This is a genomic window from Intestinimonas sp. RTP31139st1_F5_RTP31139_211217 (assembly GCF_040226735.1).
GTDB classification, from domain to species: Bacteria; Bacillota; Clostridia; order Oscillospirales; family Oscillospiraceae; genus Intestinimonas; species Intestinimonas butyriciproducens.
This window is the reverse complement of sequence record NZ_JBCOAQ010000025.1, coordinates 1-46,935: the sequence shown is the minus strand read 5'-3', so window position 1 is coordinate 46,935 and position 46,935 is coordinate 1. Positions and strand designations below refer to the sequence as shown.

Genomic DNA, 46,935 nt, shown 5'->3' with positions numbered 1-46,935 from the left:
TCCTTTTGTACTCATATGTGTACCGCATAATAATACCCCCTCTACTGGGTGTCCAGTAAAGGGGGTACATATCAAAGCCGGGCCTCGTTTTGTTCACTTTGCCGCGCAAAGCGAGAGGAGACGGCCGGGGGGTGGCCGTTTTGTCTCACAGCCCTGAAAGCGGAGGCGCCCGGGTACAAAGCGTCAGAACGCGCGTGAAAAACAGCATCTGTCCCGCCGTTTTTCATTCCGTGACGGCAGGACCGCCCTCCTGCCAGAAGCGGACGGTCTCCGCCCAGGCCGCGGCATTTTCTCCCGTTTGAGGTCTGGGAACGAGCCCCATCTCACCGGTGAGGAAATCCCCCAGCCAAGCGGAAAAGAGCGCCGCCCCGGCCCGGTTCAGATGGCCGGGGTCATAAAAGTGGAGAGAGGGCTCCAGCCCCGCTGCCTCCACCTCCTCGCTCCAGTCAAAAAAGCGGATATGTGCATCCAGATCGGCCACATCCGCCCGAATGGCCTCGCGGACCTGAGAGGGAAGCTGACTGTAGGTAGGGTGAAAAACCACTGCCAGCGGAATGCCCCGGTCCGCACAGAGAGAAGCAATGCGTCCCAAGTCCTCCAGATTGGCACGGTAGACCGCCTCCTCTTGAACGTCGCGGAGAAAGGGTCCGTCGCCGATGGCGTCGAAAACCCCGTCCACAGCGGTATAGCCCTTGCACTGGTCGGCCAGGGGAGGAGCGAGCGCCGACCGGAGCTCCCCGAAGGTGGCGGTCTTCCAGCGGCTGTGGTAAAAGTACAGGTCAAACAGCAAACCGGTGCGCAGCTCCGGCTCGGAGGCGGTGAAGACGGCCCCCAGCTTGTTGAGGCCGGCGGGGAGGTATCCCACATTGACCTGGGTGTAGTTCTGATATTTGGCGAAATGGAGCGCGGAGGCTTCCAGCACTACGGCGGACGGACGCTGGGTCTCCAGCGCCTGGCGGAGGTACCAGTAGGTCTGGGAGAGCGTCTGTTCCGGGCCGGCCAGCACATAGCCGGTCAGGCCGGTTTCATCGTAGATCACGGCGGGATTGACGTCGCAGTAGGCATAGGAGCTGCCCAGCCAGAGATAATCCAAGCTGTCCTCGGGCTCCCCCAGATAGGGGCCCCACACGGCGCCGTAGTTGGTGCGGACGGGGCGCAGCGCTGTGGAGGTCAGCCCGATGAGAAGCACGGCCAGCAGCAGAAAGAGCACGGCGAAACAGAACTCCCGCACAACCGCTTTCCGATTCATTTCACCGCCCCCTAAAATTTGAAATAGATGAAGTCCTGGGGATCATAGCCGGTGCCGTAGATGCCGCAGATGAGGACCGCCAGCGTCAGAGAGAGCGCCAGAGCCCAGCGCAGGGGACGGGGCAGGCGAAGAAAACCGGTCCACAGGTCCACACGAAGAGAGGCAAGATCCACAGCCAGGAGGAGCAGAATAGCGAAAAATGCCACGACGAGCTCCGGCCGGTCCAGCCCCCAGGCAGTGACGGGATGGGTCAGCCAAGGGCCGGTAAACATGTTTTGGAAGATAAAAAGGGCGTGGGTGAAGGAGCCGCCTTTGAAAAAGACCCAGGCGACGGTGCTCAGAAGGAAGGTGATCCCGACTTGGAGCAGGACAGTGAGCCGGCCGTCCTCCGTCAGGCCCAACCTGCCGCGCACCCGGGTGCGCAGATCGGCGGTAAGACCGCCGATCACCTGATAAAGCCCGTTGAGGAGCCCCCAGGCCACAAAGGCCAGGGCGGAGCCGTGCCACAGGCCGCTGACGGCAAAGACGATGAGGAGATTTGCATACGTTCTCATCCGCCCTCTGCGGCTCCCGCCCAGAGGGATATAGAGGTAGTCCCGGAACCAGGAGGAGAGGGAGATGTGCCAGCGCCGCCAGAACTCCCCGATGGAGCGGGAGAAGTAGGGCGTGCGGAAGTTTTCCATCAGCCGGAAACCCAGCACCTGGGCGCAGCCCAAGGCCATATCCGAGTAAGCGGAGAAGTCGCAGTAAATTTGAATGGAAAAGGCGGCAGCGGCCGCGATGACCTGGAGGCGGCCAAACTGATCCGGCGCGGCATATACGGTGGTGACCAACATGCCTAGGCGGTCGGCGATGACCAGCTTTTTAAAAGCACCCCATAAAAAGCGCAGCAGTCCGCTGCGGAAGCCGTCATAAGAGAAACGGTGGGGTTCCCGGAATTGGGGAAGGAGGGTGTCCGCCCGGCCGATGGGGCCGGAGAGCAGGTAGGGAAAGAAGGAGAGAAAGAGGGCAAACAAAAGGAAGCTGCGCTCCGCAGGCCGGTTCCCCCGATAGACGTCGATGAGATATCCGGCCGCCATGAAGAGGTAAAAGGAAATACCGGCGGGGAGGATGAGCTCCAGGGCAGGAGAGGTAAAGGACAGCCCTGCGGCGGAGAGGAGCCGCTCCAGCATGGAGAGAGCAAAGCCCAGGTATTTGAATAGAAACAGCGTTCCAAACAGCAGCAGGAGGAGGAGCGTCAGGACCCGACGCCTGGCCCGTCCCGACTGCCCTTCCAGAAAGCGGGCGCCGGCGTAGGTAAGGGTCAGGGCGCAGAGAAGAAAGAGAAAGGAGCCTGCGCCGGCACAGAGGTAAAAATACCAGCTGCTCACCAAAAGCCAGAGATTTCGGGCCCGCTGAGGCAGCAGGAAATAGAACAGCGTGACCAGGGGAAAGAACAGGAAAAATCCCGGAGAGAGAAAGCTCAAGGGCGAACACCTCCAATAGGGCGTGGAACTGCATGCGGATATTCTACCGTAAATCCGGCGAAATAGCAAGGCGGCCATACGGGGGCAAACGCGGTGCAGCATTGATGAGAGAGAGGGCCGGAGACTGTCGCGGGCTGGGAAAAGAGCTGCTTTTCCGAGTTTGAGCGGCAAAAAACGTGAAAAGGCCGCCGCTGGGCCGCACCGCCGCGGTCGATGCGGCATACCTTGTGGTAGAAACGGTATTGGAGGGTAGGCCAATGACAACGGAACCACAGGTCCGATTTTATTTGGGGGCGAATTCCCCGGCAGGTTTCTATTCGCTGTACGATCAGCTCATCGACCCCGCTCAGGCGGCGGACATTTTGATCCTGAAAGGAGGCCCCGGCTGCGGCAAGTCCACCCTGATGAAGCGGGTGGCCAGGCAGGCGGAAGAGCGGGGACTGGATGTGGAGTACATACCCTGTTCCGGAGACCCTGAGTCCCTGGACGCCATCGTTCTCCCACAGAAAAAAGCCGCCATCGTGGACGGCACTGCGCCCCATGTGGTGGAGCCCAAATATCCCGGCGTGGTGGAGCGGTACGTCAATCTGGGCGACTGCTATGACCGGACGGGGCTGGGGGATGTGCGAAAAGAGATCATGGAGGCGATGAAGGGCTACAAGGCCTGCTATCAGCGCGCCTACCGCTGCCTGGACGCGGCGGCGGAGATATCCTCCGACATGCGGGCCATTGCGGCTTCGCCGGCGGTGGAAGCAAAAATTGCCAAGCGTGCCAAGGGTATTTTATCCCGGGAAGTGCGCAGAAACGGGACGGACAGCGGGAAAGTGAAGCAGCGATTCCTGTCCGCGGTCACGCACAAGGGGCTCCTCTGTGAATTCGGCACGGTGGACCGGCTGTGCAAACGGGTCTACGAGCTTGCGGACACCTACAGGCTGGGACACCTGATGCTCTCCCATCTGCTCGCCGGAGCGGTGGCGGCAGGACATGATGTCATCGCCTGTCCTTCGCCCATGGAGCCGGACCGATTGGAGCACCTCATTGTGCCGGACCTGTCCCTGGCTTTTGTCACCAGCAGCCCCGCGCTTCCCTACGAGAAACGACCTTACCGCCGGATCAGGATGGACGCAATGGCGGATCTGGAGGCGGTGCACCGCAGCAAGGCCAGACTGAAATTTTCCCGCAAGGTATCCGCCGCCTTGGTGGACGAGGCAGTGGAGTCCCTGGCCCAGGCCAAGGCTATGCACGACGAGCTGGAGGCCCTGTACAATCCCTATGTGGACTTTGATCAGGTCCACATGATGGCAGACGGCATCGCGCGGGAGCTCCTCACGGAGTGAATGCAAGAGGCCGCGCACCTGTTGGGTGCGCGGCCTCTTGCACGCTGGGGGCACTGAGCGAAGAAAGCGCTGGGAGGCGAAGAGGACGTTTCAGCCTCTTCACCGGCGGTTGGAGAGCTCCCTGCGGACCGCTTTGGCGATCAGCTCCTGCCCCTCGGGAGAACTGAGGGTATCCAGCACGGCCGCACGGAGCAGATCCCGAAACTGTTTCCCCGAGAGGAGAGAGTCCAGCACGGTACCGTGGGTTTCGCCGGCGCTCTCCCTGGGACACCTCGCAGCGGGAGGCGGGGTGGGAACAGAGACAGGGGGCTCCTCCGCATAGGCCGCGTCCATCCAATTGTCCTGGCGGGTGCGGTCACTGCTCTCGCCGCGCAGGTAAAAGGCGGAGACGCCAAAATAGAAAGCAATTTTTTCCTGCTGTTCGCGGGTGGGGGTTTGTCGTCCTGTTTCAAACTTTTCCACCGCATTTTTGGGAAATCCCAGTTCTGCGGACAGGGCGGGACGGCTCAGTCCGCGCTCAGTGCGCAGCTCTTCCAGACGCTGTGCCAATGTAACCATGGTAATCGACCTCCTTGCAGCCAAACGGATCAAACGCAGCGCAGTTGATTCAGCAGGCACCATTATAGCAGAACGGAGGGAAAAGACAAGGTGCGGGACGGACTCGCAGATGTTCCGGACGCTAATTTCCCTCCAGAAGATCGGCCAGCAGCCCGAGCCCGCGGGAAAATCGCTCCGGGCTCTCATAGGCGTAGGAGAGCCGCAGCGCGCTGGTACGGCCGAAGCCATAGAGTGTACCGGGGTGGAGCAGCAGCCCGCGCTCCAGCGCGCGCTGGAAAAGACGCTCCGTGGCGGCCTCCGGCCTGGGGCGCAGCCAGATATAGAATCCGCCCGAGGGCAGGAAATAGTCTGCGAGGGAGGCGAAGCGGCGCGTCAGGAGAGCTGCGGCGGCGTCGCGGCGGGCCCGCAGCGCGGCGCGGAGCGCCGCCAGGTGGGCGTCATAGGCCCCGCTTTCCAAGAGTTCCAGAAAGGCCCACTGGGAGAGGGAACTGGTGCCACAGTCGGTTTGGCTCTTCACGTCCGCCAGACGCTGGACGACCGATTCCGGACCCACCAGCCACCCCAGGCGCAGCCCCGGGGAAAGGGTTTTGGACACCGTGCCCAGATAGAGGATGCCGCCGGTCCGGTCCAGCGCTTTGATTGGAGCGGGGGGCGGGGCGTCCAGCCACAGTTCTCCGTAGGCGTCGTCCTCGATGACGGGAAGGCGGCGCTCCAGACACAGTTGAAAGAGTTCCTCCCGGCGGGACTGTGGCATCGTGGTCCCGGTGGGATTTTGAAAGGTGGGGATGGTGTAGAGAAGGCCGCTGCGGGCGGCGCAGGGGGTGAGCGCGGCACGCAGCGCGCCGGGGCGCAACCCCTCGCGGTCCATGGCGAGCCCTTGCAGGCGGGCACCGGCGGACGGAAAAATCTGAAGAGATTTGAGATAGGTGGGGGACTCGGCAAAGACTGTGGAGCCGGACTTGAGCATAGAGGCGGAAATGAGCTGAAGAGCCTGGATCGCCCCAGAGGTAATGAGCACGCAGGAGGGAGGGAGCCGGATACCGCGCCGCTCCAGCCGGTGCGCCACGGCCTCTCGCAGTTCCGGCAGCCCCGCGGGAGGCAGATAGCCAAGGGCGGGAGCACGGGCCGCCGCTCTGCTCAGCGCCTCTCCGATGGCCTCCCGCGGAAAGAGCTGAGGGGAGGGCTCACCGCTGCCCAACCGATAATATCCGGGCTGGAACTCCAGGCGGAATATGGTTTGAATGGTTGGGGTATTTGCAGGGAAGGGACCGGCATGCAGATAACGTCCCCAGTCCATTCCACCCCCGGCCATACGCAGGGACCAGGTGTTGCTCCCTACCCGTGTCCCACCGCCGTAGTCCGCCTCCAGCACGCCGAAGGAGGCGAGTTCTTCCATGGCCTGGACCACTGTGCTGCGGTTCAGGCCGAGCCGCTGGGCCAGGACGCGCTGTGCGGGGAGCCGGTCACCCACAGCCCAGTCGCCGCAAGCGATCTTTCCACTGATATAATCTGCCAGCTGGCGGTAGAGGGGGAGAGGAGAGCCGCGGTCCGGAACCCAGTTGAAAATCACGTCGGACATAGGAAACGCCTCCTGTGCGCCTGCGCGGGATATCGGCGGTGGGGTGGGGGAGAGGGGGCCTTCAGGAGATATGACGGCCGAACCCACCGCCCGTCCGGACGATGATATACTTGGTTGGGGGAAAAGTCAAGCCCCACAGGGAGATCGGCGGTCGAAAAGCGTATGCGGCGGGGCGGAGGGACAGGACGGCATCTTTTCTGATATGAGCATGCTCATGCTGTGAAAAAAGTACATTGGAGGCCGGACCTGAAGAGGGAGCCGGCCTCCGATGTATTTGAAAAGGCTCTGCAGGCAGGCATTGACATTTCCGACGAAGGCCCCCTATAATGGAGATACTGGAACCAATTGAAGCGACAAGGAGGGACTGCCATGACGCCGCTGCTCGCCCCCCTGGTGGGGGATGCGCCTACCATTACGATCATCGGCCTGTGCAAGAATGCCGGCAAGACCACGGCCATGTGCCGGCTCATCGAGGAGCTGTCCGGGGAGGTGCTGGCCATGACCTCGGTGGGCCGGGACGGGGAGCGCACCGATGTGGTGACCGGCACGGAGAAGCCGGAAATCTGGGTGCCCGAGGGCACGTTGTTCGCCACCGCGCGGGGAATGCTCCCCCTGTGTGACACGACCCTCCAAGTGGAGGGAGTCACCGATGTGATGACGCCGCTGGGGGCGGTGGGGATTTTCCGGGCGCTCAGCGATGGATTTATCCAGTTGGCCGGTCCTTCCGCTGTCAACCAACTGGCGCCGCTGTCCCATACCTTCCGCGCCATGGGGGCCAGGCGGGTCCTCATCGATGGGGCTGCGGGGCGAAAATCCCTGGCGGGTGCGGAGCCCGGCGCCTGTGCTATTTTGTGCGTGGGGGCATCCATGGATGGCGGTGTCTCCGCCATCGCCGCCGAGACCGCCCATACCTGCCGGCTTTTTGCCACACCGGAGGCGGAGCACACGGGGCTGTGGTCGGCCTTGAGTCGGGAGACCGCCCGCTACGCCCTGTATACCTTGGAGGGGGAACGCCTCCCGCTGGCGCTGGAGGAAAACGGACAGCCCAGGTGGCACGAACTGCCGCGGGAGAAGTGTGTGCTCTGGATCGGTGGCGGTGTCACCGGGCCCACCCTGCGCACTCTGGCGCGGCGCGGAGCACCCATTGTGCTGGCGGCACCGGATGCCACCCATTTCCTCTGCGACCGCACCTCCACCGAGACCTTTCATCGCTGCGGCGGGGAGCTGCTGGTGCGTCAAAAGCTGACCATCGCAGCCGTCACCGCCAACCCCTGGTCGGCCTATGGCAAGCATCTGGACGGCGCGGAGCTTCTGCGCGCGCTGCGCAGCGTGGTCACGGTACCCGTGGTGAACGTGAAGGGAGAAAACTGACCTTTCCGGACCGAAATAGAATGCTTTTGAGGTGAATATACATGAAACTGAATTCGCAGCTTAAGGAGGACACCGGCTATAGCTGGGTCATGACCCGGGTGGAGCCCGCCTCGCCTTTCGGCCACGCCTTGGTGCGCAATCCCAAATGGTACGGTCCCGGAGAACAGGACAAGCTGGAGGCGGAGTTTTCCCGCGTGGATACCCTACTGAATCTGATGGGGGAGGGTTCCGTCCTGCTGGAGAGCATCATCCACATCCTGTCCGAGTTCCATGATATCCGCAATTCCCTCAAGCGGCCCACCAGCGCGCCCATGGACGAGGTGGAGCTGTTTGAGGTCAAGCATTTCCTGATCTATCTGGAGCGCCTGGCGGAGGAGTGCGGCAAGCTGCCCCGGCTGGAGGGGCTGGAGATCCGGCCCATGGACGCCGCACTGAATCTGCTGGACCCCAGCGGACGCAGGCTGCCCGCCTTCTCCGTGGAAAATGCCTTTGAGCCCGCTCTGGAGCGGGTCCGGGAGGAGAAGGCCCTGGTGGAGAACGCCCTTCGGCAGACGGAAAAAAAGGGCCGGGATGATCTGATGGCCCGCCGCCGGGAGCTGGTGCTCAAGGAGGACCGCCTGGAGTTGGAGGCGAGAAAGCGGCTGACCATGGCGCTGCTTCGGGACAGGGACACCTTCCTCTCCACCATGGAGGACATCGGGCGGCTGGATCTGGTGCTGGCCAAGGCGAAGCTGGCCAGGCGGTTCTGCTGCTGCCGCCCGGCCATCACTGCGGAGGCAAGGGTGGTGGCGGTGGATATGATCCATCCCGAGGTGGCCGACCACTTGAAGGAGCGGGGCGGCGAATTCACATCGGTCTCCCTCACACTGGAGCAGGGGGCCACCGTCATCACCGGCGCCAATATGGGCGGCAAAAGCGTCTCCATGAAGAGCCTCACCCTCAACCTCCTGCTGGCGCAGACCGGCTTTTTCGCCTTCGCAAAGGCCTTTTCGGCGCCGCTGTTCGACAGCGTCTCCCTCATCTGCACGGACCGCCAGTCCGTGGAGCAGGGCCTGAGCTCCTTCGGAGCCGAGGTGGCGGCGCTGGGCGACGTGCTGCGGCAGGAAAAGGGCAAATTTTTCTACGTGGCGCTGGACGAGTTTGCCCGGGGCACCAATCCGCGGGAGGGCGCGGCCCTGGCCAGAGCGTTGGTGGAATATCTGGGCCGGCTCAACTGCGTGGCGCTTCTGACGACCCACTATGACGGAGTCTCCGACGCGGCCAGGCGGCACTACCGGGTGGCCGGACTGGGGGCGCTGGATACCGCCGCCATCCGGAAGGACGAGGCGCCGCTGGACCGCCTCTCCAGACTGATGGATTACCACCTCATCGAGTCCGAGCCGGGGGAACCATGTCCCCGCGACGCGCTTAGAGTCTGTAGGCTTCTGGACCTGGAACCGGACCTTATGGAAATTTTCTCAAAAAATAGTTGACAAACCTAAACGGCGTGCTATAATAGATTTTGTTAAAAGTACATAACAACAATTTAATAATATGGTGAATAGAGGCGCGGTGCGCCAGGTAGCATCGTAATGCAAAGGGTTGGCAGGCCCGATGAACGATGGGAATGGGACCACCGCCGAAGGGGTAGGGACGCTGTTGGGTACTACTCCTGCGTCGTACGCTCAGTGCGTACGGAGTGTCATGACTACATGGTGCGCTATTTACATGCGGGTGATTTCCCGGATGTAAATAGTGCGCCTTTTTATTCTGCGTCATGAAGCGCTGTTCGTTTTCCGCCTTTGGGCGGAAAGCGGGCGGCGCTTGTTGTTTTTTGGGGTCCAATAAGATTTACATAAAAATTTTTAAATTTGGGAGGGCTTACCAATGGAAGAAATGAAATCTCTGCTCCGGCTCCGCATGAGCGCAAAGGACGCCCATTACGGCGGAAATCTGGTGGATGGGGCTCACATGGTCCATCTCTTCGGCGATGTGGCCACCGAGCTGCTCATCAAATGCGACGGCGATGAGGGCCTTTTCTGCGCCTACGACAACGTGGAATTCCTGGCGCCTGTCTATGCCGGCGACTATATCGAGGCTGAGGGCACCATCACCAAGATCGGCAATACCTCCCGGAAGATGACCTTCGAGGCCCGCAAGGTCATCATCTCCCGCCCCGACATCAACGACTCCGCCGCCGATGTGCTGGCCGAGCCTGTCGTGGTCTGCCGCGCCTCCGGCACCTGTGTGGTGCCCAAGGACAAGCAGCGCATTGCCCGATAAGAAAGGAGCGATCTCGTGGAGAAACTGATCATCACCGCCGCCATCTGCGGCGCCGAGGTCACCAAGGAAAACAATCCCGCCGTCCCTTACACCGTCGATGAGATGGTGCGGGAGGCCAAGAGTGCGTTTGACGCGGGCGCGGCGGTCATTCACGTGCACGTCCGTGAGGACGACGGCACGCCCACCCAGGACCGGGAGCGGTTCCGGGTGGTCATGGATGCCATCAAGGCAGCCTGCCCCGGCGTGATCCTCATCCCGTCCACCGGCGGCGCAGTCGGCATGACGGCGGAGGAGCGGCTCCAGCCCACCGAGCTCTTCCCCGAGATGGCCACGCTGGACTGCGGCACCTGCAACTTCGGGGACGACGTGTTCATGAACGATATGCCCACCATGCGGGCCTTCGGCAAGCGCATGCTGGAAAACCACATCAAGCCCGAGTACGAGTGCTTTGAGATGGGTCACCTGGACACGATCCTGAAGATGGCGAAAAAGGGACTGGTCCCCGGCGACCCCATGCAGTTCAACTTTGTCCTGGGCGTCAGCGGCTGTACCCCCGCTACCGCCGGCAATCTCCAGTGGCTGGTGAACGCCATTCCTGCCGGGTCCACCTGGACCGCCACCGGTATCGGTCGCTTTGCCTACGAGCTGGCGGCAGCGGCCATTCCCATGGGCGGCAACGTCCGCGTGGGTTTTGAAGACACGGTATATCTCTCCAAGGGTGTCCTCGCCAAATCCAATGGCGAGCTGGTAGCGCGGGTGGTTGAGCTGGCCAACCTGCTGGGGCGCCCCGTCGCCAATCCCGCCGAGGCCCGTAAGATTCTCAGCCTGGGCTGAGTTTCTGATACAATTCCCATTTCCCATTTTTCCCAATCCCGGACCGGGCGGGCGCGATATGGGGACCCGCGTTTTCACCCCGTCCACCAAATTCCCAAATTCCAAACCCAAACCAATCCCACAATTCCAATTCCCAAAACCCAAACCAAAAATTCCAATCCCACAATTCCCAAACCAGATTGGTCCCCAAACAGATAAATGGAGGTCAAAACATGCAGAAAAAAGGCAATAAGTATGGTGTCCACCGCGTGATTGAGCCCAAGGGCCTTATGACCCAGGCCGCCAAGAAGATCGACAATACCATGGAGTGCTACTCCAACGAGATCCTCTGTGACGTCTCCGCCCTGAACATCGACTCCGCCTCCTTTACCCAGATTTATGAGGCCTGCGGCAAGGACCTGGGCAAGACCGAGCAGATGATCCTGGATATCGTCAACGAGCGCGGCAAGATGCAGAACCCCGTCACCGGCTCCGGCGGCATGTTCATCGGTACGGTCAAGGAGATCGGCGAGGATCTGCAGGGTAAGATCGACCTGAAGGTGGGCGATAAGATTGCCTCTCTGGTCTCCCTGTCCCTGACCCCCCTGAAGATCGGGAAAATCAAAGCAATTCACCCTGAGATCGACCGCGTTGAGGTCGAGGCCCAGGCCATCCTGTTTGAAAGCGGCTTGTATGCCAAGCTGCCCGACGATATGAGCGAAGAGCTGGCGCTGGCCGCTCTGGACGTGGCCGGTGCGCCCGCGCAGACCGCCAAACTGGTCCAGGCCGGCGACAGCGTGCTGATCCTCGGCGGCGCAGGCAAGGGCGGCATGATGTGCTGCTACGAAGCCATGAAGCGCGTCGGCCCCACCGGCAAAGTGGTGGCGCTGGTCATCTGTCAGGCCGATGCCGACCTCCTGAAGAGCATGCACCTCTGCCATGAGGCCATTGTCGCCTCCGCCACCGACCCCATGGATGTGCTGGAGAAATCCCTGGCCGCCAACAACGGCAAGGAGTACGACGTCTCCATCCTCATCGTCAACGTGCCCGCCTGCGAGATGAGCGCCATCCTGCCCGTGCGCGACAACGGCATCGTCTACTTCTTCTCCATGGCGACCGACTTTGCCAAGGCCGCCCTGGGCGCCGAGGGTGTAGGCAAGGACGTCACCATGATCGTGGGCAACGGCTATACCAAGGGCCATGCCGAGATCACGCTGGCCGAGCTGCGTGAGAACCCCGAACTGAAGGCCTACTTCGAGAAGAAGTATCTGTAAGACGGGATCCAATCTCTTGATTTTGGAATTGCAGGCCATAGCGGCCTGAGTCATGAAAGGGGTTTACTTACCATGAAGTTTACCAACGAGTCTCGCCGTAAACAGCTGTTCCCCAACGTGTCCGACGCCGACTGGAACGATTGGCACTGGCAGGTCGCCAACCGGGCCGAGACCCTGGAGGACCTGAAAAAGTACATCGAGCTGACCCCCGAGGAGGAGGAGGGCGTCAAGGCCTGCCTGGGCACCCTGCGTATGGCCATCACCCCCTATTACCTCTCTCTGATCGACCCCAACGATCCCCATGACCCCGTGCGTAAGCAGGCCATCCCCACCGCCAAGGAGTTGCATCAGTCCTGCGCCGACCTGCTGGACCCTCTGCACGAGGATTCCGACTCCCCTGTGCCCGGGCTCACCCACCGCTATCCTGACCGCGTGCTGCTGCTGACCACCGACCAGTGCTCCATGTACTGCCGTCACTGCACCCGCCGCCGCTTTGCTGGTCAGCACGACACCAGCGTGCCTGTAGAGCAGATCGACAAGTGTATCGAGTATATCCGCAATACGCCCACCGTCCGCGACGTTCTCCTCTCCGGCGGCGACGTGCTGATGCTCTCCGACGATATGCTGGAGTACATCATCTCCCGTCTGCGTGAGATCGACCATGTGGAGATTGTCCGTCTGGGGTCCCGTACTCCTGTGGTGTGCCCCCAGCGCATCACGCCCGAGTTGTGTGCCATGCTCAAGAAGTATCATCCCATTTGGCTGAACACCCACTTCAACCATCCCCAGGAGATCACCGCCGAGGCGCAGAAGGCCTGCGCCATGTTGGCCGATGCCGGCGTGCCTCTGGGCAACCAGTCCGTACTGCTGGCCGGGGTGAACGACTGTGTCTTTACCATGAAGAAACTGGTCAACCAGTTGGTCGAGATGCGCGTGCGTCCCTACTACATCTATCAGTGCGACCTGTCCATGGGTCTGGAGCACTTCCGTACTCCCGTCTCTAAGGGCATCGAGATCATTGAGGCCCTCCGCGGCCACACCTCCGGTTACTGTGTGCCCACCTTCGTGGTGGACGCCCCGGGCGGCGGCGGCAAGACTCCCGTCATGCCGCAGTATGTCATCTCCCAGACTCCGCATAAGGTCATCCTCCGCAACTACGAGGGCGTCATCACCACTTACACTGAGCCCGAGCACTATGAGGAGACCTGCCAGTGCGAGTACTGCAAGGCTGAGCGCGAGGGCAAGCGCAAGGTGGAGCTGATGGGCGTCGCCGGCCTCGAGCGCGGCCAAGCCCTCTCCATGGAGCCCGCCAACCTGGAGCGCCACAAGAGAGAAGAACACTAAGCATCGGGAAAAGGGCGGATCGCCGCGCTGCGGCGCGGCGATCCGTTTTCCCCGCCTTCCGCGTAAAAAATATATGGAATGGAAGTGATATGTGTTGGAATCCAAGCTCAATTTGAACTTTGACCTTGTGGAGCAGGCCCGTAACCATGCTTCCAAGGTGGCCGATGACACGCAGCGCTTTATTGACCGCCATACCACCGTGGCCGTGGAGCGTACCGTGTGCCGGCTGCTGGGCATCGACGGCGTCAACTCCTTTGAGGTGCCGCTGCCCAACGTGGTGGTGGAGCATCTCACCGCCAAGGGCGCGCTGGGACAGGGCGTGACGTTCTGGATCGGAAATGCGATGGTGGAGACCGGCAAGTCCACCCAGGAGATTGCCGAGGCCGTGGCCGACGGGTCCCTGGACCTCACCACGCTGCCCACCCACTCCGACGCTGAGATCGACAAAGCCATCGAGCCCGTGGTGCAGGAGAGCCTGAAGAAGATCGCCGCCCGCCGCAACCGCCGTGAGGAGCTGCTGGCCAAGTACGGGGATAAAGAGGGCCCCTGGATCTACCTGATCGTGGCCACCGGCAATATCTATGAGGATATCGTGCAGGCCACCGCCGCCGCCCGTCAGGGCGCCGATGTCATCGCCGTCATCCGGACCACCGGCCAGTCCCTGCTGGACTACGTGCCCTACGGCGCCACCACCGAGGGCTTCGGCGGCACTTACGCCACCCAGGAAAACTTCCGCCTGATGCGGGATGCCTTGGACAAGGTAGGCGAGGAGTTGGGTCACTACATCCGCCTGTGCAACTACTGCTCCGGCCTCTGTATGCCCGAGATCGCCGCCATGGGTGCCTTCGAGGGTTTGGATGTGATGCTGAACGACGCCCTGTACGGCATTCTGTTCCGCGACATCAATATGCAGCGGACCTTGGTGGACCAGTCCTTCTCCCGTGCGATCAACGCCTATGCCGGCGTGGTCATCAACACCGGCGAGGACAACTACCTCACGACGGCCGACGCCGTGGAGGAGGCGCATACCGTGCTGGCCTCCCAGTTCCTCAACGAGGCATTTGCCCTCCGTGCCGGCCTACCCGAGGAGCAGATGGGCCTGGGCCACGCCTTTGAGATCGATCCCGATGTGGAGAACGGCTTCCTCTATGAGTTGGCGCAGGCCGAGATGGCCCGGGAGATCTTCCCCAAGGCTCCCCTGAAGTACATGCCCCCCACGAAGTTTATGACGGGCAACATCTTCCGCGGCCATGTGCAGGATGCCCTCTTCAATATCGTCACCATCCTCACCGACCAGAAGATCCATCTGCTGGGCATGATGACCGAGGCCATCCATACGCCCTTCCTCTCCGACCGTTTCCTGGCCATTCAGAACGCCCAGTATATCTTCCGCACCATGAAGGACCTGGGAAGCGAGATCGTCTTCAAAGAGGGCGGTATTATGCAGACCCGTGCCAACGAGGTCCTCACCAAGGCCACCAATCTGCTGGGGGACATCGAGCAGCTCGGCATTTTTGAGACGCTGGAGAAGGGCATTTTTGCCGACATCAAGCGGCCCCGCGACGGCGGCAAGGGCCTGGATGGCGTGTTCCAGAAGGCGCCCGGGTACCGCAATCCCTTCATGGAGCCCATGATGAAAGGAGGCGCTTCCAAATGAGTTCCGGACTGTATCAAATCAGAGACAAAGACCTGGACACCACCCTGGATCTCACCAAGCTGCGCCCCTATGGCGACACCATGAACGACGGCAAGGTGCAGATGTCCTTCACCCTGCCTGTTAAGGACGACGCTAAGGGACAGGCCGCTGCCGTGCAGATGGCCCAGAAGATGGGGATCGCCGACCCCAACGTGGCCCTGCACCAGAAGCTGGATGAGACCTTTACCTTCTATGTGGTCTACGGCGCAGTGACCCACAGCGTCAACTACAACGAGATCGAGGTCCTCACCGTGGCCGATGAAGCCATGGAGATGGAGGAGACCAACGAATATATCCGGGAGCACATCGGCCGTAAGATCGTGGTGGTGGGCGCCTCCACCGGCACCGATGCCCATACCGTGGGCATCGACGCCATCATGAACCGGAAGGGCTTTGCCGGCCATTACGGCCTGGAGCGGTACGAGATGATCGAGGCTTATAACCTCGGCTCTCAGGTCCCCAACGAGGAGTTCCTCCAGAAGTGTCAGGAGCTTCACGCTGATGTGGCCCTGATCTCTCAGACCGTCACCCAGAAGGATGTCCACATCAAGAACATGACGGAGTTCATCGAGTTGGCCGAGGCCGAGGGCGTCCGTGACAAGATGATCCTGTGCTGTGGCGGCGCACGCATTACCCACGCGCTGGCCAAGGAGCTGGGCTTTGACGCCGGCTTCGGCGCGGGCACCTACGCCGGTGACGTCATCACCTTCGCTGTGAAGGAAATGGCCCGCCGGATGGGCAAGGAGTAAGTGCCGTTACCCTCCCTTATTATAATGTAAGGAAAAAGACGCATGCCCTCCGCGACGATCATCAGGCAGAAAAAGACGCGCCGCCAGCATATGCTGGCGGCGCGTCTTTTTCGTATTTGGGAAGGCTCAATCCTCGATGAGTCCGATGGCTCGAATGGGAGAGCCATCAGCTCCTACATGCTTGAGAGGCAGGGCGCAGAGAGTGAAGAGGCTGTGTCCCACAAGGTGCAGATTCGTGAGATTTTCGATGATGACAAAGGCATTGTTCGCCAGCACCTTCTTATGAAGGGGAAGGGCCGCCGCCGCAATGGGGTCCAGGCCGATGGTGTCGAGGCCAACCCCCTTTTTGCGGCTCTGGACGAGGTATTCCGCGACGTCGTCGCCGATGCAGGGATAGTCCCCAAAATAGCGCGGGTCTCCCCAGTATCGGTCCCAGCCGGTGCGGAAGAGGAGAAATTCAGCCATATCGGCATCGGCCCTGCGGCGTTCAACGCGATCCATGGCGATCCGGCCGCCCTCCCGCAGATCGGTGCAGTCGATGACCAGAGCAGTGCCGACAAACTGCGTGATGGGGAGACGGTCCAGCGTTGCGCCGCCAGGGAACAGGTGGGCCGGCGGGTCCACGTGGGTGCCGGTGTGGGTGTACATGGTCATGCGTGTCTCCTGAAAACCATCTCTTTCATAGGTGTTCGCCGACTCGAATCTGGGGCCCTCCGTACCGGGGTAGACCGGCATACCCTGTGAAAGAAAATGGGTGAGGTCGACGACCTGCATGGGCTCACCTCCTGGTTTGAAATTGGACAATTGCGGCATCCTAAGGATAAGCGCGCCGTGATGCAGTAAAATTGTAGCATATGGGCCGGAAATTAACAAGAAAACCAAGGCCGATACCAAAAATTTTAGCAAGTTGATGCTTTACAGGCGTGCGCATTTGCGGTATGCTGGTAGTGCCAATTTATAAGGTAAGGGGAAGAAAGAAGATGCGAGGTGTAGAGACCAGAATCCAGGAGATCCGGCACAGGATCTTTCGTGAGGTCGCCCGAATGGCCTATCATACTGAGTGGCCGGTGGATAAGAGGATCGAGGCCCTCCCTTACAAGATCATTCCGGGCGAGGTGGGCAACTTTCGAAACGATGTGTTCCTGGAGCGGGCCATCGTGGGGGAGCGGCTTCGGTTGGCGATGGGCCTTCCCTGCCGGAGCGCGGCGGAACATGCCCCTCTGTCGGACAACATCGAGGCGGCGGATCAGCCTGAGACCTACTATACGCCCCCGCTCATCAATGTGATCAAATTTGCCTGCAACGGCTGTACGGAAAAGCGCCTGTTGGTGACGGAGGGCTGCCAAGGCTGCCTGGCGCACCCCTGTGAAGAGGTCTGCCCCAAGGACGCCATCAAGCTGGACCGCTACAACGGCCGCTCCCATATCGATCAGGAGAAATGCATCAAGTGCGGTCGCTGCGCCGAGGTGTGCGCCTATAACGCCATTATTACCCAGCAGCGCCCCTGCGCCGTGGCCTGCGGCGTGGACGCGATCCATTCCGATGCCAACGGCAAGGCGGAGATCGACTATGACAAATGCGTCTCCTGCGGCATGTGTCTGGTGAACTGCCCCTTTGGCGCTATTGCGGATAAGTCCCAGATATTCCAGGTCATCCGGGCCATGCAGTCCGGTGAACGGGTCTACGCAGCGGTGGCCCCCGCCTTTGTGGGCCAGTTCGGTCCCAAAGTGACGCCGGGCAAGCTCCGGGCCGCCATGAAGCAGTTGGGCTTTGCCGACGTCTTTGAGGTGGCCATCGGCGCCGACCTGTGCGCCACCCAGGAGGCCGAGGATTTCATCAAAGAGGTCCCTGACGAGCTGCCCTTTATGGGGACCTCTTGCTGTCCGGCCTGGTCCGCCATGGCAAAAAAACTCTTTCCTGACCATGCTAATTGCATCTCCATGGCCCTGACACCCATGACCCTCACCGCGCGCCTGATCAAGCATGAGCATCCAAAGGCCAAGGTGGTATTCATCGGGCCCTGCGCGGCCAAAAAGCTGGAGGCCATGCGCAAGAGTGTGCGCAGCGAGGTGGACTTTGTGCTCACCTTTGAGGAGATGGCGGGGATTTTTGACGCCAAGCATCTGGATCTTACCACCATTGAGGAGGACCCCAACGGCGTTAACGACGCCTCCGCCGACGGACGGAACTTTGCGGTCTCAGGCGGCGTGGCTCAGGCGGTGGTGGATGTCATCAAGGCGCGGCATCCTGACCGGGAAATCCAGGTGACCAGCGCCGAAGGCCTGCGGGAGTGCCGCAAAATGCTCAGTGCCGCCATTGCGGGGAAATATCCCGGCTACCTGCTGGAGGGCATGGCATGTCCCGGCGGCTGTGTGGCGGGCGCCGGAACCATGCAGCCGATCAAGAAGTCCCAGACGGCGGTCAATCTCTACGCGAAACAGGCCAATCACAAGACCTCCAACGAGACGGAGCACATCAAGGAGTTGGACAAACTGGTGGACTGAGCCGCGGCGCGGACAATGTTACAGCCGACAAATGAGTCAAAAAAGAAGGGGCATCGTGGAACCTCCGTTCCACGATGCCCCTTTTTTCATACTAAAAAAGGCAAAAAACGAGAATATCCTCATAAACACTATATCTATCAGCGAAACAAATAAAAGAAAAAGAAACAATTTACAACAAATGAAAGAACCTTATTTAACGACTTATACAAAGAAATACGGAATTACGGAAAACTGACACTTGAAATAGAGTGTCTTTTCTATGCAATGAAACATCATACTACTTCATTTCAGAGGTGAATATGAGAACGAAACAAAATTTTATATTTTAGTAGTATTTAATTTCGTATTAGACTTACAATCAAGTCGATAGCATTTGAAAAATACTCTGTTTGACCTGTTTCTTGATGATTTCAAAATCTAACCCATTATGTGAAAAAGATGTTTTTTCCTGCCGTAGCGAGTCAATCAAAATACAAGAAATATATACTTTTTCAAATAGGTCAGCACAAATAATCCCTCTGGTTTTTAATATATCGGCTATATTCGAGAAATAGGTATTCTCAAGGGCAGAAAAGTGATGATTGATTTCTTTATCGTCTACTATCACTAAACGCAACTGGACAAGTGCATGGTTAGATTTAGCGTATAGATTAATATAGCCCTCTATCCACTTTTCAATGAATGTGGACAATTCAAGAACCTCTGGTAAACTGATAAGCTGTTGTAATAATTCAGACGAAATTGCATCAAGATGCTGCTGAAATGCCTCTATAAAGATTTGCCGTTTATCCTCAAAGTAGCTATATAATGCCCCGGTTGATACACCGGCGTATTTGGCAATTTCAGCAGTATTTGTTTTATAGTAGCCCTTTTCGCAGAAAAGATCAAAACCCGCTTTTACTATTTTCTGACGCTTTTCTATTGACCGTTTTTGTGTAGGCACTCTTGTCTTTGTCATCGTAACCCTCCTCCGTTTTTTTATTATAGCGGGGAAGCATTAAAAGGTCAACAAAAACAAGAAATTTTATTCGTATTTGTTGACATGGCTGCCAGACTGTGATAGAATAAGAATGAGATAAATCATTCTTATTTTGAGGAAAAGAAAATGGAGTTTTTAGATTTGGCCAAGAGCCGGTGTACTACAAGAGGCTTTAACGATACTCCCATATCGGAAGAAGATTTACAAAAAGTATTATCGGCAAGTCGCGTAGCCCCAAGTGCTTGTAATCGCCAACCGCAAAGAATTATCGTTGTCCGCGAACCGGAAAACCTCTTAAAAGTTCAGAACGCATACAAAACCTTTGGATCGCCTTGTGTCCTAATCGTTTGCAGGGACAGGCGAAATGAACTGATACGTCCTTTTGACAACAAATGTTCCGGCGATTTGGACATCGGTATTGTCTGCGATCACATGATGTTAGAGGCAAGAGAGTTGGGGCTTGGGAGTGTAATGGTCGGCCTGTTTGATCCTGCCATTATCAGAAAGAAGTTTGATTTACCAGAATATATAGAGCCGACTGCATTACTAATACTGGGCTATCCTGCAAACGGCTTTTTAAGTCCAGACCGTCATCAGACTGAACGGAAACCATTATGTGACACGGTTATGTTTGAGCGTTACAGTGAAAAATAAAGTAATGCTCGGCTTTTGTGCGCACAATAAAATTCACCGCCCAACGGGAAATAAAAAAACCGTTGTTTCGGCGGCTGGTATCTGTGCGCCCGAACAGTACAACGCTGTGCGGGCGTTGTCGTTTCCTGTCACTTCTGGCCATCGTGGGGCTGTTGACAAAGTAGCTGCAAAAACGCCTAAAATATGTTATATATAATTAGAACAAAGGGGGGCGGGGATATGCAACTGAAATATCACTTAGTGACGATTGAAGATCTGGTGCCACAAAATCATTTTTTGCGGAAACTGGAAACGGCGCTGGATTTGTCTTTTGTATACAAGGAAACAGCGCATCTGTACAGTCAGGGATATGGCCGTCCGCCCATTGACCCGGTAATAATGGTAAAGTATCTTTTGCTGGGTTTTCTATATGGAATCCCATCAGAACGGCAGATAGAGCAGCGGTGCGCGGACAGCAATGCATTTCGTTGGTATCTGGGTATCGACCTGGACGAACGGGTGCCGGATCACAGTACGATCAGCCAGCTGCGGCGGCGGAAACCCGCGTTTCGGAAGGTGTTCCGGCGGTTGTTTGAGGAAGTGGTACGGCAGTGTGTGGAAAAGGACCTGGTAAGTGGGCGGCTGGCAGTGACGGACTCCACCCATGTGAAGGCCAACGCCTCCCGCGGTTCAGAGGAGACGGTAGACGTGCGGGAGGAGGCCGGGAACTACTGGAAACGGCTGGACGCCTATGAGGAGGAGGGCCTGGAAGAACTGAAACGGCGGACGGGGAAACGGCGGGCAAAACGGACGAGGCAGATCAAAAAAGACACCCGGCGGACGAAGAAACGGGTCAGTCGGACAGACCCGGAGGCCGGACACATGAAACGGCCCGGGAAACCCCGGGGTCAATACTACCTTTCCCCCGCTGACCCCGGAGCAGGTGATGGAGGACAGGGAAAACCGGGCCGTCCTCTATGCGGCCATTGACCAACTCCCGCCTGTCCAGGCCCGGCGCGTCTACGCCCACTACATACTCGGCATCAGCAGGGCCGACCTTGCGCGGGCCGAGGGCGTGGGGATTAGCCGGATCAGCAACTCCATTGACCGGGGCCAGCGCGGTTTTAATCTCCTACGCCAACACCAAGATCGAGGAATTGGACGCACAGCGGCAAACGCTGTCAAAGGAAATCGCGGACCTGTCTGCGGAAAGTATGTCGCCGGAACAGATCGAGCGGTTATCGGTGTATCTCAACCGCTGGGAAGAGATTGATTTCGATGACAGGCGGCTGGTGGCCGACAGCCTTATTTCTCAAATCCGCGCCACGGGTGAATGTGTCGCCATTGAGTGGAAAATCTGACTTTCAACTATTCATCACACTTGACTATGAGCTGTGTGCCCTTGTCAAGAGATGTTAACGAGGAGTAAATGCAGGTAACAAGTAATCATTTTGAAGGAGGGCTCTTATGATAGATTTAAAAGATATAAATCATCAACCGACAATGATGGAAATCGAAGAATATATAGGCAATGATGTCTTTAACCAGATTTTCAATTTTATACAATCGGAATATAAAGCACTTTACAAAATAGAGTATAGCAAAGATGTTTGGCTTAAGGGTTGGAATATAAAACTAAGAAAGGCAGGTAAAAGTCTTTGCGCAATATATCCAAAACAGGGGTATATTACCGTATTGGTTGTAATAGGTGCTAAAGAGCAAGATGAATTTGATAAATTATTTCCTACTCTTTCTAAAGAAATCCAAGAAATTTATAATACAACTAAAGAAGGAAACTCACAAAGGTGGTTGATGATAGATATCAAAAATAGTGATTGTGTTTATGATGATGTATTAAAACTGATTAAAATTCGCAGAGAAAGTAAGTAGTTTCATAGTAATATTTTTTGCGAATGCTTATATGTAATAAATCGAAAGTTGCAAAGGGAGTGAAAATAGAAAAACGCCATTGTTAAATCCATTGGATTGTTTAGAAAATCACACACAATATATTTGTGGTACTTGCGGGCGGTACATTTGTATTGAACATGACCCCCATCGTGGATTACAACGATGGAATTTCCTTTTTAAGTCGTTAGAAATTGCAAAGTTGTATTTGCGTACTGCTGATTATAGTATGAAAATGAGCGGCTCTGCTTGAGAAAAAGGGTCCAAGGACAGAAGGGAGTCGTAAAAATGAAAGAGAACTTTATGGAGCGGCGGGTGAGGGCGTAGATATCCACGCTGGAGGGCAAGGGGGAGCCCTTGCTCTGCGACTGGAGCGCAGCCTTTATTGGAGCGGCAGTCCGTGGAGCGTCTTCAGCATGATCCTTCACGGCTGAACGGGGCGGGAGCCGCTTCCGATAAACCGCCGCGCCTGAGAAGTTGGACGCGGCGGCTCGCTTTTCTACGCGAAGCGTGATATACTGGGCCTTGCCTGGGGGATGGATGTGGCTGCACATACCGTCCCCGGGGGAGGAGGAGGAAAAATGGGAGTCAGAGAGGACGGACGGCCGACGCTTGCATCCTGGCCCCGGAGCATGTGACCTATATCCCCAAACTGCACCAGCATGTGTCCGGTATGGAATACCTGACGGCATGGCTGGGGGAAGAGGTACTGCTCCTGTGCGATGACGGGGACGGAGACTTGGAGCGCACACTGATCCGGCGCGGAGAGGTGACGGAATTGACATATGGAGTGCGGCTCCTGGCGTGCAGTGCGGCGGTGGCGCTACGACAGGACCACGTCCAGAAACAGGTCGACTTCCGATATAACAAGACGAAGGAGGATGTGCTCCTTCCGGTGCTGAATCTGCTGCTGGGGAATCCGCCGGACTTCCGGCCCAGACAGGCGCATCCCCCCACGGAGGCGCTGGAGCGGCTCCGAGAGGACAGCTTTGCCATGTACCACATGGCAAAGCTGTGCTACCGGTTTGGGGAAGAGATCCGGGACAGTCTGTGGCTCCGGGGCCGGAGCTATGGGGCTGCCCTGCGAAGAAGGCAGAAGCCGGAGTATTTTCTGGCAAAGATGGATCGCGGCGTGGTGGGACTCCGGATGGATTTTTACGGTGTGGAGGCGGTCTATTTGGCGTGGGACCGTCTGGCGGGGACTGAGATGCGGCGGGCGGGCCCAAGAGGGCGGGCCACGCTGGTGCTGGAGGCCGAATACGGGGCGGATTTTGCCGTGCCTCTTCTGCCGGAACAGCAGGAGCGGGCGGAGGCGTTTGCCGTCCGCCTGAGCGAAAGATAAACGAAGCGGGGAGGCGCTCCAGCGCCTCCCCGCTTCGTTTAGGATTCTGAAAAAATTTCTGTGTAGATGCGATAAAGCGGGCCTCCACCGCGTTATTGGGGTGAAAGGGAAAGCAAACGACACCCCGAGGGGCGCCTGTGGCGCCGATCAACACAGGAAAGGAAGGAAACCCGATGAAAAAGAATCTGAGAGTTCCCGTACTCGCCGCTGCGCTGGCAGGAGCCATGGTCCTGGGCGCGGGCGCCACCACTGTTGCAGAGCGCGTCAGCGCCGACCTGCGCCCCGATATTACGGTGACGGTGGACGGCAAAGATCAGACCCTGCTGGACAAGAATGGCGATGTTGTCTACCCGATCACCTATGAGGGCACCACCTATCTCCCCATCCGGGCGCTGGGCAACGTAATGGACCTGGATGTGGAGTGGAATGGAAAAACGCAGACCATCAGCCTCTATACCCGGACCGATACCAAGCCGGAGGATCTCACGCTGGAGAAGCTTACTGTGCGGGCAGAGGAGGCGGAGCAGGCGGTCAACGACCTGAAGGCGGCCTCCACCTATGCCGGCCGCCGCGACCAGTATGATCTCCACAGCGATACCATCGAAGACATTCGGGAGGACCTCTACGAGTTTGCCCAGCTCGTCAACCGGCAGTACCGGGACGGCGAGATGGAAACGGCGGATTTCAACGTCCTCACCACCAAGATCGACAAGCTGGACAACCGTCTGAAGGATGCTCTGGAGGACCTCCGCGTCAAGACCATCGACAATGAATCCGGCAAGCTGACCGTGTACGAAGAGCATGAACAGATCGTGGATGAGCTGGAAAGCCGGATGAAGGAGATAGAAGCCGACATCAAGGCCATTCGGCCCGCCGGCACGTATGCCAAGCGCCTGGAGCAGTACAATGCGGTTGCCGGGGACCTCCATCTTGTGAGCAGGGATGTGAGTACGGAGTACCGAAATCTTGGCACGGATCGGAAGGAGGACCGGCTGAGCAGCAAAGAGTATACCGCGCTCAACGACAAGCTCGACGCGCTGGATAACCGTGTAAAGAGCGCCTGGGGCAACCTTGCCGACAAGACCGTGGGATATGACGAGTCCGACGCCCAGTCCGGAGTCTCCGGTGGGGCGACCTACGACGGCTATGTCTCCGAAATCAGCGGCTTGGACGACCGGGCGGATGAGCTGGTACAGGAGGTCCGGAACTTCAAAACTGCCGACGGCGCGCAGGCATGGAAAACGCTTGAGAAGAAAATAGAGACGCTGGAAGATGAGCTGGAGCGGCTGGAGGATAAGATCGAGCGATCCTACCGCGACGGTAAGCTGACGACCACGGAATTCCGCGCCCTGGATCGTCTTTTGGATCAGACGGATGATAAGATTGATGATCTGGACGACCGATACGACGATTGGTACGACGACCACGATGATGACCGGGACGATGATTGGGAGGACGACCACGACGATTGGGACGACTGAACGGCAGAAAAAATGGAAGGAGCCCGGCCTGAAAAGGCCGGGCTCCCGGCTTGTTGGAAAGCAGACAATGCGCCAGGCTGGGTCATGCACTTCGAGTACCCTCGCGGAAATAAATAGAAATAGACCCGGAACGTATCAGCCCGGCAAATTGGGACTCATCAAAGAGAACGAATTGCCTTCAATTCAATATATCCACGCTCACCGCGAGGTTCCAGCTGAATGCGTGGATTGGAATCATCCCAAACATAACCGATTGTAGACGGGTCATATTTTTTCATAGAATTCTGTACAGTCTCAATTGCATTGCAATAATCCTCTTCCTTGAACGGCTCCCCCTGAAACATCAGATATTTTGCAGCAGGCAACTTAATGATATCAAATCCTTCAGGGATAACACTATCATAGTTAATCGCTGTCTCAACACCCTGCACATATTCGGAGGTGCCTTTTTCCCGGTACTTTTCTGGCAGCCACAGGCAAACAGGCTCACCGCAAAGGGACTTCATACTTGTCAGGATCCCCCACACATCACAGCCGACCTCCTGGCAATAGCTCCAGTATTCATTGGCTTTTTCTCCGCGTTTAATGATGACTTTACGCTCAGGTTTTTCAATCACCTGAATAAAAACATTAGCAATGTTTGTCAAAACTTCATTCTCCTTCCATAAACTTCTGAATTTAACGCCATAAGGAGTGAAAAGTGAAAGCGGAATCGGTGATTTTGCGTATTCGTGTGGATTACATCTGAATTCGTTATAAAATGCCCGTTGATATCCGTCTACACTGTCATAGCCGATGTTATAGGCCACATCAACCACCTTGCGTTTATCATCTCGCAGACGCAATGCGGAACGCGACAGCCGAAGCCGCCTGATGTAATCCGCCGGTGAAAGTCCTGTCAGCTCCTTGAATATTCGAGCGCAATAAAAAGGAGAAAACAATGCCGCATTGGACAGATCGCATAATGTGATTTTTTCCGTCAAATGAGCGTCGATATAGTCTTGCATTCGCTGTACAGCCAAAATTTTTTCCGTCACTTGTATCACCTCCTGACGGTAAATATTATCGCAGAAGGAAAATGGAAATTCTCGACTTTTCTTGCTGCCTTACAACTTCACATTTATCGGCGCAGCAGACAGAGCACTGCACCCTGACTGCATTTATAAGACAAGTTCGTATAATAGATAATCCGTCCAGCCGGTGTCTTCGTAAAACATTTGCGTGGTCCTGCGATGCTCGAACCCCATGCTTTCGTACAACTTCAGCGCAGGCACATTGCCGTTTAGCACATCCAACCGGATTGCGCGTTGATGGCGCTCCCCCGCGATTCGGATGACTTCTTTTACCATATGCTTTGCAACCCCTTTCCCCTGAAAAGCCGGGAGGACCCCAAGGGCATGAACGATCAATACCTGATGCTTATCCGCATCAACCTTCCATGCTGTACCGGAATATCCCTCGTTGGTTTCGTGGTTAAGGACCATAGCTGCGGCATAATTTCCGTCGCACTTCAGCATATAAAGCGCCCTGTTCCTGAGGGATTCCCGCAAAAATATATCAGAGGGATATACGCCCTTCTCCCAGCCGGGGAGATATGAGCCGCCCTGCATCTGTTCGATGAGTTTCCAGTAAAATGCCTTCACTTCTGTGAAGTCTTTCTCTCTCATGATTAACACACGGTTCATTTCTTCCCCTCCAAACCAGAAGCGCCTTATCTTCTCGGCGCGACCAAGGCCTGTTTGCGCGCTGCGAACATGCCCCGGCGCCGGGTCCCTTTTCTCTCTGCCTTGCATCTTAATCGTCCTGGCAGAGCGATTGCAAGGCGGAAGCAATTGCCGGGGCATTCTCCCGGATTACGGGAGCGGTAAAAAGAAGCTGGGAGGCGAAAGCGGCTTTCCATCAAAGAGAAAAGGAGCCCGGCCTAAAAAGGACAGGGCTCCCCTTCTGTTACAATACAAAATCCTCGTCCTTCAGCCGGGAAAAGTCCGGGGCGGCGGGGCGGGGGGGGACCCGCTTGAGCGGGTCATATTTGAAAGCACGGCAGTGGAAGCCCGCCGGAACCACCCCCCTTTTGATGCACATGACGCTCTCTTCGTCCAGAGGAGCGCAGCGCTGGCAGTAAGCACAGCGGGGGTCCATCTTTTTCTCAAACAGCATGGCGGCCACTCCCATCTTCAAGCTCTCTATCTATGCCATTATACTACAGCATGTTTCCTTTTTCTACTGGTTTTTCTCACCGCCGCCGCAGCGGCCCCGAAGAAGAGGAGCCACATGACCCAGGCGGCCGTTGTGGAGATGGTAAGGGCGGTGGAAAAGTCGATGCCGGCGATCCCCTCCACCTGTTCAGCCAAATAGGCGGCCACTGGTTCCTTCAGGGGGAAGAGTCGTACCAGCAGGGCGGTGAAGAGGGCGGCGAGTCCGCCGTGGAGGAATTTTCCGGCGATATAAGTTCTGACGGAAAGCCCGCTGCCGCCGAGGAAGGAGAGAACCTGGCAGTGGACGGAGAGCCCGGCCCAGCCCAGCATGAAGGCCGCCATGGACATGCGCCCCGCCATGCCACCCGCGCCGGAGAGGGTCCAGACGCCGGAGGAGAGTTCGATGGCCCCGGTGAGGAGCCGCTCGGCCCATTCCTGGGTAAAACCCAGTGGGGAGAGCAGGACGCCCAGCAGCCGGGCGAGCGCCGGGAGGGCCCCGGAGAGAAAGAGCAGACGGATGACCACGGTAAAAAAGACCACAAAGGCACAGATATTCAAGGTGGAGAGGAAGGAGTTCTTCACCGCTCCGGTAAAGGCGGTGGTAAACCGCTCCGCCTCGAACTTGGGGGACACCCTGGCCTCGCGGCCTTTTTTGCCCCGCCTGTAAAATCGGAAAAACAGCCCCACACAGATGGATGCGGCGGCGTGCGCCAGGGAGAGGAGGACGCCCACCCGGCTGCTGGCGAATACGCCCGCCCCCACTACGCCCAGAATAAAGGCCGGGCCGGAGTTGTTGCAGAAGGAAAGGAGGCGCTCAGCCTCGGTCTTGGTGCACATCCCCTTCTGGTAGAGGCTCAGGGCCGTCCGGGCCCCTACGGGGTAGCCGCCCACAAAGCCCAGGACAAAGGCGGAGGCGCAGGCCCCCGGGACGTTGAAGAGCGGACGCATGAGTCCCTCCAGCGCGCGGCCGATGTAACCGGCCAGACCAAGATCCACCACTAAGGCGGAGAGAACGAAAAAGGGAAAGAGGGAGGGGATAATCACATTATAACAAAGCTTGAGCCCCTCACGGGCGGCGGACATAGAGTCCTGGGGGTAGAGCATGAGGGACAGCGTGGCGCACAGCAGGGCCAGCCCCAGAAAAAGATCCCGGACGCCCTGCCGGGAGAGCAGCTTGGACAGCAAAAGGACCACCTCCGTCTGGAAAATCTATGCGGAGGAGGGAATGTCCTATGCAAAAAAGCCGGTGGGTGGTATAATGGGACCCGATCAAAAGGGGGCCTCCTGTGGAGCGCGCCCCTTCGGCGCGGAACAAGGAGGAGGCTCCATGCAGCATGAGATCACGCATGCCATTCCACTGCTGGATGAGCGGGGAAATCTGACCGAACCGGGCTGGGCCAGACGGCTGCTGCCCGTCTATGACCGGGCCCGGGTGAAGGGCGGCCCAACCGGGTGCAGGGAGTGGGACGATTATCTGGTGATGGGCCCCGGCTTTGCCCTGGCCCTCACCATTGCAGATCACTTTTATCTGGGGTTGGATTCTATCTCCCTGCTGGATTTCCGGGAGGGCTGGCAGATGACCAGGTGTCCCAGGCGGCCCTTCCCTATGGGGCGCACCGGGCTTCCGGTGACCTCCGAGCGGGGAAATGCGGCGGTATCCGGGCGGGGATACGGCATCCTTTTCCACAACGACGGCCTGAACCGTACGCTGACTGCCCACATGGACGCCTTCCGGGAAGGGGCGGCCCTGGACGCCCACATCGTGCTTCGGGACGAACCGGAGGAGTCTATGGTGCTCTCCGTGCCCTTTGACAGGCCGGGGCAGTTCTATTTCAGCCAGAAGATCCATGGCATGCGGGCGGATGGAACGGTGCAGCTGGGCACGCGGCGCTACGACTTTCACTTGGGGGACTCCTTCGGCATCCTGGATTGGGGGCGGGGGGTATGGACCTGCCGTGACACCTGGCACCGGGCTTCAGCGGCCGGGCTGCTGGGAGGCACCCCCTTCGGCTTTCACCTGGGGCGCGGCCTGGGGGACGCCTGCACAGCGACGGAAAATATATTGTTCTATCAGGGGAGAGGACACAAGCTCTCCCGGGTAGATTTCAGGATCCCGCAGCGGGGCGGCAGGGACGACTTCAGATCACCGTGGGTCCTCGCCAGTGACGACGGGCGGTTTGAGGCGGTTTTTCGCCCCATGCCGGCCCGCGCAGGCGCCGAGGTGGTCCGGCCGGACCATCACCAGGTGTTCGGCGTCTTTACCGGTGCCGCCGTGCTGGACGGCGGAGAACGGCTGGAATTCCGAGACCTGATGGGGTTGGCAGAAAAGGTGGAGAACAAGTGGTAGAGGAGCTGCGCACGGTGAGCACGCCGCAAGGAATGATCCAGTACCTGCTTGCGGTGAAAAAGGTCAAGAATATGAATCTGCGGGTGCGGCCCGACGGTTCGGTGCATGTGTCGGTCAGCCGGCGGGTCCCTAAGACTGCCGCGGACGACTTCGTGCGCAGCCGCGCCGATTGGATCGCGGCGCGGCTGGCGGAACGCGCTGCGGGGCCCGGCCCCCTGGCGCCGCCGGACCGGGAAGCGGCGCTGCCTGTGCTGCGGGCCTCGCTGGAGCGTATGTGGCCGCTGGTGGAGCCTCTGGGGGTGAAAAAGCCGGAGCTGAAAGCCAGATTCATGACCAGCCGCTGGGGGAGCTGCCACTGGACTCGGGGAATCATCGTGCTGAACACGGCCTTAACGGTCGTACCACAGGAGCTCCTGGATTATGTAACGCTCCATGAGCTGGTCCATTTCCTCCACCCCAATCATGGCGCGGGCTTCTATGCCGCGATGGACCGGCTCCTTCCGGAGTGGCGGGTGCGGCGGAGCGCGCTGCGGAGCTATACGCTGGCGCGGTAGCGGCGGTGGGCGGCCCGCGGTTTTCGGCTTGACAAATGGCCAAAGAGGACTATACTTACATATAGTTCTATTTAGAACAAAAGAGGTGAGCCGATGTACCTTTCCGATCTGTGGGACCTGCGCTCTCTGACCAAGCGGCTGTATGGACAGCGGATTCAGCCGGTGTGTGAAGCGTACGGCCTGACCCGTATGGAGATGGATATTCTGCTGTTTTTGGCCAACAATCCGGCGTTCGACACGGCCAGGGATATTGTGGAGCGCAAACAGTTTACAAAATCCCATGTGTCGGCGTCGGTGGCGGAGCTGGAACGGCGTGGTTATCTGCGGGGCGAGTTCCGGGAGGGGAACCGAAAAACGGTGCACCTGGCCCTCTGTCCGGGGGCGGAACCGGCGGTACGCGCAGGACAGGCGGCCCAGAGGGAGGTTCTTACAGCCATGTTCATGGGATTCACGGAAGAGGAACGGATGCGCATGGGGCAGACCATAAGTCGGATCGTCTCCAATATTCGCACGGCGCTCTGAGCCGGAGGGAAAAAGGATGCTGTACCAATTTTTCATCTGTTTTGTGGCGGGGATCGGGGCCGGATTGGGCACCGGTTTTGCAGGCATGAGCGCAGCAGCGGTGATCAGCCCCATGCTGATCACCTTCCTGGATGTCCCTGCTTACAGCGCCGTGGGCATCGCGCTGGCCAGCGATGTTCTGGCCAGTGCGGTCAGTGCTTATACCTATGGCAGAAATCAGAATCTGGATGTAAAAAACGGCGTCATCATGATGGCCACAGTACTGTGCTTCACCCTGGTGGGAAGCTGGATCTCCAGCCTGGTGCCCGGCACCGCCGTGGGTGGGTTTTCCGTCTTTATGACGCTGCTTCTGGGGATCAAGTTCATCGTGCGTCCCGTTATGACCACCAGGGAGAAGATGGGGACGGTCAGTGGGGGAAAGCGGGCAGTCCAGTCCATTCTGTGCGGGATGCTGGTCGGCTTCATCTGCGGCTTTGTAGGGGCGGGCGGAGGTATGATGATGCTGCTGATCCTCACCAGCGTGCTGGGCTATGAGCTCAAAACGGCTGTGGGGACCAGTGTGTTTATCATGACCTTTACGGCATTGACCGGCGCGGTGAGCCACTTTGCCATCGGCGGTGCGCCCGACCCCGGGGTGCTGCTGTTTTGCGTGCTCTCCACCCTGCTTTGGGCGCGGATCGCCGCCAAATTTGCCAACCGGGCGGCCCCCGCTGTGCTCAACCGGGCCACCGGCGTGGTGCTGACCGTGTTGGGCGCGTCTATCCTGGCGGTCAATTATTTGTAAGAGTTGAGGGATTCCGAGGGCGGCCGGGGACATTCCTGCCTCTCCTGCGAATCAAACGTGCGGTTGCTTTTTCGGCCACAGCAGGTCGGAAAAGCAGCCGCATTTTTGTGCCGGACAGGCAAGGCGGCGCGGTCCCCTTCATACACATAGCAGGACAGGAGGGCTCGCCATGGAGAAAAAAGGACGCAAAGAGGGACTTCTGGAAAAAACAGCGGAGGTCTTCGATCTGCCCGGCGATGTGGTGGCAGGGCTTCCGCGGGTGGAGCTGCTGGGGGACCATCAGCTTCGGATGGAAAACCACAAGGGGATCCTGGCTTACGGCACTGAGGAGATCCATATCAGCGGCGGAAAGCTTATTGTGAAGGTGCGCGGCGCCCATCTGGAGCTCCGGGCGATGAACGCGGTAGAGCTGCTGATCACGGGAGATATCGTCGGGGTGGACCTGGCGTAACGGAACACGGAGGGAAGCGTATGCAGGCCATCATCAATTTTTTGCGGGGCAGCGTTCTTTTTACGGTGACAGGCGCTTTTCCCGAGCGGTTTTTGAACCTCTGCGCCCAGCGCGGAGTAGGATTTTGGGATCTGGAGTGGCTGGACGAGCACAGTTTGCGGCTGCGGGTGGCCCGGGGGGATGCCAAACGGGTGGGCGAGCTGGCGGAAAAGGTCATGTGCGAGGCGTCGGCCCAGCGCAGGGCCGGGGTTCCCTTCTTCCTGGCCGGGTTTCGCAGGCGGTACGCCCTTCTGCTGGGTCTGGCGCTCTCGATTGCAGCGGTGTGCGTCCTCTCCCGGTTTATCCTCACCATCGAGGTATCCGGAAACGAGAAAGTACCCACCGCCGCCATCCTGACGGAACTCTCCCGGCAGGGGGTGCGGGTGGGGGCCTACGGTCCCGGCCTGGATGTGAGGCGGATCAGCCAGGAGGCGCTGATCCGCCTGGAGGACCTGGCTTGGATGTCGGTAAACCTCCACGGTACAAGGGCGGAGGTGTTGGTACGAGAAAAGCTGCCCACGCCGGAGCTCCGGGATGAGACCACCCCTGCCCATGTGATCTCGGCCGCCACCGGCATCATCACACATATGGAGGTGCTGGAGGGACAGCCCTCCTTCCAGGAGGGGGATACCGTGCTGGAAGGCGAGGTGTTGATCAGCGGCGTGGTGGACCTGAAGGAGCCCAAGTATGCCACCGTGGATGCCGGGCAGCGCCTGGTCCATGCCAGAGGCAACATCTACGCCCGGACATGGCGGACCCTGGAGGCCGAGATCCCGCTGGAGGCCCAGGTGAAAGCATACACGGGGGAGAAAGAAACCGGCTGGTCTCTGATCCTCCTGGGCCACAGCGTGAATTTTTTCGGAAAGACTGGCATTCCCATGGATGGGTATGATAAAATAAGCACGACCCGCGTATTCACGCTTCCGGGAGGACGGGTGATGCCCCTGGCCCTGCGGAAGACGGAATACCGCGCCTATGAGACGGTCCCTGCGGCTCTGGATCCGGATGCGGCCCAGGCCATGCTGGAGGAACAGCTTGCGGACCGGCTGGAAAAGTTGGTGGGAGAGGACGGCGAGGTCGTCCAGCTGAGCTTTGCCGCCCGGGAGGCAGAGGGGATCCTGACCGTTACGGCGAAGGCGGAGTGCCGGGAACAGATCGGCCGGGAGGTCACCTTCGAGGGAACGGTGGGCGAGACCACGCCGGCCCAGCCGCTGCCTGCGGGATAGAAGCGTAAAAATAAGGAGCGACAAAATTTGATCGAACAGACCGTCAGTATGGAGCGCGTCGAGGAGGCCGTCAACATTTTCGGCTCCTTTGACGAGAACATCAAGATCATTGAGCATGAACTCTCGATCTCGGTGGTGAACCGGGACGGGAGCCTGAAGATCGCCGGCGAGAACGGGGAGAACGTCATCTATGGCGTTAAAGCCATCGAGGGGCTATTGGAGCTGTCCGGCCGCGGCGAACCCATCAACGAGCAGAATGTCCGCTATGTCCTCCAACTGGTCAAATCCGGCCAAGAGGACAAGATTGGCGAGGTGGCCCGGGATGTACTGTGCGTCACGGCAAAGGGAAAGCCCATCAAGGCCAAGACGCTGGGGCAGAAGCGGTATGTGGACGCCATCAAAAAGAGCACTGTGACCCTGGGGATCGGCCCGGCGGGCACGGGCAAGACCTATCTGGCGGTGGCCGCCGCTGTTGCGGCCTTCCGGGCGGGCCAGGTCAACCGCATCATCCTCACCCGGCCCGCCGTGGAGGCGGGGGAGCGGCTGGGCTTCCTACCCGGCGACCTGCAAAGCAAGGTGGACCCCTACCTGCGGCCCCTCTACGACGCACTTTTCGACATGCTGGGGACCGAGACCTACAATAAATATCTGGAGCGGGGCAATATCGAGGTGGCCCCCCTGGCCTATATGCGGGGCCGCACGCTGGACGACTCCTTCATCATTCTGGACGAGGCCCAGAACACCTCGCGGGAACAGATGAAAATGTTTCTTACCCGCCTGGGCTTCGGGTCCAAGATCGTCATTACCGGTGATGTGACCCAGATCGACCTGCCTGCCGACAAGGTGTCCGGCCTCAGGGAGGCCATGCGGGTGCTCAACGGAGTGGAGGATATCGCCATCTGCCGCCTCAGCGGGGCCGATGTGGTCCGGCATGTGATCGTCCAGAGGATCATCAAGGCCTATGAGGAGGATGAGCACCGGCGGAAATCGGCGGAGGGGAAGCGGGATGGACGGTGAGGCCGCCCCACGGGAGAAACGCTATTGGGTCTACATCCTCCGCTGTGCCGACGGCACGCTCTACACCGGGATTACCAACGATGTGCCCCGCCGCTTGGCGGCCCACAACAGCGGGCGGGGCGCAAAATATACCCGGGGCCGCGGCCCGGTGGAGCTGGTCTACCGGGAGGCGTGCGGGGAAAAATCGGCCGCCCTCCGGCGGGAGGCGGCCGTCAAGCGCCTGTCCAAGGAGGAAAAGCTGCGGCTGATGGGGGAAGTGTGCCAGTGAGCGGGGCGGGATGAGGCCGATCATCCCGCCCCGATTCTTGTATGGAGGACTGGTAAAAAGACGGAAAACCGTGTATAATCATAGGCAAGCCCGGAGAAAAGAGGAGTGGAGTGCCATGGACAACGAGATCATCATCGAATCCGAACTGGAGGAGGACACGGCCGCCTGCGAAACGCTGCTGCGGCGGGTCATTCCGGCCGCTCTGGAGGCTGAGGGCGTGGGCGCGCCCTGCGAGGTGGACGTGCTCCTCACCAACGACGAGGGCATTCGCAGGATCAATTTGGAGCAGAGGGATGTGGACAGGGCCACCGACGTGCTGAGCTTTCCCATGTTCGAATATGTACCCGGCCGCCCGCCGGAGGGCGCCGCCGATGCCGACCCGGAGACCGGCCTGATCCCTCTGGGGGATATGGTGATCTCACTGGAGCGGGCCCGCGCCCAGGGAGAGGAGTACGGCCACGGGACTGAGCGGGAGGTGGCCTATCTGGCCGTTCACTCCGTGCTCCATCTGCTGGGCTACGACCACATGGACGACGGCCCCGAGAAGGCCCGGATGCGGGAGCGGGAGGAGACCATCTTGGGCGCTCTGGGCATATCCCGGAGGCAGATGTGATGAGGCCCGGCGCGTCCCATACCCGGCGGGAACTCCAATTCTATCCGGGAAACTTTGCGAAGCTGGATGGGGAGCCGTGAGGGGGCGGCGGGCACCGGCGCAGCTTGGAGCCTTACACTGTAAATAGCGGAAATCACCTCAAACCGCACAAAGAAAGTTGAGGATCATCTGAAATGAATCTTACGAAATCCGGCATGATCTCCATTGTGGGCCGCCCCAATGTGGGAAAGTCCACCCTGACCAACGCCCTGGTGGGCGAAAAGATCGCCATCGTCACCAACAAGCCCCAGACCACGCGCAACCGCATCTGCGCGGTTCTCAACCGGGGCGAGTGCCAGTATGTCTTTATGGATACCCCCGGCCTCCACAAGGCCCGGACCCGTCTGGGAGAATATATGGTGGGCGTGGTGAAGGAGAGCGTGGCAGATGTGGACGCCGTTATGCTGCTGATAGAGCCCATCCCCCATGTGGGCGGCCCGGAGGCGGAGCTCATCGCCCGCATCCGGGCGCTGGGCGTGCCCGCCGTGCTGGTCATCAACAAAATCGACACGGTGAAAAAGGAGGAGCTCCTCTCCGTCATGCAGGTCTATCAGGCCGAGTGCGACTTTCAGGCCATTGTGCCAATCTCAGCCAAAAACGGAGACGGGGTCGAAGAGTTGTTGAATGTGCTCGCCGCGTTCCTGCCCGAGGGGCCGCAGCTCTTCCCCGACGACATGATCACGGACCAGCCCGAGCGGCAGGTGTGCGCCGAGATCATCCGGGAAAAGCTGCTGCTGTGCCTGGAAAAGGAGATCCCGCACGGCACCGCGGTGGAGCTGTCCAAGTTTTCCGAGCGGGAGAACGGGATCATCGACATCGACGCTACCATCTACTGCGAAAAGGCCAGCCATAAGGGTATCATCATCGGAAAAAATGGGGCTATGCTGAAGAAGATATCCACCCTGGCCCGCAAGGACATCGAGGCGTTTATGGGCACCAAGGTGTTTTTGGAGACATGGGTCAAGGTCAAGGAAAACTGGCGCGACAATCTCAATTTTATCCGCGATGTGGGGTATCGGGACGAGTAAGGCGCGGATATGGAAGGGCGCAGACCGTACAGGATACGGAGGGCGGGCCGGCGACCGGCACCAAAATAAGTCCGAAAATTTACCGCTGATAACAGAGCGGGAAACAGGCAACCTAATGGAGAAGGGGGCCTGTCAAAATGAACTGCGAAGCACTTTGGGAGCTCTTCCTCGCCACCGGTCTGCCGGAGGCCTACGCGCTTTACCGCCTGCTCAGGGAGGAGGAAGCGCGCGAGATCAAAACCGCCTGAACCCCCGCTGCAGGCTGATTGCCCGGTGGGGCTTGCGGCCCGACCGATGTTCTACCAAGGGCGCTTACGCGCCCATACATAAAGGGTGACGGGATGCACATTGTGACCCAGGGACTGGTCCTGCGGGAGACCAACTACAAGGAAACCGACAAGATATTGACCGTCCTCACCCGGGAAGGGGGCAAGCGCACGGTGAAGGCCCGGGGCTGTCGGCGGAGAAACAGCCCGCTGGCGGCCTCGGCACAGCTGCTGGTCTGGTCGGATATGACGCTTTTTGAGTACCGGGACTATATTTCCCTCAACGAGGCGGAGGCGCTGGAGCTCTTTTGGGGGGTCCGCAGGGATGTGGAGAAGCTGGCCCTGTGCTCCTACTTTGCCGAGGTGGCCGAGGCAGTGGCCGAGGAGGGACGGCCGGATCAGGCGCTGCTGTCCCTGCTGCTCAACTCCATATATGCCCTGGACAGGCTGAACAAGCCTCCGGCGCTGGTAAAAGCCGCCTTTGAGCTCCGGCTTTTGTGCGTGGCGGGATACGAACCGCTGCTGGACGCCTGCGCGCTCTGCGGCGAGGAGGCGCCGGCGCAGCCGCGGCTGGATCTGGGCGAGGGGGTGCTCTGCTGCGCTGCCTGCGGTGAGGGGGAGGGCGCCTCCCGGCCTCTGGACGCCGTCAGCCTGGCGGCCATGCGCCATGTGGTCTATGGAGATCCGAAGCGCCTTTTTTCCTTTTCGATGAATGGGGAGAGTATGGCGCTGATGGCCCGGGCCTGCGAGGATTTTCTCCTCACGCAGTTGGACCGGGGCTTCCGCACCCTGGACTTTTATAAACAGCTCGATATGGGCTAAAAAGGAAGGTGGCCGTCATGAAACTATATGTTGTGGACGCATTTACGACACGAAAGTTTTCCGGCAACCAGGCGGGAGTGGCGCTGCTGGGCCGGGACGAGGACTACCCGGACGACGGCTTCATGCAGACTCTGGCGGCGGAGCTCAAGCACTCCGAGACCGTCTTTGTCAAGCGCCTGGGGCCGGAGTCTTTCCGCCTGCGCTATTTTACCCCTGAGGGAGAGGTGGATCTGTGCGGGCACGCCACCATTGCGGCGTTTACCGTGCTGCGGGAGGAGGGAAACCTGGCCCCAGGCACCTATGGCGCCTCTACGCTGGCGGGTGAGCTGAGCATTGAGGTCTCCCGCACCGCGGTGTGGATGGATATGGCCCCTCCGGTGGAGGGGAGGACCTTTCGTGAGGAGGAGGCCAGGGAGCTGTATGCCGCCTATGGACTGAGCCTGGATGATATGCCGGCGGATATGGCGCCCAGAGCCGTGAGCACGGGGCTGTGCGACATCCTGCTGCCGGTGAGCACCAGGGAGGCCCTGGAGGCGGCGGTACAGAACGAGGCGGCGGTGACGGAGCTCTCCCGGCGCTACCAGGTGGTGGGCATCCACATGTTCTGGCCGTCCCTGGAGCGGGGGGAGACCGCCCATTGCCGGAATTTTGCCCCCCTCTATGCGATCCCAGAGGAGGCGGCCACAGGCACCTCCAACGGCGCCCTGACCTATTACCTCTACCGCCAGGGGAAGCTCCGCCCTGGAGACGAGAGCCGCTTCCTGCAGGGGGAGCATATGGGCAAACCCTCGGAGATCCTGAGCCGGCTGGAGGAGGGCGACGGAAGCGTCAAGATCCGTGTCGGGGGCCGGGCGGTGCTCACCTTGGGGCTGGAGCTGCTGTAAGGGCCTCCCACAGGCGGAGAAACCGATATGGAAAATCAATGGAAGGCAAAACCTGCAAAGAGGTAACTACATGACCGATCTGTTTGAAAAATCCATCCAGACTCTGGAACTGCCCAGGGTGCTGGAGTTGTTGGCCGGGCAGGCCCAGACGGAGGAGGGGAAGGATCGCTGCCGCGCCCTGCGCCCGCTGACCGATGCCGACGATGTGCGCCGCCGCCTGGAGGAGACCTCCGCCGCGCTGGGGATGATTGTCCTACGGGGGAGCCCCTCACTGTCCGGCGTCCGCCCTGTGGGAGCGTCCCTCCAGCGGGCCGATATGGGAGGGGCGCTGAACACCAAGGAACTGCTGGACATCGCCGCGCTCCTGCGCTGCGCCCGGGCCGCCAGGGAATACGCCTCCGGGGAGGGCAGCGCCAAAACCTGCATCGACCATCTTTTCGCCTCCCTGGCGCCGAACCGTTTTCTGGAGGAAAAGATCAGCGGAGCCATCCTCTCGGAGGAGGAGATCGCCGACGCGGCCAGCCCCGAACTGGCCGATATCCGCCGCCATATCCGGGCCTGTTCCTCCAAGGTGCGGGATATCCTGCAAAAGCTCATCTCCTCCTCTCAGTCCAAATATCTGCAGGAGTCCATCATCACCATGCGTTCCGGGCGGTATGTGGTGCCGGTGCGGTCGGAGTGCAAGAACGAGATCCCCGGCCTGGTCCATGACGTGTCCGGCTCCGGCGGGACCTTTTTCATTGAGCCCATGGGCGTGGTCAAGACCAACAATGAGCTCCGGGAGCTCCAGGCCAGGGAGGAGAAGGAGATCGAACGCATCCTGCGGGAACTCTCCGCCGAGTGCGCCGCCCACAGGGAGGACATCGCCCAGAATTACGATCTGCTGGTGCTCCTCGACGGCATCTTTGCCCGGGCCCGGCTCTCCAGCCGGCTCCACTGCTCCGCGCCCAGGCTGGCGGCCAGGGGGATCGATCTGAAAAAAGCACGGCATCCCCTACTGCCGCCCGACAAAGCGGTGGCCAACGACCTGCGCCTGGGCGGGGACTTCGACACGCTTGTAATCACCGGGCCCAACACCGGCGGAAAGACCGTGACGCTGAAGACCATGGGTCTGCTCATCCTCATGGCCCAGTGTGGCCTGCACATCCCTGTGGGGGATGACAGCAGCATTGTGATCTTTGACCACGTGCTGGCCGACATCGGCGATGAGCAGTCCATTGCACAGAACCTGTCCACCTTCTCCTCTCACATGACCAACATCGTGGGGATCCTGGAGGCGTGCGGGCCGGGTTCCCTCATCCTTTTTGACGAGTTGGGGGCGGGCACCGATCCGGTGGAGGGTGCCGCTCTGGCAGCAGCCGTCATTGAGTCCGCCCGGAAGCGGGGCGCTCTGGTGTGCGCCACCACCCACTATGCCGAGCTCAAGGTCTATGCCATGACCACGCCGGGGGTGGAAAACGCCTCCTGCGAGTTCGACGTGGAGACCCTGGCTCCCACCTACCGCCTCCTCATCGGGATACCCGGCAAGTCCAACGCCTTTGCCATCTCCAAGCGGCTGGGGCTACCGCAGAGCATCATCGATCAGGCCGCAGCCCGGATCGACGCAGAGAATGTCCGCTTTGAGGATGTGCTCACACAGCTGGACCGCCAGCGGCAGGAGATGGAGCGGGAGAAAGAAGAGGCGCGAAAGCTGCGCCGGGAGATGGAGGACGCTGCAAAAACCGCCAGGGAGTACCGCCAGCGCCTGGAGATGGAGCGGGACAAAGAGGTGCAGAAGGCCCAGGCGGAGGCCAGAGCGATCCTGGACGAGGCCAGGCGGACGGCGGATCAGGTCTTTGCCGAGCTCAACGATATGCGCAGACGCCAGGAGAAAGAGGCCAGCTGGCAGGAGCAGAACGACCGCAGGGCGGGGCTCCGCCGGCGGCTCAACGAGGCGGAGGACGCCTTGGGCGGGCACAAGGAACTGCCCGTCCCGCCGCCCACCCGGCCGGCCAAGGCAGGGGACACGGTGGAGCTGGTAAAGATGGGCACCCGCGCCACGGTTTTGGCGGTCAATAAAGACGGCGGACTCCAGCTTCAGGCCGGCATCCTGAAGATCACGGCGAAGCAGGAGGAGGTCCGCGTGGTGGAGGACGCGGGGGATGGGAAAAAGCAGGCTGCCCACATCGCCCAGAGGGCGGAACACAAGCTACGCGCGCTGGGGGCCTCCCCCGAGGTGGACCTGCGGGGCATGATGACCGACGAAGCCCTGCTGGTGCTGGACCGTTTTCTGGACAGCGCCGTTATGGGGCGGCTGGAGACCGTCACGGTGATCCACGGAAAGGGAACCGGGGCGGTCCGGAAGGCGGTCCGGGACCACCTGAAACGGAGCAGATATGTCAAATCTTTCCGCCCCGGCCGCTATGGCGAGGGCGAGGACGGCGTGACGGTGGTGGAGCTGAAATAGGGTGCCGACGGGGCCGGGGAGACCGTCCGTACGAAAACAGGGCGGGGAAAAGACCGGACGGATCGGACGATTTGTCAACTTTCCCAGCATCCCGCGGATTTAGGCCTTGATTTTCTCACGCCTGAGTCCGTGAATTTGTGCAAAATGTCATTGACGGGTGAGACTAAATTTGGTATGCTAGATACGCAAACAATGCTTTGCTTGAGGGGGGAACACAATTGTATATCAAAGAGGCTGTCGTGAACAATCAGGTTGGTCTCCATGCTAGGCCTGCTACATTCTTTATCCAGAAGGCCAACGAGTTCAAGAGCTCCATCTGGGTGGAGAAGGACGAGCGCAGGGTGAATGCCAAGAGCCTGCTGGGTGTCCTCTCTCTGGGCATCGTCAAGGGGACCGCCATCAATCTGATCGCGGACGGGCCCGACGAGAAGGAAGCCGTCGAGGCGCTCATCGAGCTGATCTCCAGCAACTTCTCGGAGTAAGGTTTTCGCCACAGGAAAAGCGCCGCATTGCGGCGCTTTTTTTAATATTTGGGTCGTGACGGTATGAGCAGTTTACGCAATCCATATAACCGGCAGCTGGACCGCATCCGCCGCCGGGAGGACCGCCTGTTCCGGGAGAGCGGAGGGGGCTCCGCCCTCAAGACGGGCCTGAGGGAAAAGATCGAATCCAAGATACCGGAAAAGCTGATGGAGACCATGGACGCCGCCTTTTATACGGCATTTCAGGTCATTTTCAAGCGGGGGACTGGGCTGCTGGGTAAGACCATTCCGGAAAAAAGGCTGCGGGCAGACCGGTACATCAAGGAGTATTATCTGGGAAAGGACCCGGACGCCCGGAGCGTGCGCGCCTTCCACAAGAGCGCGGTCCTGAGTGGCGCGGCTACCACCGCTATGGCCACGGCGGAGGGCTGTGCGCTGGGGCTGGCGGGAATGGGCCTGCCCGATATCCCCATCCTGATGTCCATTCTGCTGCGGGCGGTCTACCAGACCGCCGTCCGCTACGGGTTTGCCTATGATACGCCCCAGGAGCGGTACTATATCCTGCTGCTCCTCAGCGCGGCGCTCACCAGAGGGCCGGAACGCGCCGCCTTTAGCCGCCGGGCGGATGACTTCGGGCGGTCTGTGGACCACGGAGAGGGACCGTGGTTCGACCTGGACACCCAGATGCGAGAAACCTCCAAAGCCCTCTCCAACGCCATGCTGGTGGTAAAATTCATCCAGGGGACCGCCATCGTGGGGGTGGTGGGAGGCGCGTGCAACTTCTCGGCCAGCCGGAAGGTCACAGAAGTGGCCAATCTGAAGTATCAGAAGCGTTTTTTGGAGAAAAAGAGGAGGGGACTGTGATGCGGGAAGGGATGACGCCGGTGCCGGTCCGGCGCAGAGCGCTGCGGCTGTGGTTGGGGGCCCGGTATTTTCGTGCCCGCCGATGGGTCTGGTGGCGGCTGGGCGGCGTGTCCTTTGCCCGCCGGCGTACGGATCCCCCGTGTCCCTATCGGTGCGCGGCCCACGCCACCCCGCTGATGCGCAGGTTCAAGGATGTGGACATGTGGATGCAGGAGAACAAGGTGAAAAACCTGCGTCTGGCCGTGGCGCGGCTGGATGGAATGACGCTCCTTCCCGGTGAGACCCTCTCCTACTGGCGAAGCATCGGGAACCCAAGCCGCCGAAAGGGTTATGTGGAGGGGATGCTGCTGCGCAACGGTCAGGTGGTGCCCGGGGTGGGGGGCGGGCTGTGTCAGTGTTCCAATCTCCTCTACTGGATGACCCTGCATACCCCCCTTACGATCACGGAGCGGCACCGGCACGGGTACGATGTGTTCCCGGACGCGGACCGGACCCAGCCCTTTGGAAGCGGGGCAACCTGTTTTTATAATTATCTGGACCTGATGATTCGAAACGACACGCCCCATGTGTGGCGGCTGTCGCTCCGGGTCATGGACGCCGAGCTGGAGGGAGCGTGGCAGTGCAGCGCGCCCCAGGCGTTTCGGTATGAGGTCTATGAGAAGAAGCACCGTTTTCAGGGAGAGTACTGGGGCGGATACACCCGCCATAATGTGCTCTTCCGCAGAGTGTTCGATATGGAAGGGGTCCCGGTAGGGGAGGAGTTCGTGTGTGAAAACCACGCCATAATGATGTACTCTCCCATGCTTTCGGAGCGGGAGCAGGCGGCGCGGCCGCAAGAATAAGGTGGTGCGTTCTCGTTGACCTTTGAGGAATTGAAAGAAAAGGCCCATGGCCTTCCGCTGAAGCCCGGCGTATACATCATGCAGGACGCCAAAAACGAGGTCATCTACGTCGGCAAGGCCAAGGCGCTGAAAAACCGGGTGTCGCAATACTTTGCGGACCTGGCCTCCCACACGGAGAAGACCCGTGCCATGGTCTCGCAGATCGATCACTTCGACGTGATCATCGCCGACAGCGAATTTGAGGCGCTGGTGCTGGAGTGCTCCCTGATCAAGCGGCATCAGCCCAAATACAACATACTGCTCAAGGACGACAAAGGCTATCCTTATATCCGGCTCACCGTGCAGGAAGCATATCCCCGCTTTTCCCTGGCCAATAAGGTGGCGGAGGACGGTGCGCGGTATTTCGGGCCCTATGGGAGCCGCGGCGCCAGCCAGGCCATCATAGACGCCCTCAGGGCGGCCCTGCGCCTCCCCGTGTGCGGGAAACGGTTCCCGCGGGACATCGGAAAGGAACGACCCTGCCTCTATTACCGCATGGGGCAGTGCGACGGCTACTGCCGGAAAGAGATGGACCAGAGCCGTTACCGGGAGAACATCGATCAGGCGGTCCGGCTGCTGGAGGGGAAATACGATGAGGTACTCTCCGATCTGAGCGCGGAAATGGAGCACGCCGCGGAGGAACTGCGGTTCGAGAAGGCGGCGGAGCTCCGGGACCGGATGCGGGCCATCGAACTGCTGGGCAAGCGGCAGAAGGTGGTGGCGGGCTCCCTCTCGGATACCGATGTGGTGGGGTTCCACCGTGGAGAGGCCAAAAGCTGCTTTGTGGTGCTCCACTATGCGGATGGGGACCTGGCCGCCAAGGATATGGACCTCATTGAGACCCCAGTGGAAGAGGCGCGGGAGGACACCGTCTCGGCCCTGATAAAGCAGTATTATGGCAGCCGGGGGAGCCTCCCCAGGCAGATCCTGCTTCCCTGCGAGATCGAGGACGAGGTGCCGGTGATGCGGATGCTTTCAGAGGCGTGCGGGCACCGGGTGAGTCTGGTGACCCCCCAGAGAGGGGCCAAGATGGATCTCATTCGCCTGGCCAACAAGAACGCCGTGGAAGAGGTGGAGCGGGCCACCAGTCGGGAGGAGCGGGCGTCCAAGCTGATGGAGGCCCTGGGAAGGATGCTGGGCCTTCCCCGGGCGCCCAGGCGCATCGAGGCCTATGATATCTCCAACACGGGGGACACCAATATTGTGGCCTCCATGACGGTCTTTGTGGACGGGCGTCCCCTGAAGCGGGACTACCGGCATTTCAAGCTCCGGGATATGGAGCACGCCGACGACTACGGCTCCATGGAGCAGGTGCTCACCCGGCGCTTCCGGCGGTACCTGGATGGGGACGAAAAATTCGGCGCTCTCCCCGACCTTCTTTTCATCGACGGCGGTGAGAACCACGCCAGGGTGGCCCTGCGGGTCCTGGAGGAGAACCAGCTCTCCATTCCCGTGTTTGGCATGGTGAAGGACGACCGGCACCGGACCCGTGCGCTGGTGGATCCGGCGGGCGGGGAGATCGGTATCCAGCAGATCCCGGCGGTGTTCGCCCTGGTGGGGCGCATCCAGGAGGAGACCCACCGTTTTGCCATTGAATTTCAGCGCCTCCAGCAATCCAAGCAGGTCCGGGGCTCCGTGCTGGACAGGATCCCCGGCGTGGGGGAAAAGCGCCGGACGGAACTCCTCAGGCATTTCAAGAGCGTCAAGGCGATCCGGTCGGCCTCTTTGACGGAGCTGGAAGCCGCGGTGCCGAAACACACAGCCCGCGCCGTATACGATTATTTCCGCCTTCCGGGGGAGACCCCATGAGAAGGATGGATATGCTGCTGCCGGGTCTGCTGCTGGGCCTGCTGCTGGGCGCCTGCGGCGGCGCAGGGGAGCCGGAGGCCGCTCCCACCCCGGAGCAGATTGCCCGGGCCATCTGTGACAGCCAGGGGGAGGCGCTTTCCTTGACGAGCCTGGAGGCCGCGGAGCGGGGCGACTACTTGGCTGAACACTATGATCTGGAGGGTGTCTGGGAGGACGCGGCGGTCTACACCGCTTCCGGGGCGGATGTCCGGGAGATCGCGGTGGTGCTGATGGAGGAGGACGACGACGCCAACGGACTGAAGGCACGGATGGAGGACTACCTCATAGAGAGGCAGGGGGACTTCTTCGGCTATTTCCCCGACCAGGCGAAGCTGCTGGATGAGGGCAGAGCGCTGGTGAAGGGGCGGTACGCGGCGCTGATCGTCTGCGAGGATATGCCGGCGGCGGAGGCGGCTTTCTACGGATGTCTGGAAGGCGGGGGCGCCGCACCAGCGTCCGGCCCTCCGGCGGAGAACGATGGGGATGCCGGGTTCAAGCCGCCCAACGAGACGGATATGACCCTATATGACACCGAGGCCATCCGCCGGGCCTGGGAGAGCGGAGATGCCGCCGGACTTTCGGAACGGGACGCGGACATCCTGGCCCGGTGCCGCGAGGTGCTGGACGAATGTGTTTCCGACGGCATGAGCGATTTTCAGAAGGAGCTGGCCATACATGACTGGCTGGTAGAGTGGGGAGAATACGACCAGACGGTCTATGATGATCCGGACCACGCCGGACGGGAGGGGAACCGGGACCCCTATGGGATGCTGGTGGGCGGTTATGGGATCTGCCTGGGTTACGCCACCACCTTCCAGCTCCTGATGGACCTGGCCGGCGTGGAGTGCATCACCGTGGTGGGGGCCTCCTTCCAGTCCACCTCGGACCACGCCTGGAACATGGTGAGGCTGGACGGGGAGTGGTACTGCGTGGACCCCACCTGGGATGACCCCTCGGGCGGGGCGGCATGGGCCTCTCCGTCCGCCGTGGCCCGGCGGACCCACCGCTATTTCAATGTGACCAGCCGGGCGATGCGGGAGAGCGATCACCAGTGGGACGAGACGTCGGTGCCGGAAGCCACTGCGGAGGCATACCGATGGGACGGTGTGTCCAAACTGCCCGGGACCTGAGGGGGCCCGGGGCAAGTAATGAAAAAGGAGCGTGCGGGAACATGCGCGTGATTACAGGCTCCGCCAAGGGGCGCAAGCTGAAGGAACTCCAGGGCAGGGAGACCCGCCCCACCACCGACCGGGTGAAAGAGGGGCTTTTCAACATCATCCAATTTGACATCGAGGGGCGGCGGGTGCTGGATCTCTTCGCCGGCACCGGTCAATTGGGAATTGAGTGCCTCTCCAGGGGGGCGGATCGATGCACCTTTGTGGACCTCCGGAAAGAGGCTGCGGCCCTGATCCGGGAGAACCTGACTTGGTGCGCGCTCCAGGAACGGGCTCAGGTGATTCAGGGGGACTATCTGGCCTATCTTACCCGCTGCGGGGAGAAATTCGACCTCATCCTGTTGGACCCGCCCTATGGCAGTGGATTATTGGAAAAGGCGCTGGAGTCCATTGCGGCGATTGACATCCTGTCGGAAAATGGTATAATGGTCTGCGAAAGTGCGGTGGAACAGGTACTTCCGGAGTTGAAAAGCCCTTATACAAGGGGAAAAGACTACCGCTACGGCAAGATCAAGCTCACGGTGTATCGCCGTGACGCCGATTGACCATTCCCTCCAAGGGGGCAAGGACCAATGAAGATCGCGATTTATCCCGGCAGTTTTGATCCCATCACCCTGGGACATCTGAACATCATCAAGCGGGCGGCCCTGTGTTTTGACAAACTGATCGTCTGCGTGATGGTGAACTCCCAAAAGAACGGGCTCTTCACCCCGGAGGAGCGGGTGGAGCTGATCCGCAGAGTGGTGTCCCAGCTCCCCAATGTGGAGGTGGATGCCTCCTCCATCCTGCTGGCGGAGTATGCCAAGCAGCGCCGGGCGAGAGTGATCGTCAAGGGCCTGCGCGCGGTCTCCGACTTCGAAGCGGAGGTCCAGATGTCGGTCATCAACCGGAAGCTGAATCCCAATGTGGACACCATGTTCCTGCCTTCGCACGAGAAGTATACCTATCTGAGCTCCACGGTCGTGAAGGAAATGGTGCGCTATGGCGTGGAGCTGAGCGATTTCCTGCCCAGGGAGATCATCCAGGATGTGAAAAAGAAAACGGAAGAAAGCAGGAGGGATGGCTGATGGCGACCGGTGTGGAAGAATTGGTGGATATGCTTTTTGCCATGATTGACGAGGCGAAAAGTGTGCCGCTGAGCAGTGAGAAGTGCATCATCGAGCGGGACAAGGCCCTGGACCTGCTGGACGATATCAAGGCCCAGTTCCCCATGGAGCTGGGGGAGGCCAAGAAGCTCCTGGCCGCCCGGGCGGACTATATCGCCTCCGCGAAGCGGGAGGCGGAGCTCATCCGCAAGCAGGCGGAGGAGAAGGCGCGGCAGATGCTGGCGGAGGACGAACTGCTGGCCCAGGCCAAGCAGAAGTCCAATGAGATGGTCAAGGTGGCGGAGGACCGCAGCCGGGAGCTGCGCCGGGCCGCCAACGAGTACTGTGAGGACGCCCTTCGGCGTACCGAAGAGGCCGTCAGCGAGGCATACGACGAGATCAAGCGCTCCCGCGCGCGGTTCCGCGCGGCTGCCGCAGGCGTACAGCAGCCTGTGGCTGGCACCGGGGCGGTTGCCCCGGGCGGGCGTACTGTATACGACGCGGCGGCAGACGAAAATTAAAAAGTGACATAAAAAGGCGGCGGGCCCCGACAG

The 46,935-nt window shown here is 59.7% G+C and carries 48 protein-coding genes and 1 riboswitch; of the genes, 38 read left to right on the top strand and 10 right to left on the bottom strand.

All coding sequences use genetic code 11. From position 1 onward, the window contains the following. Nucleotides 1–223: 223 nt before the first annotated feature. Complete coding sequence (locus tag ABUA09_RS13550) at nucleotides 224–1,249, bottom strand: hypothetical protein (RefSeq protein WP_033116266.1); 1,026 nt, start codon at nucleotides 1,247–1,249, stop codon at nucleotides 224–226. Between the two features lie 11 nt (nucleotides 1,250–1,260). Continuing rightward, nucleotides 1,261–2,715, bottom strand: a complete 1,455-nt coding sequence (locus ABUA09_RS13545; protein WP_033116265.1) for an MBOAT family O-acyltransferase — start codon at nucleotides 2,713–2,715, stop codon at nucleotides 1,261–1,263. Between the two features lie 257 nt (nucleotides 2,716–2,972). Between ABUA09_RS13545 and ABUA09_RS13540 the strand changes: the two genes are divergently transcribed. Further along, nucleotides 2,973–4,052 (top strand): P-loop domain-containing protein, encoded by a 1,080-nt coding sequence (locus tag ABUA09_RS13540; RefSeq protein WP_349949416.1) that lies wholly within the window; start codon nucleotides 2,973–2,975, stop codon nucleotides 4,050–4,052. A 99-nt stretch (nucleotides 4,053–4,151) separates the two neighbouring features. On the opposite strand, the gene ABUA09_RS13535 is transcribed toward ABUA09_RS13540, so the two are convergent. Both ABUA09_RS13535 and ABUA09_RS13530 read right to left on the bottom strand, forming a co-directional pair. Next, entirely contained in the window at nucleotides 4,152–4,610 is a 459-nt protein-coding gene (locus ABUA09_RS13535) for a helix-turn-helix domain-containing protein (protein ID WP_033116264.1), read from the bottom strand. A 121-nt stretch (nucleotides 4,611–4,731) separates the two neighbouring features. Continuing rightward, nucleotides 4,732–6,189, bottom strand: coding sequence for an aminotransferase-like domain-containing protein (locus ABUA09_RS13530; RefSeq protein WP_058117281.1), 1,458 nt, complete (start codon nucleotides 6,187–6,189; stop codon nucleotides 4,732–4,734). Nucleotides 6,190–6,259: 70 nt separating this feature from the next. Between ABUA09_RS13530 and ABUA09_RS13525 the strand changes: the two genes are divergently transcribed. The 9 genes from ABUA09_RS13525 to kamE all read left to right on the top strand — a co-directional run bounded on the left by ABUA09_RS13525 (nucleotide 6,260) and on the right by kamE (nucleotide 15,698). Then, nucleotides 6,260–6,412 (top strand): hypothetical protein, encoded by a 153-nt coding sequence (locus ABUA09_RS13525; RefSeq protein ID WP_156113705.1) that lies wholly within the window; start codon nucleotides 6,260–6,262, stop codon nucleotides 6,410–6,412. Between the two features lie 146 nt (nucleotides 6,413–6,558). Further along, the gene (gene kamB, locus ABUA09_RS13520; RefSeq protein ID WP_058117282.1) at nucleotides 6,559–7,560 is read left to right on the top strand and encodes a lysine 5,6-aminomutase reactivase subunit KamB; all 1,002 of its coding nucleotides are present in this window, start codon (nucleotides 6,559–6,561) and stop codon (nucleotides 7,558–7,560) included. 41 nt (nucleotides 7,561–7,601) lie between these two features. Beyond that, on the top strand, nucleotides 7,602–9,032 hold the full coding sequence (gene kamC / locus ABUA09_RS13515; RefSeq protein ID WP_195607851.1) for a lysine 5,6-aminomutase reactivase ATPase KamC: 1,431 nt from the start codon (nucleotides 7,602–7,604) through the stop codon (nucleotides 9,030–9,032). A gap of 61 nt (nucleotides 9,033–9,093) precedes the next feature. Further along, nucleotides 9,094–9,270, top strand: a riboswitch (Lysine riboswitch). 165 nt (nucleotides 9,271–9,435) lie between these two features. Further along, the gene (kal, locus tag ABUA09_RS13510; protein ID WP_033116293.1) at nucleotides 9,436–9,822 is read left to right on the top strand and encodes a 3-aminobutyryl-CoA ammonia lyase; all 387 of its coding nucleotides are present in this window, start codon (nucleotides 9,436–9,438) and stop codon (nucleotides 9,820–9,822) included. Nucleotides 9,823–9,837: 15 nt separating this feature from the next. Continuing rightward, nucleotides 9,838–10,656, top strand: coding sequence for a 3-keto-5-aminohexanoate cleavage enzyme (kce, locus tag ABUA09_RS13505; RefSeq protein WP_033116260.1), 819 nt, complete (start codon nucleotides 9,838–9,840; stop codon nucleotides 10,654–10,656). Between the two features lie 212 nt (nucleotides 10,657–10,868). Beyond that, entirely contained in the window at nucleotides 10,869–11,909 is a 1,041-nt protein-coding gene (gene kdd, locus ABUA09_RS13500; protein ID WP_033116259.1) for an L-erythro-3,5-diaminohexanoate dehydrogenase, read from the top strand. Between the two features lie 72 nt (nucleotides 11,910–11,981). Then, nucleotides 11,982–13,253 carry a lysine 2,3-aminomutase gene (kamA, locus tag ABUA09_RS13495; RefSeq protein WP_033116258.1) on the top strand — a complete coding sequence of 424 codons (1,272 nt, stop codon included), beginning with the start codon at nucleotides 11,982–11,984 and terminating at the stop codon, nucleotides 13,251–13,253. A 94-nt stretch (nucleotides 13,254–13,347) separates the two neighbouring features. Further along, complete coding sequence (kamD, locus tag ABUA09_RS13490) at nucleotides 13,348–14,910, top strand: lysine 5,6-aminomutase subunit alpha (protein WP_033116257.1); 1,563 nt, start codon at nucleotides 13,348–13,350, stop codon at nucleotides 14,908–14,910. Then, nucleotides 14,907–15,698: a lysine 5,6-aminomutase subunit beta gene (gene kamE / locus ABUA09_RS13485; protein WP_033116256.1), complete on the top strand. Its 792-nt coding sequence runs from the start codon at nucleotides 14,907–14,909 to the stop codon at nucleotides 15,696–15,698. The genes kamD and kamE overlap by 4 nt, the downstream gene beginning before the upstream one ends. Before the next feature lie 126 nt (nucleotides 15,699–15,824). On the opposite strand, the gene ABUA09_RS13480 is transcribed toward kamE, so the two are convergent. After that, complete coding sequence (locus ABUA09_RS13480; protein WP_033116255.1) at nucleotides 15,825–16,472, bottom strand: cyclase family protein; 648 nt, start codon at nucleotides 16,470–16,472, stop codon at nucleotides 15,825–15,827. A gap of 206 nt (nucleotides 16,473–16,678) precedes the next feature. Here ABUA09_RS13480 and ABUA09_RS13475 point away from each other — a divergent pair, with 206 nt between their 5' ends. Next, complete coding sequence (locus ABUA09_RS13475) at nucleotides 16,679–18,202, top strand: 4Fe-4S dicluster domain-containing protein (protein WP_033116254.1); 1,524 nt, start codon at nucleotides 16,679–16,681, stop codon at nucleotides 18,200–18,202. Between the two features lie 358 nt (nucleotides 18,203–18,560). Here the strand turns inward: ABUA09_RS13475 and ABUA09_RS13470 are convergent, their stop codons facing one another. Beyond that, nucleotides 18,561–19,160 carry a TetR/AcrR family transcriptional regulator gene (locus tag ABUA09_RS13470; protein ID WP_058117286.1) on the bottom strand — a complete coding sequence of 200 codons (600 nt, stop codon included), beginning with the start codon at nucleotides 19,158–19,160 and terminating at the stop codon, nucleotides 18,561–18,563. Between the two features lie 147 nt (nucleotides 19,161–19,307). On the opposite strand from ABUA09_RS13470, the gene ABUA09_RS13465 reads away from it, so the two are divergent. The 6 genes from ABUA09_RS13465 to ABUA09_RS13435 all read left to right on the top strand — a co-directional run bounded on the left by ABUA09_RS13465 (nucleotide 19,308) and on the right by ABUA09_RS13435 (nucleotide 24,545). Beyond that, nucleotides 19,308–19,835: a nitroreductase family protein gene (locus ABUA09_RS13465; protein WP_279203856.1), complete on the top strand. Its 528-nt coding sequence runs from the start codon at nucleotides 19,308–19,310 to the stop codon at nucleotides 19,833–19,835. A gap of 219 nt (nucleotides 19,836–20,054) precedes the next feature. Then, nucleotides 20,055–20,804, top strand: coding sequence for a transposase (locus tag ABUA09_RS13460; RefSeq protein WP_058117287.1), 750 nt, complete (start codon nucleotides 20,055–20,057; stop codon nucleotides 20,802–20,804). 113 nt (nucleotides 20,805–20,917) lie between these two features. Beyond that, entirely contained in the window at nucleotides 20,918–21,175 is a 258-nt protein-coding gene (locus tag ABUA09_RS13455; RefSeq protein ID WP_081959750.1) for a hypothetical protein, read from the top strand. 106 nt (nucleotides 21,176–21,281) lie between these two features. Continuing rightward, nucleotides 21,282–21,704 carry a DUF3788 domain-containing protein gene (locus ABUA09_RS13450; protein ID WP_033116251.1) on the top strand — a complete coding sequence of 141 codons (423 nt, stop codon included), beginning with the start codon at nucleotides 21,282–21,284 and terminating at the stop codon, nucleotides 21,702–21,704. 691 nt (nucleotides 21,705–22,395) lie between these two features. After that, nucleotides 22,396–23,064 carry a hypothetical protein gene (locus ABUA09_RS13440; protein ID WP_349949415.1) on the top strand — a complete coding sequence of 223 codons (669 nt, stop codon included), beginning with the start codon at nucleotides 22,396–22,398 and terminating at the stop codon, nucleotides 23,062–23,064. 173 nt (nucleotides 23,065–23,237) lie between these two features. Beyond that, nucleotides 23,238–24,545, top strand: a complete 1,308-nt coding sequence (locus tag ABUA09_RS13435; RefSeq protein WP_052082342.1) for a stalk domain-containing protein — start codon at nucleotides 23,238–23,240, stop codon at nucleotides 24,543–24,545. A 158-nt stretch (nucleotides 24,546–24,703) separates the two neighbouring features. Here the strand turns inward: ABUA09_RS13435 and ABUA09_RS13430 are convergent, their stop codons facing one another. From ABUA09_RS13430 to ABUA09_RS13415, 4 genes are all read right to left on the bottom strand, one after another. Continuing rightward, on the bottom strand, nucleotides 24,704–25,582 hold the full coding sequence (locus ABUA09_RS13430; RefSeq protein WP_279203391.1) for a helix-turn-helix transcriptional regulator: 879 nt from the start codon (nucleotides 25,580–25,582) through the stop codon (nucleotides 24,704–24,706). Between the two features lie 123 nt (nucleotides 25,583–25,705). Beyond that, nucleotides 25,706–26,230 carry a GNAT family N-acetyltransferase gene (locus ABUA09_RS13425; RefSeq protein WP_033116248.1) on the bottom strand — a complete coding sequence of 175 codons (525 nt, stop codon included), beginning with the start codon at nucleotides 26,228–26,230 and terminating at the stop codon, nucleotides 25,706–25,708. Nucleotides 26,231–26,492: 262 nt separating this feature from the next. Continuing rightward, nucleotides 26,493–26,702, bottom strand: a complete 210-nt coding sequence (locus ABUA09_RS13420) for a hypothetical protein (protein WP_058118717.1) — start codon at nucleotides 26,700–26,702, stop codon at nucleotides 26,493–26,495. A 38-nt stretch (nucleotides 26,703–26,740) separates the two neighbouring features. Beyond that, the gene (locus ABUA09_RS13415) at nucleotides 26,741–27,925 is read right to left on the bottom strand and encodes a nucleoside recognition domain-containing protein (RefSeq protein WP_279203383.1); all 1,185 of its coding nucleotides are present in this window, start codon (nucleotides 27,923–27,925) and stop codon (nucleotides 26,741–26,743) included. 142 nt (nucleotides 27,926–28,067) lie between these two features. Between ABUA09_RS13415 and ABUA09_RS13410 the strand changes: the two genes are divergently transcribed. The 21 genes from ABUA09_RS13410 to ABUA09_RS13310 all read left to right on the top strand — a co-directional run bounded on the left by ABUA09_RS13410 (nucleotide 28,068) and on the right by ABUA09_RS13310 (nucleotide 46,902). Beyond that, nucleotides 28,068–29,087 (top strand): DUF2804 domain-containing protein, encoded by a 1,020-nt coding sequence (locus tag ABUA09_RS13410; protein ID WP_279203381.1) that lies wholly within the window; start codon nucleotides 28,068–28,070, stop codon nucleotides 29,085–29,087. Further along, entirely contained in the window at nucleotides 29,081–29,641 is a 561-nt protein-coding gene (locus ABUA09_RS13405; RefSeq protein ID WP_033116246.1) for a M48 family metallopeptidase, read from the top strand. Before ABUA09_RS13410 ends, ABUA09_RS13405 begins: the two co-directional genes overlap by 7 nt. 93 nt (nucleotides 29,642–29,734) lie before the next feature. Beyond that, on the top strand, nucleotides 29,735–30,163 hold the full coding sequence (locus ABUA09_RS13400) for a MarR family winged helix-turn-helix transcriptional regulator (protein WP_033116245.1): 429 nt from the start codon (nucleotides 29,735–29,737) through the stop codon (nucleotides 30,161–30,163). Between the two features lie 16 nt (nucleotides 30,164–30,179). Next, the gene (locus tag ABUA09_RS13395; protein WP_033116244.1) at nucleotides 30,180–30,947 is read left to right on the top strand and encodes a sulfite exporter TauE/SafE family protein; all 768 of its coding nucleotides are present in this window, start codon (nucleotides 30,180–30,182) and stop codon (nucleotides 30,945–30,947) included. Between the two features lie 169 nt (nucleotides 30,948–31,116). Next, nucleotides 31,117–31,398 (top strand): YabP/YqfC family sporulation protein, encoded by a 282-nt coding sequence (locus ABUA09_RS13390; protein ID WP_033116243.1) that lies wholly within the window; start codon nucleotides 31,117–31,119, stop codon nucleotides 31,396–31,398. A 20-nt stretch (nucleotides 31,399–31,418) separates the two neighbouring features. Beyond that, nucleotides 31,419–32,663 (top strand): sporulation protein YqfD, encoded by a 1,245-nt coding sequence (locus tag ABUA09_RS13385; RefSeq protein ID WP_208319240.1) that lies wholly within the window; start codon nucleotides 31,419–31,421, stop codon nucleotides 32,661–32,663. 27 nt (nucleotides 32,664–32,690) lie between these two features. Next, nucleotides 32,691–33,680: a PhoH family protein gene (locus ABUA09_RS13380; protein ID WP_033116241.1), complete on the top strand. Its 990-nt coding sequence runs from the start codon at nucleotides 32,691–32,693 to the stop codon at nucleotides 33,678–33,680. Further along, nucleotides 33,670–33,948, top strand: a complete 279-nt coding sequence (locus ABUA09_RS13375) for a GIY-YIG nuclease family protein (protein ID WP_349949414.1) — start codon at nucleotides 33,670–33,672, stop codon at nucleotides 33,946–33,948. The genes ABUA09_RS13380 and ABUA09_RS13375 overlap by 11 nt, the downstream gene beginning before the upstream one ends. 115 nt (nucleotides 33,949–34,063) lie before the next feature. Beyond that, nucleotides 34,064–34,561: an rRNA maturation RNase YbeY gene (gene ybeY / locus ABUA09_RS13370; RefSeq protein ID WP_033116239.1), complete on the top strand. Its 498-nt coding sequence runs from the start codon at nucleotides 34,064–34,066 to the stop codon at nucleotides 34,559–34,561. A gap of 173 nt (nucleotides 34,562–34,734) precedes the next feature. Beyond that, complete coding sequence (era, locus tag ABUA09_RS13365) at nucleotides 34,735–35,628, top strand: GTPase Era (RefSeq protein ID WP_033116238.1); 894 nt, start codon at nucleotides 34,735–34,737, stop codon at nucleotides 35,626–35,628. Between the two features lie 341 nt (nucleotides 35,629–35,969). Beyond that, nucleotides 35,970–36,716, top strand: a complete 747-nt coding sequence (recO, locus tag ABUA09_RS13360; RefSeq protein WP_208319237.1) for a DNA repair protein RecO — start codon at nucleotides 35,970–35,972, stop codon at nucleotides 36,714–36,716. Nucleotides 36,717–36,733: 17 nt separating this feature from the next. Further along, on the top strand, nucleotides 36,734–37,600 hold the full coding sequence (locus ABUA09_RS13355) for a PhzF family protein (RefSeq protein ID WP_227151359.1): 867 nt from the start codon (nucleotides 36,734–36,736) through the stop codon (nucleotides 37,598–37,600). Nucleotides 37,601–37,670: 70 nt separating this feature from the next. Next, a complete protein-coding gene (locus ABUA09_RS13350; protein WP_058117299.1) occupies nucleotides 37,671–40,046 on the top strand; it encodes an endonuclease MutS2 in 2,376 nt (791 codons plus the stop codon). Between the two features lie 218 nt (nucleotides 40,047–40,264). Next, nucleotides 40,265–40,528, top strand: coding sequence for an HPr family phosphocarrier protein (locus ABUA09_RS13345; RefSeq protein WP_033116234.1), 264 nt, complete (start codon nucleotides 40,265–40,267; stop codon nucleotides 40,526–40,528). Between the two features lie 63 nt (nucleotides 40,529–40,591). After that, the gene (locus ABUA09_RS13340) at nucleotides 40,592–41,392 is read left to right on the top strand and encodes an EcsC family protein (RefSeq protein WP_208319234.1); all 801 of its coding nucleotides are present in this window, start codon (nucleotides 40,592–40,594) and stop codon (nucleotides 41,390–41,392) included. Beyond that, nucleotides 41,392–42,234 (top strand): VanW family protein, encoded by an 843-nt coding sequence (locus tag ABUA09_RS13335; protein ID WP_208319233.1) that lies wholly within the window; start codon nucleotides 41,392–41,394, stop codon nucleotides 42,232–42,234. Before ABUA09_RS13340 ends, ABUA09_RS13335 begins: the two co-directional genes overlap by 1 nt. Before the next feature lie 15 nt (nucleotides 42,235–42,249). Beyond that, entirely contained in the window at nucleotides 42,250–44,082 is a 1,833-nt protein-coding gene (gene uvrC, locus ABUA09_RS13330; protein ID WP_208319232.1) for an excinuclease ABC subunit UvrC, read from the top strand. Then, nucleotides 44,079–45,251: a transglutaminase domain-containing protein gene (locus ABUA09_RS13325; protein ID WP_208319231.1), complete on the top strand. Its 1,173-nt coding sequence runs from the start codon at nucleotides 44,079–44,081 to the stop codon at nucleotides 45,249–45,251. Before uvrC ends, ABUA09_RS13325 begins: the two co-directional genes overlap by 4 nt. A 41-nt stretch (nucleotides 45,252–45,292) precedes the next feature. Next, a complete protein-coding gene (gene rsmD, locus ABUA09_RS13320; RefSeq protein WP_033116231.1) occupies nucleotides 45,293–45,841 on the top strand; it encodes a 16S rRNA (guanine(966)-N(2))-methyltransferase RsmD in 549 nt (182 codons plus the stop codon). A gap of 27 nt (nucleotides 45,842–45,868) precedes the next feature. Next, the gene (gene coaD, locus ABUA09_RS13315) at nucleotides 45,869–46,363 is read left to right on the top strand and encodes a pantetheine-phosphate adenylyltransferase (protein WP_033116230.1); all 495 of its coding nucleotides are present in this window, start codon (nucleotides 45,869–45,871) and stop codon (nucleotides 46,361–46,363) included. Then, nucleotides 46,363–46,902, top strand: coding sequence for a hypothetical protein (locus tag ABUA09_RS13310; RefSeq protein WP_033116229.1), 540 nt, complete (start codon nucleotides 46,363–46,365; stop codon nucleotides 46,900–46,902). The genes coaD and ABUA09_RS13310 overlap by 1 nt, the downstream gene beginning before the upstream one ends. Nucleotides 46,903–46,935 lie beyond the last annotated feature (33 nt).

Coding starts and splice junctions, on each gene's coding strand:
- ABUA09_RS13550 (WP_033116266.1), bottom strand. CDS start 1,249: ATGAATCGGAAAGCGGTTGTGCGGGAGTTCTGTTTCGCCGTGCTCTTT.
- ABUA09_RS13540 (WP_349949416.1), top strand. CDS start 2,973: ATGACAACGGAACCACAGGTCCGATTTTATTTGGGGGCGAATTCCCCG.
- ABUA09_RS13535 (WP_033116264.1), bottom strand. CDS start 4,610: ATGGTTACATTGGCACAGCGTCTGGAAGAGCTGCGCACTGAGCGCGGA.
- ABUA09_RS13530 (WP_058117281.1), bottom strand. CDS start 6,189: ATGTCCGACGTGATTTTCAACTGGGTTCCGGACCGCGGCTCTCCTCTC.
- ABUA09_RS13525 (WP_156113705.1), top strand. CDS start 6,260: ATGACGGCCGAACCCACCGCCCGTCCGGACGATGATATACTTGGTTGG.
- kamB (WP_058117282.1), top strand. CDS start 6,559: ATGACGCCGCTGCTCGCCCCCCTGGTGGGGGATGCGCCTACCATTACG.
- kamC (WP_195607851.1), top strand. CDS start 7,602: ATGAAACTGAATTCGCAGCTTAAGGAGGACACCGGCTATAGCTGGGTC.
- kal (WP_033116293.1), top strand. CDS start 9,436: ATGAAATCTCTGCTCCGGCTCCGCATGAGCGCAAAGGACGCCCATTAC.
- kdd (WP_033116259.1), top strand. CDS start 10,869: ATGCAGAAAAAAGGCAATAAGTATGGTGTCCACCGCGTGATTGAGCCC.
- kamA (WP_033116258.1), top strand. CDS start 11,982: ATGAAGTTTACCAACGAGTCTCGCCGTAAACAGCTGTTCCCCAACGTG.
- kamE (WP_033116256.1), top strand. CDS start 14,907: ATGAGTTCCGGACTGTATCAAATCAGAGACAAAGACCTGGACACCACC.
- ABUA09_RS13480 (WP_033116255.1), bottom strand. CDS start 16,472: ATGCAGGTCGTCGACCTCACCCATTTTCTTTCACAGGGTATGCCGGTC.
- ABUA09_RS13475 (WP_033116254.1), top strand. CDS start 16,679: ATGCGAGGTGTAGAGACCAGAATCCAGGAGATCCGGCACAGGATCTTT.
- ABUA09_RS13470 (WP_058117286.1), bottom strand. CDS start 19,160: ATGACAAAGACAAGAGTGCCTACACAAAAACGGTCAATAGAAAAGCGT.
- ABUA09_RS13465 (WP_279203856.1), top strand. CDS start 19,308: ATGGAGTTTTTAGATTTGGCCAAGAGCCGGTGTACTACAAGAGGCTTT.
- ABUA09_RS13460 (WP_058117287.1), top strand. CDS start 20,055: ATGCAACTGAAATATCACTTAGTGACGATTGAAGATCTGGTGCCACAA.
- ABUA09_RS13450 (WP_033116251.1), top strand. CDS start 21,282: ATGATAGATTTAAAAGATATAAATCATCAACCGACAATGATGGAAATC.
- ABUA09_RS13440 (WP_349949415.1), top strand. CDS start 22,396: ATGGAATACCTGACGGCATGGCTGGGGGAAGAGGTACTGCTCCTGTGC.
- ABUA09_RS13435 (WP_052082342.1), top strand. CDS start 23,238: ATGAAAAAGAATCTGAGAGTTCCCGTACTCGCCGCTGCGCTGGCAGGA.
- ABUA09_RS13425 (WP_033116248.1), bottom strand. CDS start 26,230: ATGAACCGTGTGTTAATCATGAGAGAGAAAGACTTCACAGAAGTGAAG.
- ABUA09_RS13420 (WP_058118717.1), bottom strand. CDS start 26,702: ATGCTGTTTGAGAAAAAGATGGACCCCCGCTGTGCTTACTGCCAGCGC.
- ABUA09_RS13410 (WP_279203381.1), top strand. CDS start 28,068: ATGCAGCATGAGATCACGCATGCCATTCCACTGCTGGATGAGCGGGGA.
- ABUA09_RS13400 (WP_033116245.1), top strand. CDS start 29,735: ATGTACCTTTCCGATCTGTGGGACCTGCGCTCTCTGACCAAGCGGCTG.
- ABUA09_RS13395 (WP_033116244.1), top strand. CDS start 30,180: ATGCTGTACCAATTTTTCATCTGTTTTGTGGCGGGGATCGGGGCCGGA.
- ABUA09_RS13390 (WP_033116243.1), top strand. CDS start 31,117: ATGGAGAAAAAAGGACGCAAAGAGGGACTTCTGGAAAAAACAGCGGAG.
- ABUA09_RS13385 (WP_208319240.1), top strand. CDS start 31,419: ATGCAGGCCATCATCAATTTTTTGCGGGGCAGCGTTCTTTTTACGGTG.
- ABUA09_RS13375 (WP_349949414.1), top strand. CDS start 33,670: ATGGACGGTGAGGCCGCCCCACGGGAGAAACGCTATTGGGTCTACATC.
- ybeY (WP_033116239.1), top strand. CDS start 34,064: ATGGACAACGAGATCATCATCGAATCCGAACTGGAGGAGGACACGGCC.
- era (WP_033116238.1), top strand. CDS start 34,735: ATGAATCTTACGAAATCCGGCATGATCTCCATTGTGGGCCGCCCCAAT.
- recO (WP_208319237.1), top strand. CDS start 35,970: ATGCACATTGTGACCCAGGGACTGGTCCTGCGGGAGACCAACTACAAG.
- ABUA09_RS13355 (WP_227151359.1), top strand. CDS start 36,734: ATGAAACTATATGTTGTGGACGCATTTACGACACGAAAGTTTTCCGGC.
- ABUA09_RS13350 (WP_058117299.1), top strand. CDS start 37,671: ATGACCGATCTGTTTGAAAAATCCATCCAGACTCTGGAACTGCCCAGG.
- ABUA09_RS13340 (WP_208319234.1), top strand. CDS start 40,592: ATGAGCAGTTTACGCAATCCATATAACCGGCAGCTGGACCGCATCCGC.
- ABUA09_RS13335 (WP_208319233.1), top strand. CDS start 41,392: ATGCGGGAAGGGATGACGCCGGTGCCGGTCCGGCGCAGAGCGCTGCGG.
- ABUA09_RS13325 (WP_208319231.1), top strand. CDS start 44,079: ATGAGAAGGATGGATATGCTGCTGCCGGGTCTGCTGCTGGGCCTGCTG.
- rsmD (WP_033116231.1), top strand. CDS start 45,293: ATGCGCGTGATTACAGGCTCCGCCAAGGGGCGCAAGCTGAAGGAACTC.
- coaD (WP_033116230.1), top strand. CDS start 45,869: ATGAAGATCGCGATTTATCCCGGCAGTTTTGATCCCATCACCCTGGGA.
- ABUA09_RS13310 (WP_033116229.1), top strand. CDS start 46,363: ATGGCGACCGGTGTGGAAGAATTGGTGGATATGCTTTTTGCCATGATT.